Source organism: Cronobacter condimenti 1330, from assembly GCF_001277255.1.
GTDB lineage: Bacteria > Pseudomonadota > Gammaproteobacteria > Enterobacterales > Enterobacteriaceae > Cronobacter > Cronobacter condimenti.
In genome coordinates this window covers 803,704-861,374 of the sequence record NZ_CP012264.1, presented here as the reverse complement: position 1 = coordinate 861,374, position 57,671 = coordinate 803,704, and the positions used below count along the sequence as shown (strand labels likewise).

The following is a 57,671-nucleotide window of genomic DNA, read 5'->3' as shown; positions in this document are numbered from 1 at the left end:
CCTGTTGCGGCTGCTGCTGCTGCGGCTGCTGCGGCGCAGACTGGTCGAACGGATTGCCCGACGGCGCGACCGGCTGGCTCTGCTGGCAGAGCGTATTCGGATCGCTGGTCCAGACCGGCAACGTGCGCATGCCGCCGCCGCAGAGGAAGTTGCCCATGTCATCGACGCCCATGTCGACAATATCTTCAGGCGGCGTCAAATCCAGCGGGATCGGCGACTGATTACTGAGATAGCGCTGGTAAATCGCCATCGCACCGCTGGCCCCGTAGAGCTTGGTCGGCTGGTTATTGTCGCGGCCCACCCAGGTGATCACCACTTCACGCCCGTCGATACCGGCAAACCAGGTGTCGACGTTGTTATTAGTGGTCCCCGTTTTACCTGCCAGATGCAGTTTCGGGAATTTCACCGCCAGCGCATGGCCGGTACCGCGCTGCACCACCTGCTGCATCGTCCAGAGCGTCAGGTAAGCGGCCTGCGCCGGAACGGCGCGCTCCGACTGCGGGAAGCTCTGATACAGCACGCTGCCATCTTCCGCAATCACCGAGCGCAGCACAGAAAGCTGGGCGCGGTTGCCGCCACTCGCGATGGTCTGAAACGCCTGCGCCACTTCAATCGGCGTCAGGTTCAGCGCGCCAAGCAACATCGCCGGCACCGGATGCAACTGGTTTTCCGGCGCGCCCAGTTTTTTCCAGGTGTCGGTCACTGCCTGCAACCCGAGCGCCATACCGAGATTAACCGTTGGCACGTTCATAGAGCGCGTCAGTGCATCTACCAGCATCACCTGCCCGCTGAAACGATGATCGTCGTTCTGCGGCGACCAGACCTGGCCATTTGGCTGGCGCAGCGAGATCGGCGCATCGGCAATCCAGGTGTTCAGACGGTACGTGTTCGGCTGGCTTAACGCCGTCAGATAGGTCGCTGGCTTCGCGAGCGACCCAATAGAGCGGCGCGCCTGCATGGCGCGGTTGTAGCCCGCAAACTGCGGGTTCGCGCCGCCGACCATCGCGCGGACTTCGCCGGTAAAGCGATCCACCACGACCATCGCGGTTTCCAGATCCTTCAACTTGCGCTGTTTGATAAGCGCCGGAATACCTTCCACCGCCGCTTTCTCCGCCGCGTCCTGCGCGACCGAATCAAACGTGGTGAAAATCTTCACGCCGGAAAGATCTTTTACTTTATCGCCAAGCTTCGCCTGCAACTCCTGGCGTACCATCTGCATAAACGCCGGCTGCGGGGAGATCACGCCGCCACGCGGCTGAACGCCAAGCGGACGGGCGCTCAGCATGTCGTAGAGCTCCTGATCAATCACCTTCTGCTCCTGCAGCAGGCGCAGCACCAGGTTACGACGTTCCAGGGCCAGTTTCGGGTTACGCCACGGGTTATAGAGCGACGCGCCCTTCACCATGCCGACCAGCAACGCTTGCTGATCGAGGCTCAGCTCTTCGACCGGACGGCCAAAGTAGTACAGGCTCGCCAGCGGGAAGCCGCGGATCTGATCGTCACCGCTCTGACCGAGATACACTTCATTGAGATAAAGCTCAAGAATGCGGTCTTTGCCGTAGCGCGCGTCCATGATGAGCGCCATGTACGCTTCGTTGGCTTTACGCCACAGGGTGCGCTTGTTGGTCAAAAACAGGTTTTTCACCAGCTGTTGCGTCAGCGTACTGCCGCCCTGCACAGCGCGGCCCGCGGTCAGGTTTGCCAGCACCGCACGGCCAATAGACCAAACGCTGATACCATCATGCTCGTAGAAATGGCGGTCTTCAGTGGCCACCAGCGTATCGACCAGCAGATCCGGGAAGCCGGAGCGCGGCACAAACAGGCGCTGTTCACCGTTTGGCGATGAAAGCATGGTAATAAGCCGCGGATCGAGACGGAAGAAACCGAAGTTACGGTTGCTGTCCATATTTTCGATCGTGGCCAGATGGTCGCCGTCAAACTCCAGACGCGCGCGGATCTGCCCTTCTTTGCTGTCCGGGAAATCGAACGGGCGGCGGATCATCTCAATGCTGTTAGCCTGGACGGTAAACTCGCCAGGACGCGTCATTTTCGTCACCTGACGGTACTGCGTCGCCTCAAGCAGCTTCACCATCTCTTGCTTGCTGATGGTCATATCCGGCTCAAGATTGACCATGCGGCCATAGACCGCGGCGGGCAGTTGCCAGACTTTGCCATCAATACGGCTGCGGATCTTCTGATCGAGATAGACGCCGTAGATAACAAACAGCACCACAAATACCACAAACAGCTTTAACAGAAGCCATAGCCAGCGGCGCTTGCCGCTCGGTTTGCCACCTTTGCCTTTTTTACCTTTTACCTTACGCGGCATCGGCTCCTCATCATCTTCATCTTCGTACTCATCGTCATAATCCTCTTCCCTGAGACGACGACGGCTTACCTTCTGTTTTGCCGGACGCGTCGGTCGTCCTTTGCGTCCAATAGGTTCGCGGTCATTCCCCGCCATGCTTTTTCTCCACAACATACAGGCGCAAAGGCCAGATTCTTGGCTCTTCCACCCACAGGCGGAAGAAGAAAGCTCTCAAATCATCGCGACAGCCAGGCTGCCGCTACTGATACTTTTTGGTGCGCCGGGTCGGCAGCGTATTTGCCGGGTCATCCGGCCAGACATGTTTCGGGTAGCGCCCTTTCATCTCTTTTTGCACGTCTTTCCAGGCGCCGCGCCAGAACGCGCTGAGATCGCGCGTAATTTGCAGCGGCCGCTGGGCGGGCGAGAGCAGCTCAAGGGTGAGCGGCACACGCCCTTCGGCAATAACCGGCGTCGCGGCTTCGCCAAACATCTCCTGGATACGCACCGCCAGCGTCGGTGGGTTCTCTTCGTGATAACGAATCGCAATCCGGCTGCCGGTCGGCACAGTGTAATGCCCTGGCAGCGCACTATCCAGCCGTTGCCGCTGCTGCCAGTCGAGTAAATGCAGCAGCGCCTGGGCGAGGTTAATGTTTTTTAGCGCGCGGAGCGAATGCACGCCGCTAAGCGCCGGTCGCAGCCAGACATCCAGCGACGCCAGCAGCGCCTCGTCGCTCACATCCGGCCACGGGTATTCCGGCAGAAAACACGCCGCGCACAGCATCCGCAGCCGCAACTGCTCCGCCTCCGGCGTCCAGTTAAGAACAGAAAGCCCTTTTTCGCGAATACCGTTGAGCATCGCCTGGTGCAACTCGTCTTCAGAAGGCTTAGACAGGGGCTGGGTTTTCAACACCAGTTGTCCTATCTGCCAGCGGCGCTGCGCGCGCAACGTGCCCTGCTCGTCGTTCCACTCCAGCGAATCGCTCTGGCTTAGAAGGTGCGGGCACTGTTCAATCAACGCGTCAATATCCAGCGGCAGCGCCTGCAAAATGCGCGCATCGGCGCTGTGGCTGCCCTGCAACAGCAGCGGCGCGATAAGCCATTCGTAGCGTGTCAGCGCGTCATCGGTCTCAAGCATCGCGCCCATGCCGTTGGCGAGCTGATAACGCCCCTCCTGGCCGCGACGACGCGCGATACGATCGCCGAACGCGGCAGCAAGCAGCGCCGGCGCCAGCGAGACAGATGCCGCCCCGCCTCTGGCGTTAAGGCGTTTCATCAACTGCGCGCTGCGCGACTGCCAGTTTCCCTGGCTTCGCGAAAAGGCGCTGCGCAGATCGCTGTCCGCGCCACGCGGCGGCTCCTCAAGGATCGCGGCCAGCCGCGCGGCGGTAGCCTGCGCATCGGCATCCGCCGCGCTTGCCAGCATGGCGGCAAGCCTCGGATCGTTGCCAAACTGTGCCATCTGGCGTCCGTGCGCGGTCAACTGCCCCGCTTTCAGCGCACCAAGTGTGGTAAGAAGCTGGCGCGCGGCGGCCAGGTTTACGGCGGGCGGCAGATCGAGCCAACTGAGGTCGGTAACGTCACGGCATCCCCACATCAGCAGTTCCAGCAATAGCCCGGAGAGATCGCTTTGCGTGATTTCCGCCTCCGCCTGCACGGCTGCGCGCTCCGCCTGCTCTTTCGGGATCAGGTGCAGGCAGATCCCCGGTTCAAGGCGGCCAGCACGCCCGGCGCGCTGGGTCATCGATGCCTGACTGATGCGCTGCGTGATAAGCCGCGTCAACCCGGTACGGGCATCGAAGCGCGCCACGCGCTCCTGCGCGCAGTCCACCACGAGCCGGATGCCCTCAATTGTCAGACTGGTTTCGGCGATGTTGGTGGCGAGCACCACTTTGCGATATCCCGCTGGCGCGGGCAGGATGGCTTTGCGCTGTTCAGAGAGCGGCAGCGCGCCGTACAGCGGGCAGAGCAGCACATCGCGCCCGACGCGCTCCGCCAGCTGCGTCTGCACGCGCTGGATCTCGCCCACACCCGGCAAAAACAGCAGCAGTGAGCCTGCCTCTTCGCGCAGCAGCCCGCTCACCGCCTGCGCCACTGCCTCATCAAGGCGCTGATGCGCAGGGAGCGCCTGGTAGCGCCGCTCCACCGGGAAGCTGCGCCCTTCTGAAATCACCATCGGTGCGTGCGGCAGCAGAGTTTGCAGCCGTTCGTTATCAAGCGTCGCAGACATGATCAACAGCCTGAGATCGTCGCGCAGTCCTTGCTGGACATCGAGCAGCAGCGCCAGCGCGAGATCCGCCTGCAGGCTGCGCTCATGAAACTCATCAAGGATCACCAGTGACACACCCGAAAGCTCCGGGTCGCGCTGTAACATTCGCGTCAGGATGCCTTCTGTCACAACCTCAAGCCGCGTCGCAGGGCCAGTGCAGCTCTCGGCGCGCATCCGATAACCCACCGTTTCGCCGCACGGCTCGCCAAGAAGCTCAGCGAGACGCTGTGCCACATTGCGTGCCGCGAGCCTGCGCGGCTCCAACAGGATGATTTTTCCGTCAAGGAGGCCGGATTTCAGGATCTCAAGCGGCAGCCAGGTCGATTTCCCGGCGCCGGTCGGGGCGCAAAGCAGCACCTGGGGCGCATGCTTCAGGGCGTTGAGAAGTTCAGGCAATACGGCGGCGACCGGTAAAGACGACACGACAGGCTCCAGGGGGTTACTATGAAAGGCACGCATTGTAGCATTCCGCCCGATCATTACGAGTTACCGCTATGCCAGACCAGAAACGGCTGTTTTTCGCGCTGCCGCTGCCAGCCGACCTTCAGCAAAACATTATTGAATGGCGCGCGGCGAATTTCGCGCCCGACGCAGGCCGGCCCATCGCGGCCGCTAACCTGCATATCACGCTCGCCTTTTTAGGCGACGTCAGCGCGCAGAAACAACGCACGCTGAGTGCGCTTGCCGGGCGCATCAGCCAGCCGGGCTTTACGCTCGCGCTTGATGACGCGGGCCACTGGCCCCGCTCGCAAGTGGTCTGGCTCGGTTCGCGCCAGCCGCCGCGCGGCCTGTTACAACTTGCGAATTTACTGCGCGCGCAGGCGGCCCGCAGCGGTTGTCCACAAAGCGCGCAACCCTTTCATCCGCATGTCACATTACTGCGCAACGCTCAGCACCCGGTCAGGCTGCCGCCGCCAGGGTTTGGCTGGCAGTTTCCGGTGCGGGAGTTTGTGCTGTATGAATCGCGTTTTGAACAGGGACGAACCCGTTACCAGCCGCTGGAGCGCTGGTCTCTTAACGCATAAGGAAGCGATATGGAATTTACGCCTGCCCTGAAACCGGCCCGGTTGATTCAGCGCTATAAGCGTTTTCTCGCCGATGTCGTGACGCCGCAGGGTGAAACCTTAACCCTGCACTGCCCGAATACGGGCGCGATGACCGGCTGCGCAACGCCTGGCGATACCGTCTGGTATTCAACCTCCAGCGTAGCGACGCGGAAATATCCGCATACCTGGGAATTAACTGAAACCCGTGACGGGGCATTTATTTGCGTGAATACGCTGCGCGCCAACACGGTGGTGAAAGAAGCGTTGCAGGCACAGCGTCTGCCCGCCCTCGCCGGTTACGAAAGTCTTAAAAGCGAAGTGAAGTACGGCGCGGAGCGCAGTCGCATTGACTTCATGTTACAGGCGAGTAACAAGGTTAACTGCTATATTGAGGTGAAATCCGTGACGCTGTCGGAGCAAGATTCAGGCTACTTTCCGGATGCGGTGACCGTCCGCGGTCAGAAGCATTTACGGGAACTGATGAGCGTAGTGGAACAAGGAGATCGCGCCGTGCTGTTGTTCGCCGTGCTGCACTCCGCCATTACGCAGGTCGCACCGGCGCGCCATATTGATGAACGCTACGCCAACCTGTTAAGCGAGGCGCAGCGCATGGGGGTGGAGGTGTTGGCCTGGAAGGCCTCGCTCTCCGCCAGTGAGATAACGCTGACGTCGCCTTTGCCGGTTCGCTTATAACCAGTTGATCCGCAATCGACTAATAATGATACGGCCGCGTGCGCAAATACGCTTTTCCTCACAGGGTTGTCAAGTGTAACGTTTAGATAATTGCTATCCGGAAAAGCTTCTGTTATTTATAGCGGCCTGATTTTTCCCCCGAGAAGGGGATCGATAGTGCGTGTTAAGGAGAAGCAACATGCAAGAAGGGCAAAACCGTAAAACATCGTCCCTGAGTATTCTCGCCATCGCTGGGGTGGAGCCGTATCAGGAGAAGCCGGGCGAAGAGTATATGAACGAAGCCCAGCTGGCGCACTTCAGGCGTATTCTTGAGGCATGGCGTAATCAACTCCGGGATGAAGTCGATCGCACCGTAACCCATATGCAGGATGAAGCTGCTAACTTCCCGGATCCGGTCGACCGTGCCGCCCAGGAAGAGGAGTTCAGCCTGGAACTGCGCAACCGCGACCGCGAGCGCAAGCTGATCAAGAAAATTGAAAAAACGCTGAAAAAAGTGGAAGACGAAGATTTCGGCTACTGCGAATCCTGCGGTGTTGAAATCGGTATTCGTCGCCTCGAAGCGCGTCCGACCGCCGATCTGTGCATCGACTGCAAGACGCTCGCCGAAATCCGCGAAAAACAGATGGCCGGCTAATCGCCGACGCAAATCAATAACACTTACGGCGGGGTTTCCCGCCGTATTCTTTTATGTCTGCCATCACCATGTCTGTGAAGTCTTACATCGGGCGCTTCGCCCCCTCTCCTTCAGGCGAACTGCATTTTGGCTCGCTTATCGCCGCGCTCGGCAGTTATCTCCAGGCTCGCGCACAGCAAGGCACGTGGCTTGTGCGTATTGAAGATATCGATCCCCCGCGCGAAATGCCCGGTGCCGCCGACACGATTTTACGCCAGCTTGAGCATTACGGCCTGTACTGGGATGGCGAGGTGCTGTACCAGTCGCAGCGTCACGAGGCATACCGTGAAGCACTGGCGTACCTGCGTGAGAATGGGCTGAGTTACTACTGCACCTGCCCGCGCAGCCGTATTCAACAGCTCGGCGGCGTGTATGACGGTCATTGCCGCACGCTGCACCGCGGCCCGGAACATGCTGCCGTTCGCCTGGTACAGAAACACCCGGTCATGGCGTTTACTGACAAACTGCGCGGCACACTCACCGCCGACCCGTCGCTTGCTCGCGAAGATTTTATTATTCACCGCCGCGACGGGCTGTTCGCCTATAACCTGGCGGTCGTCGTGGATGATCATTTTCAGGGCGTGACGGAAATTGTCCGTGGCGCAGATCTTATCGAGCCTACCGTGCGCCAGATTTCGCTCTATCAGCAACTGGGCTGGGCACCGCCGGATTATGTTCATCTGCCGCTCGTGGTAAACCCCGACGGCAATAAACTTTCCAAGCAGAATCACGCCCCGCCGCTGCCTCAGGGCGATCCGCGACCAGCGCTTGTCGAGGCGCTGGCGTTTTTAAACCAGCCGGTCGATAACGACTGGCGCGAGCTTTCCACCGAAACGCTGCTACGTCAGGCGGTGGAAAAATGGGATCTCAGCGCGGTACCTGCGGCGGCAGCCGCGAATCCGGCATTCTCAAATGCGTTGCGCTGAGCTATATTAGCCGCTGTTTTTTGTCCAGAGACTGACACTACCGAGGTGCACCATTTTTACCCGAGTCGCTAATTTTTGCCGTAAGGTGTTAAACCGCGAGGAGAGCGTGGTTGACGAAGGCGCCGCACAGCCCGCCATAACCATTATCCCGCGCGAACAGCACGCTATCTCCCGCAAAGATATCAGCGAGAACGCGCTCAAAGTGATGTACCGCCTGAATAAAGCCGGTTACGAAGCCTGGCTTGTTGGCGGCGGTGTGCGCGATCTGCTGCTTGGCAAAAAACCGAAAGATTTCGACGTCACCACTAACGCTACGCCGGATCAGGTACGTAAGCTGTTTCGCAACTGCCGCCTGGTGGGCCGTCGTTTCCGCCTGGCGCACGTCATGTTCGGGCCGGAAATCATTGAAGTCGCCACCTTTCGCGGCCACCACGAGGAGACGGCGAACGATCGTGCCACTTCCCAGCGTGGCCAGAACGGCATGCTGCTGCGCGATAACATCTTCGGCTCCATCGAAGAAGACGCCCAGCGCCGCGATTTCACGATCAACAGCCTTTACTACAGCGTCGCCGATTTCACGGTGCGTGATTACGTGGGCGGCCTGAACGATCTGAACGACGGCATCATCCGTCTGATTGGCGATCCGGAAACCCGCTACCGTGAAGATCCCGTGCGTATGCTGCGCGCGGTGCGCTTTGCCGCCAAGCTTGATATGCGCATCAGCCCGGAAACCGGCGAGCCTATTCCGCGCCTCGCCACGCTGTTAAACGACGTGCCGCCGGCGCGCCTGTTTGAAGAATCCTTAAAGCTGTTGCAGGCGGGTTATGGCTACGCCACCTATCGCCTGCTGTGCGAATATAATCTGTTCCAGCCGCTGTTCCCGGGCATCAGCCGTTACTTTACCGAGAACGGCGATAGCCCGATGGAGCGCATCATTGCGCAGGTGCTGAAGAATACCGATAACCGCATTCATAACGACATGCGCGTGAACCCGGCGTTTCTGTTCGCCGCGATGTTCTGGTATCCGCAGCTCGAAATGGCGCAGAAAATCGCCCAGGAAAGCGGCCTTGCCTATTACGACGCCTTTGCGCTCGCCATGAACGACGTGCTGGACGAAGCCTGCCGCTCACTGGCGATACCTAAACGTATCACCACGCTTATTCGTGATATCTGGATGTTGCAGCTGCGCCTGTCCCGTCGTCAGGGCAAACGTGCGTGGAAGCTGATGGAGCACCCGAAATTCCGGGCCGCTTACGATCTGCTGGCGCTGCGCGCCGAAGCGGAAAATAACGGCGAACTTCAACGCCTGACAAACTGGTGGGGCGAGTTCCAGTCTGCCGCACCGCCGATGCAAAAAGATATGCTTAACGATTTAGGCGATGAACCGGCCGCGCGCCGTCGTCCGCGTCGCCCACGTCGTCGTACCTCTCCGCGCCGTGAGGGCAACGCGTGACGCGAGTGTATATCGCGCTCGGCAGTAATCTTGCCGAGCCGCTTTCACAGGTCAATGACGCGCTGGCTGCGCTCGCGCGCATTCCGCAAAGCCGTGTGGTCGCCACGTCCTCGCTCTACCGCACGCCGCCGCTGGGCCCGCAGGATCAGCCTGATTACCTCAACGCCGCCGTCGAGCTGGAAACCTCGCTCACGCCGGAGGCATTGCTGGATAATACGCAGCGCATTGAACTGCAACAGGGGCGCGTGCGTAAAGCGGAGCGCTGGGGGCCGCGCACGCTCGATCTCGATATCCTGCTGTTTGGCAACGAGACGATAAACACGCCGCGCCTGACGGTTCCTCACTACGACATGAAAAACCGCGCTTTTATGCTGCTGCCGCTTGCAGAGATAGCGCCCGCGCTGCGTTTCCCGGATGGCGAACGCGTGGCGGATGTGCTTGAACGCCTTGATTGTTCAGCAATTCGCCACTGGTAAAGCAAAAACTTCCTCTTCGTATTTCCGCGCAGTATCCTCCCGCAAACGCATCGTTTACACTGCTTTTTTTCTGTTTGCGGGATAGCTATGAAACCGACCACTATTTCTCAATTGCGACGCCTGAAGGAATCCGGCAAAAAGTTCGCCACCATTACCGCCTACGATTTCAGCTTTGCGAAACTCTTTGAAGAAGAAGGGATTGGCGTCATGCTGGTCGGCGATTCGCTGGGGATGACGGTACAGGGGCACGACTCTACCCTGCCGGTGACCGTGGACGATATCGCCTACCATACCCGTGCCGTTCGCCGTGGCGCACCGCACTGTCTGCTGCTCGCAGACCTGCCGTTTATGGCCTACCCCACGCCAGAACAGGCGTTTGAAAACAGCGCCGCCGTGATGCGCGCAGGCGCGAATATGGTAAAAATTGAGGGTGGCCGCTGGCTTGCTGACACGGTACGCATGCTGACCGAGCGCGCCGTGCCGGTGTGTGGCCATCTGGGCCTGACGCCGCAGTCGGTGAATATTTTCGGTGGCTATAAAGTGCAGGGTCGCGATGAAGCCGCGGCCCAGACGCTGCTGGACGACGCGTTAGCGCTGGAGGTCGCAGGCGCGCAACTGCTGGTGCTGGAATGCGTGCCGGTCGCACTGGCGCAGCGCATTACCAGCGCGCTTTCGATTCCGGTTATCGGCATTGGCGCAGGCAACGTGACGGACGGGCAGATTCTGGTGATGCATGACGCCTTCGGCATCACTGGCGGCCATATCCCCAAATTTGCCAAAAACTTTCTGGCGCAAGCGGGTGATATGCGTGCGGCGGTACGTGAGTATATTGCAGAAGTGGAGTCCGGCGTTTATCCGGGAGCTGAGCATAGTTTCAATTAATCACAAAAAAGCGGCGCTTATGTGCCGCTTTTTATTATCAGCGTTTCATTACAGACGCTGAATTTCAATCGTCATGGTTCCCTGATAATCGCCAGGTACAACGTCCTGATCTTTAAGCTTAACGATATCCAGTTTAAATGGCGTGAGCGGCAGCGTGGCCTTCAGCGTGCCGGTATTAATATCAACAGGGATGCCAGCGTTGTTATACGTTGCAACGCCAACGCCTTTAGCCGCACCTTCGCTGGTGCTGTTATTCGCAAGCACGGTGCCGCTGGCATTATCTTTCTGGCCAGTGAATTTAAAAACAATATGGTTGTTTTCGATCTGATAACGACAGTAGTCCGTATTGCTTACCGAAAGCATGAGCTGTATGCCGCCCGTGTTAATTTTATTTTGTTCCTTAATATCATCCGTACTGGTATTAAAATTAATGGTGCTTTGGCTTAATCCCACCGCGCAGGATGTCTCATCGCCGCTCTTCAGCGTGCCCATGAGATGGAGTTGCGCTGCGGTATCATTGACGCTTACCTGCGCCCATGCCTGAGAGATAAACAAGGATGATAAGATTAGCATCCCAGCTACTTTTTTCATAAAGGGTCCTCACTATATAGAATTATACCGACGGAGAAGCTGTCCGTCTGACTGATGCGCAGAAAAACGTGAGCGCGGCGTGGTTAAAAACATTCACGCCGCAAATAACAATTATTTTTCACCGCATCCGCACAATTCTAGCAAAGATTATTTTCACTTCTTCACGGATGATGCGTTGAAATATAACCCCAGAATATCAATAAAAGTATTCCAGGCTAAATAATTCGCGAATACATTCATTATAGTTATATACGATGGCAAAATTCTGTTAATGGAACCCGGAATGACTTTGCTTTACTATTTGTTATTTGAATAGATGCTCCTTCTACTCCGGTAACATGACAATGGCGGCTTCGCCATCACGCTTCGCTGCCCTCACCCGGCGTAAACCCGATGCCAGGCATTGTGATAAACCCGTATTGTGCGTATCGTCATGCCCGGAGCTATTCACACAAGCATATTGTTTTCACTACAGGAGTCTTGATTGTGTTGATTATTGAAACCTTACCGCTGCTGCGCCAGCATATCCGTCGCCTGCGCATGGAAGGCAAACGCATCGCACTGGTACCGACGATGGGTAACCTGCATGACGGCCATATGAAACTGGTGGATGAGGCGAAAACCCATGCCGATGCGGTGGTGGTAAGCATTTTCGTTAATCCGATGCAGTTTGACCGCGCCGACGATCTTGCGCGCTACCCGCGCACGCTTCAGGAAGATTGTGAAAAACTGAAAAAACGCGGCGCGGATATTGTCTTCGCCCCGACGCCGGAAGAAGTCTACCCGCAGGGCATGGGTGAGCAGACGTTCGTCGATGTACCCGGCATTTCAACTATCCTCGAAGGCGCGAGCCGTCCGGGGCATTTTCGCGGCGTATCGACAGTCGTCAGCAAGCTTTTTAACCTGGTTCAGCCGGACGTGGCTTGCTTCGGTGAAAAGGATTATCAACAGCTCGCGCTGATCCGCAAAATGGTCGCCGATATGGGCTATGACATCGATATCATCGGCGTGCCGACGGTGCGTGCCAAAGACGGTCTGGCGCTCAGCTCGCGTAACGGCTATCTCACCAGTGATCAGCGCAAAATCGCGCCGGGCCTGAGCAAAGTAATGAATGCCATGGCAGAGAAATTACGCGCAGGCGATCGCGATCTGGACGGTATTATCGCGGCGGCGGCGCAGGCGCTTAGCGAGAAAGGCTTTCGCCCGGACGACCTGCAAATCCGTGATGCCGACACGCTGCTGGCACTCAATCCGGGCAGTCAGCGCGCCGTGATCCTGATGGCGGCATGGCTTGGTCAGGCGCGTTTAATCGACAACCAGACCGTGGAATTAGCCCAGTAGACAGCATGGTTAAAAAGGGCAATACTGCCCGGGATAAATTCCTGGTGCCGGGTCACCGCCCGGCGCTAACGACATTCTGGTAAACAGGGTTCAAGTTATGATTCGCACCATGCTGCAGGGCAAACTGCACCGCGTTAAAGTTACTCAGGCGGACCTGCATTATGAAGGCTCCTGCGCCATCGATCAGAATTTCCTCGAGGCCGCAGGCATTCTGGAATATGAAGCCATTGATATTTACAACGTGACCAACGGGAAACGTTTTTCGACTTACGCCATCGCTGGCGAGCGCGGCTCGAAAATCATTTCGGTCAACGGTGCAGCGGCCCACTGCGCCGATGTTGGCGATATCCTGATTATCGCAAGCTATGTGACCATGCCGGATGAGCAGGCGCGCAGCTGGCAGCCGAAAGTCGCTTATTTCGACGGCGACAACGAGATGAAACGCACCGCCAAAGCGGTGCCGGTACAGGTGGCGTAAGCCCTACACCATCAGTCTGATGAAGCCCTCCTCGCGTGGGCTTTTTTTATCCCTGCGGCTGGTTACTGATGATTTTCGCCATGGTCTCCAGCGAATCGGTACGCAGAATATAGAGCCGTTTTAGCAGGAACGGATTATCGCCCGGCTTCACTTTACCTTTCACCGTCGTCACCGCCAGATGAAACCCGGCGTCGCCCGCCGCTTTTACTGCTTTATCGTCGTACCCACCGAACGGATACGAGAGAAACAGCACATGCGGGTTGAACTGCGCCAGCGCGCGGCGTGAGCGTTTGTAGTCAAACAGAATGTTGTGATACGTGCGGCTTAACAAAATCGGGTGGTGCGCGGCGTCGGTACGGTGCAGGAAATGCGTGTGCGACTGGATATCAAACACATCCTGAATCGCCTTTAACTCCGCGACACTCATAAATTGCAGCGATTTAGGATCCCAGCGCTGCGGCTGGCGCTTAATGCGCGATGAAATAATAAATGCCGTAGCCTTAAAACCGTACGCTTTCAACACCGGGTACGCGTAGCGATAGACCGACTTCAGGCCGTCGTCGAACGTGATCACTACCGCTCGCGCGGGCAAATTGACGCGGTTATGCACGTAGCCGTCAAGATCGTAGAGGCTTAAGGTCGCGTAGCCCTGATCGCGCAGCCACGTCATCTGATTGCTGAACGCACGTACCGAGGTGGTAGTGGATGTGTGGCGAAACCGCGTGTTCTCTTCGTCATGCAGGATGTGATGGTACGTCAGCACCGGAATGCCGTTATCCTCCTGCGCGTCCAGACTGCTGATATACCCCAGTCGATTGCCGATGCGGATCTGAAACCAGGTCTGGTTCAGTCGGTCTTTCAGCTTGCCGACAATCGGGTAACGCAGGTTTTCGGCAAGCGTGCCCAGCGGCGCGCTGTTTACATCCGGCTCGTTATAGACCGTCACATCCCGCCAGGTCAGCAGGTTCTGGTTGCTGAGCGGCTTATTCAGATCACCCAGACTGTCCCTGACCCGGTTATCGCCCTGCACATCGGTCAGGTGCGCTTTATCAATAAACCCGGTACCAAAACCAAAGCGGAATTCATAATAATCGGCGGCAATCGGCACCACGGCGAGCAACTGTCCTTCACGGATAGTGCCAACCGTTTGCACGTTATCGCCCACCTTCGCCCAGATAGCGGCATCTTCCGTGGTTTGCATATATTGCGCGGGCAGGTGTTCGCCATCAAGCAGGCTCGCCTGCGCGACGCTTGCCACCATAAGCAGCAGAGAAAAAAAGAGACGATTTAGCATAGGAATGAAGGAACAGTGACAACCAGAGGTGAAATTATGCGCATTTTAACAAAAGTAATATGAATACCAAGTCCGGTTGTTATTTATCGTGCAATAACACAAAGGGTGGATTCTTTTGTTGCTGATGCCAGAGGCTGGTCACACTTTCACCGCCAGCTTTCACCATGGCATCGCGGAAGGTTGCGCTATCCAGCGAGGCGCGCTGCGGATACATCTGCACCAGCAACGGTAGGGAAATCCCGGCAATCACTTCGCTGTGCGGGTGTTTATGGCTCATCAGCGCCGCCACGCGATACGGCGCACCGCCGGGCGTGTCGGTCAGGAAAATCACGCCATCACCGCCATCGGCATGCCAGAGCGCGTCGCACATCATGCGGCTTAGCATATTGGTGCTAAGCCCCGTCCAGTAATCGACCGTCCGGCACAGCGGCAGTGCGCCAAAGCGGGCTTCCAGCTGCTGCGCATAATCGCGTGCGACGTAATCGTGACAAGCAATGACCCAACCTAACATGGCGACTCTCCTTGCATCGGTAGGGTAGTGTAACGAAGTGGCGACGCGTCGGCGTGATTTCCATCAACGCCGACGCGGTCAGGACATCAGGAACGCAGGCCGCGTCCGCGGCTGATGAGATACCAGCACAGCAGATAAAACGCGATGATAAAGCACGCCAGTACCGCGACGGTAAACAACAGCGGCACGTCGGAAATCCCAAGGAAACCAAAGCGGAAACCGCTAATCATGTAGACGATAGGGTTTAAGTGCGACAGCGCCTGCCAGAACGGCGGCAGCAGCGTCAGCGAATAAAACACCCCGCCGAGATAAGTCAGCGGCGTCAGCACAAAGGTCGGGATCAGGCTGATGTCATCGAACGTTTTGGCAAATACGGCGTTCAGCAGCCCGGCAAGCGAGAACAGGATAGCCGTCATTAACAGCGTCAGCCCGACAAACAGCCAGGAGTGCACCTGAAACGGCACGAAAAACAGCGACACCGCCGTTACCAGTACGCCCACGCACAGCCCGCGCGCCACGCCGCCGCCGACGTAACCGGCAATGATCACATGCGTCGGCACAGGTGCTACCAGCAACTCTTCGATGTTGCGCTGGAACTTCGCGCTGAAGAATGACGAGGCCACATTGGCATAGGAGTTGGTGATAACGGCCATCATGATGAGGCCCGGCACGATAAACTGCATATAGCTAAAGCCATGCATTTCACCGATACGTGAGCCAATAAGATTACCGAAGATAATAAAATAGAGGGTCATGGTGATAACCGGCGGCACCAGGGTCTGCACCCAGATGCGGGCAAAACGGTTCACCTCTTTCGCCCAGATACTTTTCAGGGCGACCCAGTAAAGCTGCATCATGCGCGCTCTCCTTGTTTTTCATTCACCAGCGTCACGAACAGCTCTTCAAGACGGTTCGCTTTGTTGCGCATACTCAGCACCTGCACGCCCTGCGCGGTCAGTTGGTTAAACACGCTGTTAATCCCCTGCTCGCGCAGCACTTCTACTTCCAGTGTCGACGTATCTACCAGCCGATACTGATAGCCATCAAGCTTCGGCAGCGGGCTTTTCGCGGCAAGATCGAGGATAAACGTCTCTGATTTAAGCTTGGAGAGCAGCGATTTCATCGACGTGTTTTCCACCAGTTCACCGCGCTGGATGATGCCAATATTACGGCACAGCATTTCCGCTTCTTCGAGGTAATGCGTGGTGAGAATAATCGTCGTGCCTTTATCGTTCAGATCTTTCAAAAAGCCCCACATAGAACGGCGCAGTTCGATATCCACGCCCGCCGTTGGCTCATCGAGGATGAGCAATTTTGGCTCATGCATCAGCGCGCGCGCGATCATCAGACGACGCTTCATGCCGCCTGAAAGCATACGCGCACGTTCATTACGTTTTTCCCACAGATCGAGCTGCTTTAAATACTTTTCGCTGCGTTCTACCGCTTCGCGGCGCTCGACGCCGTAATAACCCGCCTGGTTTACGACTATCTGCTGTACGGTCTCAAAGGGGTTGAAATTAAACTCCTGCGGCACCAGGCCTAACTGGCGTTTGGCGTTGACCACATCGCGCTCCAGGTCGTAGCCAAAGACACGGATACGTCCCGAGGTTTTATTGACCAGCGAACTAATGATGCCGATGGTGGTCGATTTTCCCGCGCCATTTGGGCCAAGCAGAGCGTAGAAATCCCCCGCTTCCACTTTTAAATCAATGCCGCGCAGCGCCTGTACGCCGCCGGGATAGGTTTTTTTAAGCTGCTCCAGCTCCAGTGCAATTGTCATGGATGTCCAGTCACCTTGTTTTCTTGCATAAGTTGTATGGTTTAAAAAAAAGTTTAGTTGCCCTATATTACCCCAACGCAATTGTCTGGTTACAGGTTGTTAACCTCTATGAAAGATATCAGCACACTTATTAGTAATAACGAACTCTGGTCAAAAATGCTGGTGGAAGAAGACCCTGGCTTTTTTGAACGTCTGGCACAGGCGCAGAAACCGCGCTTCCTGTGGATTGGTTGTTCCGACAGCCGCGTACCGGCTGAACGCCTTACTGGCCTTGAGCCGGGCGAGATTTTCGTCCACCGCAACGTGGCGAACCTCGTCATCCACACCGACCTCAACTGCCTCTCCGTAGTGCAGTACGCCGTCGACGTGCTGGAAGTGGAACATATCATCATCTGCGGTCACTACGGCTGCGGCGGTGTACAGGCGGCGGTGGAAAACCCGGAGCTTGGCCTTATCAACAACTGGCTGCTGCATATCCGCGACATCTGGTTTAAACATAGCTCTCTGCTGGGCGAACTGCCGCAGGAGAAGCGCCTCGACACGCTGTGCGAGCTGAACGTGATGGAGCAGGTTTATAACCTCGGCCATTCCACCATCATGCAGTCTGCCTGGAAACGCGGTCAGAAAGTGACCATCCACGGCTGGGCTTACGGCATCCACGACGGTCGCCTGCGTGACCTGGACGTGACCGCGACCAGCCGCGAAACGCTGGAGCAGCGCTACCGCAACGGCGTATGCAACATCCAGAAAACGCACGCCAGCCATAAATAAGGGCGTTCGAGAAATAAAAAAGGGGCCGTTGGCCCCTTTTTTGTGCGCTGGATTTACTCGTCCAGCATCACCACGTTGCCGATATAAGGCAGATGGCGATAGCGCTGGGCATAATCGATGCCGTAGCCCACCACGAATTTGTCCGGGATAGAGAAGCCAACAAACTCCACGTCCACGTTCACTTCACGGCGTGACGGTTTATCCAGAAGCGTACAGATAGCGAGCGATTTCGGCTCACGCAGGCTCAGGATCTCGCGCACTTTGGAGAGCGTATTGCCAGAATCGATAATGTCTTCAACGATCAGCACATCCTTACCGCGAATATCTTCATCCAGGTCTTTGAGGATTTTGACATCGCGCGTGGAGGACATGCCGCTGCCGTAGCTGGAGGCGGTCATAAAATCAACTTCATGCGCCACATGCACCTGACGGCACAGGTCCGCCATGAACATAAATGAGCCGCGCAGCAGCCCCACCAGCACCATTTCGCTGCCGCTGTCCTGATAGCGCTCAGTAATCTGACGACCCAGTTCTTCTACGCGCGCCTTGATTTCCGCCTCGGAAATCATTACTTCAACCGTATGTTTCATATCGCTAACCGTTTGATTTAAAAATAAATCACCGATACCCGCTGCGGCTGCTGCCGGTAACGATAGATAAGCGGGGCAGTATACCAGCAAAACGCCCTGCCGGCAGAAAAGTGCGAAAAGCTCTTTTTGTGATTAAGATCACATATGTTAACAACTATAATAACTTGCTACTTAAAAATTAAGAGTGTGGTTATGGCAGAAACAAAAAAGACACAATCACGACTTCTCGTGATTCTCACAGCCCTGTTCGCAGCATTATCAGGGCTGTATTTATTGGTTGGTGGTATATGGCTGGTATCAATTGGTGGTTCCTGGTATTACCCCATCGCCGGGGTAGGTATGCTGGCGACAGCATGGTTACTGTGGAAACGTAACGCCGCAGCACTGTGGCTCTACGCGATAATCTTGTTAGGTACGATGGCGTGGGGCATCTGGGAAGTCGGATTCGACTTCTGGGCGCTGACGCCGCGTTGCGACATTCTGGTGTTCTTCGGCGTATGGCTTATCTTGCCTTTCGTCTGGCGTCGCCTCCACACACCGTCGCGCGCAGGCGTACCGGCACTGCTGGTTTCGTTGATCATCACCGCCGGGCTGCTGTTCTGGGCAGGCTTTAATGATCCACAGGAAGTGAATGGCACCCTGAGCGCCGACAGCACGCCTGCCGCGGTGAACGGTAGCCAGGACATCCCTGACGGCGACTGGCCGGCTTATGGCCGCAACCAGGAAGGCCAGCGTTACTCGCCGCTCAAGCAGATCAACACCGATAACGTTCATCAGCTGAAAGAAGCCTGGGTGTTCCGCACAGGCGACCTGAAGCTGCCGAACGATCCGGGTGAAATCACTAACGAAGTAACGCCGATTAAAGTCGGTGACACCCTTTTCCTTTGCACCGCGCACCAGCGTCTTTTCGCTGTTGATGCCGCGACCGGTAAAGAGAAATGGCACTTCGATCCGCAGTTAAATACGAACCCGACGTTCCAGCACGTCACGTGCCGCGGCGTGTCTTATCACGAAGCGACCACGGCGAACGCCAGCCCGGACGTTGTCGCGGATTGCCCGCGTCGTATTATCCTGCCGGTGAACGACGGTCGTCTGTTTGCAGTGAATGCCGATAACGGCAAGCTGTGTGAAAGCTTCGCTAATAAAGGCATCCTGAACCTGCAGACCAACATGCCGGTGACGACGCCGGGCATGTATGAGCCGACTTCACCGCCCATCGTTACCGATAAAGTGATTGTTATAGCAGGCGCGGTGACGGATAACTTCTCCACCCGTGAGCCGTCTGGCGTCATCCGTGGTTTTGATATCAACACCGGTAAACTGCTGTGGGCCTTCGACCCGGGCGCGAAAGATCCTAACGCCATCCCGGCGGACGAGCATCACTTCTCGCTGAACTCCCCGAACTCCTGGGCACCAGCGTCTTATGATGCGAAACTCGACATAGTTTACCTGCCGATGGGCGTAACCACCCCGGATATCTGGGGCGGCAACCGCACACCGGAGCAGGAGCGTTATGCAAGTGCTATCGTCGCGCTGAATGCCTCGACCGGTAAGCTGGTATGGTCTTATCAGACCGTTCACCACGACCTGTGGGATATGGACCTCCCGGCGCAGCCGACCCTGGCCGACATTACCGTGAAAGGCGAAACCGTTCCGGTCATCTACGCGCCAGCGAAAACCGGCAACATCTTCGTGCTGGACCGCCGTAACGGCAAGCTGGTGGTTCCGGCACCGGAAAAACCAGTTCCGCAGGGTGCCGCGAAAGGCGACTACGTGACGCCGACGCAGCCGTTCTCTGATCTCTCTTTCCGTCCGAAGAAAGACCTGAGCGGCGCGGATATGTGGGGCGCCACGATGTATGACCAGCTGGTCTGCCGCGTGATGTTCCACAGCCTGCGTTATGAAGGCATCTTCACGCCGCCGTCTGAGCAGGGCACGCTGGTATTCCCGGGTAACCTTGGAATGTTTGAATGGGGCGGCCTGGCCGTTGACCCGCACCGTCAGGTAGCCATTGCTAACCCGATGGCGCTGCCGTTCGTCTCCAAACTTATCCCGCGTGGTCCGGGTAACCCGATGGAGCAGCCGAAAGACGCGCAGGGCACCGGCAGTGAATCCGGTATCCAGCCGCAGTACGGCGTGCCGTTCGGCGTCACCCTGAACCCGTTCCTCTCTCCGTTTGGTCTGCCGTGTAAGCAGCCGGCATGGGGTTATATCTCCGCGCTGGATCTGAAGACCAACGAAGTGGTGTGGAAAAAACGTATCGGTACGCCACGCGACAGCATGCCGTTCCCGATGCCGTTCCCGGTTCCGTTTAACATGGGTATGCCGATGTTGGGCGGTCCGATCACCACTGGCGGTAACGTGCTGTTCATCGGCGCGACCGCAGATAACTATCTGCGCGCGTACAACGTGACCAACGGCGAGAAGCTGTGGGAAGCCCGCCTGCCGGCTGGCGGCCAGGCGACGCCGATGACCTATGAAGTGAACGGCAAGCAGTATGTCGTGCTCTCCGCAGGCGGCCACGGCTCGTTCGGCACGAAGATGGGCGATTACATCGTCGCCTACGCTCTGCCGGATGACGCGAAGTAAAATCGTCAGATAAAACAAAGCCCCTCCATGAGGGGCTTTTTTATGGGCGCTATTTGTGGAAGTGGCAAAAGGCGAAGTGCGGTTGCAGCGCGGGTAAGCGCAGCGCCACCCGCCCCCTCAACGCATCCCGCTACGCCACCGTAAACCCGAGCATCATCCCGGTATCTTCATGCTCTAACAGATGGCAATGCGCCATATACGCATGCTCCGCTGACGCCGCGTAATCAAAGCGCACTACCACCTCACTGCGCGCGCCTTCGACCCATACGGTATCTTTCCATCCAGCGCGGTGCGCAGCGGGCGGTTTGCCATTTTCGGTGAGAATACGGAACTGCGCGCCGTGGATATGAAACGGGTGAAGCATCATGTCGCCCTCGCCAGAGACAGTCCATCGCTCATACTTACCGAGCGACGCCGCAAACGCTGGCGCGTTCATATCAAACGCCTTGCCGTTAATTTTATTGGCGTTATGGAAATCAAACCCGTTGCCGCCGTGGCCCATACCGCCCTGCGACATTTTACCGTGGCCCATATGTTCCATCTGGCTCATCATCTGCCCGTGTGGGTTCCCCGCCAGCGCCTGCTTGCCGTAACGCTTCGTCAACGCCTGCATTCCCATCATGTCGAGCATAGGGTCCATCATGAGCTGTAGCCAGCGTTCCTGAAGACCATCAAGCGCAGGCAGCGCCGACACCTCAACCAGTTTATCCGGTAGCATCCCTGAAGCAGGCACTACAACAGGCTGAATGCGTACCACCGGCTGTGGTTTGTCGAACGGCGCGACCGTCATGCCCATCTGGGTCACCGGCAACGTTACGATATCGAAAGGTTTTGCGTCACTGGTTTCCACCAGCACTTCAAAACGCTCGCCCATCAGCATCGGCAGCTCGGTCACTTTCACCGGCTCCGCCAGCAACCCACCGTCGCTGGCTATCACATACAGCGGGCGGTTGTCGCTTGCCGCGATTTTCAGCGTGCGCGCGTTACAGCCGTTCAGCAGACGCAGACGCAGCCAGCCTTTTGGCGGCGTGTGACGCGGATAAACTGCGCCGTTGCACAGCAAGGTATCGCCAAACCAGCCGACGGCGGCGGTCATGACATCCAGTTGATAATCGACCTCACCCGCTGCGGTGAACTTTTTATCCTGAATAATAAGCGGCACATCATCGACACCCCAGATTTTGGGCAGCATCAGTTGCAGGCTTTCGGTATCTTCGATAAGCAACAATCCCGCCAGCCCCATCGCCACCTGGTGACCGGTTTTACCGTGCTGATGCGGATGAAACCAGCAGGTCGCGGCGCGCTGTTCCGGCGTAAAGCTCACACTCCGGGTTTGCCCAGGCGAAATAACGCCCTGCGGACCGCCATCTACCTCGCCCGGCACTTCCAGCCCATGCCAGTGCACCGTGGTTTCTTCCCCGAGCGTATTGCGGATATCGACCGTTACTGGTTTCCCCTGGCGCAGCTTAATCGCAGGCCCCAGCAGCGAGCCGTTATACCCCCAGGTCGTGACATTTTTCCCGGCAAATGCGGTTTTCCCCGCTGTCGCGGTGAGTTGAATGCGGCTGCGGGCATCGGGCGTTAGCAGCGCAGGGATCGGCAGCGCGGGTTGTTCGGCAGCAAACGCGCCCCGGCTCCATGTGGGCAGCGCGCTTAACGCGCCCAGCGCAGCGGTGTACTTAATAAAATCTCGGCGTTGCATCTTCCAGTCCTTATCGTCAACGGGCATCCGTTGAGCTTAAACCCTCCCCTTGCGGGAAGGTCAAGTCTGGCGGAGCAGTAATACGGTTTGTGGCTGCCTGCGCGGCAGTGAACGACCGGCCAACGCTCACCCTCCCCATTTCCGCTTTCTAAGCTGCCTGCGCGGCAGTGAACCCGTCAAGCGTGCGCATCAGCCGCACGTCGTTTTTCTAAGCTGCCTGCGCGGCAGTGAACACCTTTTGCGCGACCGATTCGTATCGCCTCGCTTTCTAAGCTGCCTGTACGGCAGTGAACAAGCCCGAATATTACCTAATCAATTGTATTAAATACAAATAATCCGTTTTCCTTTCATCACACCTTTTTTTCAGCGCACGTAACGTGCTTCGTAAAATCAATAAGTTAACGCGCACGAAGAAAAAAGGGTTTCAGTGAATATAAGAAAAGGGCGCACGCTGCGTTCGCCTTCGCTTGCCGTGTGCAATTTACTTTCTCAAATCGCGCGTGGGTGATGTACCGAATGATGGGTGTTTCGCTGTTTTACCGGCGGGCCAGAAACAGGCGACAAGCCCTGTGGTACGGGCATCTGCCTTCAGAAAACACGGGAAATAACCTCGTCGCCGTTTGGTGAAGTGTGCTATCGTTTGGTATCGGTTGGCGAGTGGTAGACGTGATGAGAAAAGTAGTCAGGCTAATGTTTCTGGGCTGTCTGTTGGCCTTTTCCACTAACAGTTTTGCGCTGAGTGAATCAGAGGCGGAAGACATGGCCGATCTGACGGCGGTATTTGTCTTTCTGAAAAATGATTGCGGCTACCAGAACCTGCCAAATGGGCAGATCCGCCGCGCGCTGGTCTTTTTTGCCCAGCAAAATCAGTGGGATTTAAGCAATTACGACAGCTTTAATATGAAGGCGCTCGGCGAGGACAGTTATCGCGACCTGAGCGGCATCGCTATCCCTACCGCTAAAAAGTGCAAAGCGCTGGCGCGCGACTCGTTAAGCCTGCTTGCCTACGTCAAGTAATCCCTTCCTCTGCCCCTTTGGTGAAATCGTGACCGTGCATCCACGGTCATAGTTAGCTATGATGTTGCGCCCGTTTTTAAGGGTTGTTAACGAAGGAGGTATCAGCCAGTGACCGAGAATCCTATGTGGCACGAAACGCTGCACGATCAGTTTGGTCAATACTTTGCCCTCGACAAAGTGCTCTATCGCGAAAAGACCGATCATCAGGATCTGATTATTTTCGAGAACGCCGCCTTTGGCCGGGTGATGGCACTTGATGGCGTGGTGCAAACCACCGAACGCGACGAGTTTATCTACCACGAGATGATGACGCACGTCCCATTGCTGGCCCACGGCCACGCGAAGCGCGTGTTGATTATCGGCGGCGGCGACGGCGCGATGCTGCGTGAAGTCACACGGCATCAGAACGTGGAATCCATCACGATGGTGGAAATCGACGCGGGCGTGGTGGCGTTTTGCCGCGAGCATCTGCCCAACCACAACGCCGGCAGCTATGACGATCCGCGCTTTACGCTGGTGATTGATGACGGCGTGAATTTTGTCAACCAGACCACCCAGAAATTCGACGTGATTATCTCCGACTGTACCGATCCTATCGGTCCGGGCGAGAGTCTGTTCACCTCAGCATTTTATGAAGGGTGCAAGCGTTGCCTGAACCAGGGCGGGATTTTTGTCGCACAGAATGGTGTCTGCTTCCTGCAACAAGATGAAGCCATCGGCAGCCATAAAAAGCTCAGCCATTATTTTAGCGACGTCAGCTTCTATCAGGCGGCAATTCCGACTTACTACGGCGGCATTATGACGTTTGCCTGGGCAACCGATAACGAGGCGCTGCGTAAACTTCCACTTGAAACGCTACAGGCGCGCTTTCACGCCGCCGGGCTGAAGTGCCGTTATTACAATTCGGCCATTCATACGGCAGCCTTCGCTCTGCCGCAATATTTGCAAGATGCCCTGGCGTCTCAGGCATCCTAAGGAGGTGATAAAAATTGAAAAAGCTGAAACTGCATGGCTTTAACAACCTGACTAAAAGCCTGAGTTTTTGTATTTACGATATTTGCTACGCCAAAACGGCGGAAGAGCGCGATGGTTATATCGCCTATATCGACGAACTCTATAACGCCAACCGTCTGACCGAAATCCTGACGGAGACCTGCTCGATTATCGGCGCCAATATTCTGAATATCGCACGTCAGGATTATGAACCACAGGGTGCCAGCGTCACGATTCTGGTGAGTGAAGAGCCGGTCGACCCGCAACTTATCGACAAAACCGAGCACCCTGGCCCATTGCCGGAAACCGTGGTCGCGCATCTCGACAAGAGCCATATTTGCGTGCATACCTATCCGGAAAGCCACCCTGAAGGCGGCCTGTGCACCTTCCGCGCCGATATTGAAGTGTCCACCTGCGGCGTTATTTCGCCTCTGAAGGCACTAAATTATTTAATCCACCAGCTTGAGTCCGATATCGTGACCATTGACTATCGCGTGCGCGGTTTCACCCGTGACGTGAATGGCATGAAACACTTTATCGACCATGAGATTAACTCGATACAGAACTTTATGTCCGTCGACATAAAATCGCTGTATGACATGATGGACGTGAACGTTTATCAGGAAAACATCTTCCATACCAAGATGCTGCTTAAGGAGTTCGACCTTAAGCACTACATGTTCCACACCCGACCGGAAGAGTTAACGGAAGAAGAGCGCAAGGTGATTACCGACCTGCTCTGGAAAGAAATGCGCGAAATCTATTACGGACGCAATATCCCGTCCGTATAACCGCGTGCGGCGCAGGGACGCGCCGCGTTATCCGTACTGCGCCAGAAAGTCGCGGTACGCCTTCACCACCTGAAGAAAATCTTCGACGCCACACAGCGACAGGCTCTCTTCATCGTAGTAACTCATCCCCTCTTCCATTTCGTCGCCGGAAAACTCCAGCTGATTGGCGCGCACCATGACTTCTTCGCCATCCAGCCACAGCGTATATTCATGGCCGGTTTTCTGCCATTGTCGCTCGCTGCCTTTCACATCGCGGGCCGCCGCCTCGACTTCATCCAGCAGCGCCAGATTGCCTTTTACCTCTTCATTGAACCAGTAGCCGAGCGCTTCGTGGCCCATTGAGAGGCGGACTTTCACCACGCCGGTGATGTCGCGCAAAAATTCATAATCCATGGTGTTTTCCTCTGGCCCGGCGCCGCCTGGCCGCTGCTTTGTTTATCTCTTGTTATTATCGCAGCATGAAACGGAAAGAAAAGCGCCGCCATCGACGAAACTGAAACACCCTCGTAGACGAGCCGTTGTGCCAGCTGTGTTACTCTTGGTTTATCTTAAGGATTGTTGTGATGGGGTTGCCTGTGAAATTTTCTCTACACCATGCGCTGCTGCTTGCCACCGCGGCGCTGCCGCTCTCGTATGCCTGTGCCGGCGAGGCGGTGCGTCTGGATTGCGTCAACCGCGGCAACGTGCTGGTCTCGTTCTTTAAATACCGTCTCTCAACCATGAAGTGGGAAAACCATTTCCAGATAGCCTCCGGCATTGAGAAGAGCAAAACCGAAAGTGGCGTGCCGTATGAGACGATTTCATTTCGTAACGGCGACGATCTGATCTACTTCCCGGAAAAAGAGCGCTATGTGTTGTTTGACGCCGGTAAGCAAAAACCGGAGCGCTGCCAGGTTGAAGGCGAGTTTACGTATCCGGTAGTGAGCCTGCCCCGCTACGACGGTAAAGCGGCATCGTGAACGGTGTGGCGCATTAAAAAAGGGAAGCCATTGGCTTCCCTTTTTACTGGCTGGCCCGGCGCGAATCACGCCGGGCAGGCTTTTGTTATACCGCAGTCTGGAAAATCACGCCGTCCGCTTTCTCAGTGTACTGATTCAGCTGGTCGAAGTTCAGATAACGGTACGTATCCACAGCGGTTTTATCCACCTGAGACATGAACTGCTGATACTCGTCCGGCGTCGGCAGGCGGCCAATCAGCGCCGCAACGGCGGCGAGTTCGGCTGAGGCCAGATAGACGTTCGCACCGGTACCAAGACGGTTCGGGAAGTTACGGGTCGAGGTGGACACCACCGTCGCGCCGTCCGCCACGCGCGCCTGGTTCCCCATGCACAGCGAGCAGCCCGGGATCTCAATACGCGCGCCGCTCTTACCAAAGACGCTGTAGTAGCCTTCTTCTGTGAGCTGCGCGGCATCCATACGGGTCGGCGGCGCAACCCACAGGCGGGTCGGCAGCTGGCCTTTATGGGTATCCAGCAGTTTACCCGCCGCACGGAAGTGACCGATATTGGTCATGCACGAGCCGATAAACACTTCGTCAATCTTATCGCCGGTCACGGCAGAGAGCAGACGCGCGTCGTCCGGATCGTTCGGCGCGCAGAGAATCGGCTCTTTGATCTCGTTCAGATCGATATCGATCACCGCCGCGTATTCCGCATCGGCATCTGCTTCCAGCAGTTGAGGATCGGCAAGCCACTTCTCCATCCCCTGAATACGACGCTCCAGCGTACGGCGATCGCCGTAGCCTTCGGCAATCATCCACTTCAGCAGCACGATGTTGGAGTTGAGATACTCAATGATCGGCTCTTTGTTGAGCTTGATGGTGCAACCCGCCGCAGAACGCTCGGCAGAGGCATCGGTCAGCTCAAATGCCTGCTCGACTTTCAGCTCCGGCAGACCTTCGATCTCCAGGATACGGCCAGAGAAGATGTTTTTCTTGCCCTTCTTCTCTACGGTCAGAAGACCTTGCTGGATAGCGTAATAAGGGATCGCATGCACAAGGTCACGAAGCGTAATACCCGGCTGCATCTGGCCCTTAAAGCGCACCAGCACTGATTCCGGCATATCGAGCGGCATCACGCCGGTCGCGGCGGCAAACGCCACAAGGCCAGAGCCCGCCGGGAAAGAAATACCGATCGGGAAGCGGGTGTGGGAGTCGCCGCCGGTGCCAACGGTGTCCGGCAGCAGCATGCGGTTCAGCCACGAGTGGATAACGCCATCACCCGGACGCAGAGAGACGCCGCCGCGGTTCATAATGAAGTCTGGCAACGTGTGGTGCGTGGTGACGTCAACCGGCTTCGGATACGCCGCAGTGTGGCAGAAAGACTGCATCACCAGGTCTGCGGAGAAGCCGAGGCACGCCAGGTCTTTCAGCTCATCGCGGGTCATCGGGCCGGTGGTGTCCTGTGAACCTACCGACGTCATTTTCGGCTCGCAGTACGCGCCCGGACGGATACCGGCAACGCCGCACGCGCGACCTACCATTTTCTGCGCCAGCGAGTAACCACGATTGCTTTCCGCGACATCTTTAGCGTGACGGAACACCTCGCTGTGCGGCAGGCCCAGCGCTTCGCGCGCTTTGGTGGTAAGACCGCGACCGATAATCAGCGGGATACGGCCGCCCGCGCGCACTTCGTCAATCAGCACGTCGGTTTTCAGTTCAAAACTTGCCAGCAGCTCGCCGGTTTCGTGGTGGCGCACTTCGCCTTTGAACGGGTAGATGTCGATGACATCGCCCATATTCAGGTTGGAAACGTCCACTTCAATCGGCAACGCGCCCGCATCTTCCATCGTGTTGAAGAAGATAGGCGCAATTTTGCCGCCCAGCACCACACCGCCGCCGCGCTTGTTCGGCACATGCGGAATGTCGTCGCCCATAAACCACAGCACCGAGTTGGTGGCGGATTTACGCGATGAGCCGGTACCGACCACGTCGCCGACATAGGCCAGCGGGAAGCCTTTCTGTTGCAGGGCTTCGATCTGTTTAATTGGACCTACGCTGCCTGGCTGATCCGGCTCAATGCCTTCACGGGCGTTTTTCAGCATCGCCAGCGCATGCAGCGGGATATCCGGGCGCGACCAGGCGTCCGGCGCCGGAGAGAGATCGTCGGTGTTGGTTTCGCCCGTTACTTTGAAGACGGTGACGGTGATTTTATCTGCCAGCGCCGGGCGTGACAGGAACCATTCGGCGTCTGCCCAGGATTGCATGATCTGCTTCGCATACGCGTTGCCCGCTTTTGCTTTTTCTTCTACGTCGTAGAAGTTATCGAACATCAGCAGCGTATGGGACAGTGCTTTGGCGGCAATCGGCGCCAGCGTGTCGTTATCCAGCGCTTCAATCAGCGGATGAATGTTGTAACCGCCCTGCATGGTGCCCAGCAGTTCAACGGCTTTTTCAGGGGTTACCAGCGGAGAGGATGCTTCACCTTTGGCGACAGCGGCAAGGAAACCTGCTTTAACATAGGCGGCTTCATCAACGCCTGGGGGTACACGATTGGTCAGCAGGTCTAACAGAAACTCTTCTTCACCCGCAGGCGGGTTCTTCAGCAGCTCGACGAGTGCGGCCATTTGGGTTGCATCTAAGGGTTTGGCTACAATCCCCTCGGCGGCACGCTCAGCTACGTGCTTACGGTATTCTTCTAGCACGACGGTTCTCCTCGCTCTCATTGTCATAGTGGGAGCCAGGCTTCTCTCTTCACGCTCCTGTGAGACAGCAGTTTGTAGGGTAAATGCCCGGATCCGCGACGGGGAGAATAGCAGGAATTTGGTGAAGTGTTAATCTGTTTACAAAAAAGCAACATTAAATCTTTGCTGAATCGTTAAGCTACGCAGAACGCGTTTTGAAAGTGTGCTTGTGGGCATAAAAAAACGCCTCCGAAGAGGCGTTTAATCAGAAAGGCAGAAGATTACTTCTTCTTCGCTTTCGGGTTCGGCAGATCGGTGATGCTGCCTTCGAAGACTTCAGCCGCCAGACCTACAGACTCGTGCAGGGTCGGGTGCGCGTGGATGGTGAGTGCGATGTCTTCTGCGTCACAACCCATCTCGATAGCCAGACCGATTTCACCCAGCAGCTCGCCGCCATTGGTGCCGACAATCGCGCCGCCGATAACACGGTGGGTTTCTTTGTCGAAAATCAGTTTGGTCATACCGTCTGCGCAGTCAGAGGCGATAGCACGGCCAGACGCTGCCCACGGGAAGGTGGCAGTTTCATAGCTGATGCCTTTCTCTTTCGCTTCTTTCTCGGTCAGACCCACCCATGCAACTTCCGGCTCGGTGTAAGCAATGGACGGGATCACTTTCGGATCAAAGTAGTGCTTCATGCCGGCGATAACTTCAGCGGCAACGTGGCCTTCGTGTACGCCTTTGTGCGCCAGCATCGGCTGACCGACGATATCGCCGATAGCGTAGATGTGCGGCACGTTGGTGCGCATTTGCTTGTCAACGCGGATAAAGCCACGGTCGTCCACTTCAACGCCCGCTTTACCGGCATCGAGGTTTTTGCCGTTCGGCACACGGCCGATAGCGACCAGCACGGCGTCATAACGCTGCGCTTCAGCAGGCGCTTTTTTGCCTTCCATGGAAACGTAGATACCGTCTTCTTTCGCTTCAACGGCAGTAACTTTGGTTTCCAGCATCAGGTTGAATTTCTTGCTGATGCGCTTGGTGAAGACTTTCACCACGTCTTTGTCGGCAGCCGGGATAACCTGGTCGAACATCTCAACCACGTCAATCTCTGAACCCAGCGCATGGTAAACGGTACCCATCTCCAGACCGATGATACCGCCGCCCATAACCAGCATGCGTTTCGGCACTTCTTTGAGTTCCAGAGCGTCGGTGGAATCCCATACGCGCGGATCTTCATGCGGAATAAACGGCAGCTGAATCGGACGGGAACCCGCCGCGATGATAGCGTTGTCGAAGTTGATAACGGTTTTGCCGTTCTCGCCTTCCACTTCCAGAGTGTTCGCACCGGTGAATTTACCCAGGCCGTTCACCACTTTCACTTTACGGCCTTTAGCCATACCAGACAGACCGCCGGTCAGCTGATTGATGACTTTTTCTTTCCAGGTACGGATTTTATCGATGTCAGTTTTCGGCTCGCCAAAAACGATACCGTGCTCGGCCAACGCTTTCGCTTCTTCGATGACTTTCGCAACGTGCAGCAGAGCTTTAGAAGGGATACAGCCTACGTTCAGGCAAACACCGCCAAGGGTGCTGTAACGCTCGACGATTACGGTTTCCAGACCTAAGTCAGCGCAACGGAAGGCTGCAGAGTAACCTGCCGGGCCTGCCCCAAGTACCACGACCTGAGTTTTGATTTCAGTACTCATCATGACCTCTTTGTAATTTTCCGGCGGGTCTGACGCTTATGTTTTAACGCCCATCATCCACCGGGACGTTCTATCCGCTCGCATTTTACAAAACTGTTAACAATTTTGAAACAACAAACGGCAAACGAATCCTTTTGGCATCGGATAATTTCGCACAGTGAGGCGGAATTACCAGAAAAAAGCCGGCCGTCAGGCCGGCTTTTTCGCTTACATCACCAGGCGGCGAATGTCCGACAGGGTGTTGTTAATGATGGTGATGAAACGCGCACCATCAGCACCGTCGATCACGCGGTGGTCGAAGGACAGAGAGATCGGCAGCATCAGACGCGGCACGAACTCTTTACCATTCCACACAGGCTCCATCGCAGACTTAGACACACCAAGGATGGCCACTTCCGGCGCGTTCACGATCGGCGCGAAGTGGGTCGTACCCAGGCCGCCGATGCTGGAGATGGTGAAGCAACCGCCCTGCATTTCGCCAGCGGTCAGCTTGCCATCACGCGCTTTCTTGGAAATCACGGTCAGTTCACGAGACAGCTCGGTAATGCTCTTCTTGTTCACGTCTTTAAAGACCGGAACCACCAGGCCGTTCGGGGTATCAACCGCAACACCGATGTTGATGTATTTCTTCAGCGTCAGACGCTGGCCATCTTCGGACAGCGAGCTGTTGAAGCGTGGCATCTGCTCAAGCGCCGCAGCAACGGCTTTCATGATGAAGACAACCGGAGTGAATTTCACGTCCAGTTTACGCTTCTCAGCTTCGGCGTTCTGCTGTTTACGGAACGCTTCCAGATCGGTGATATCGGTTTTGTCGAAGTGCGTAACGTGCGGGATCATGACCCAGTTACGGCTCAGGTTCGCGCCAGAGATTTTCTGGATGCGGCCCAGTTCCACTTCTTCCACTTCACCAAACTTGCTGAAGTCTACTTTCGGCCACGGCAGCATGCCCGGGATACCGCCACCGGTAGCAGCGGCAGGTGCGGATTCCGCACGCTTAACGGCATCTTTCACATAAGCCTGAACGTCTTCGCGCAGGATACGGCCTTTACGACCCGTGCCCTTCACTTTCGCCAGGTTCACACCGAACTCGCGCGCCAGACGGCGGATCAGCGGGGTGGCGTGGACGTAAGCGTCGTTTTCAGCAAACTCAGATTTGCCTTCTGCCTTCGCAGGTGCCGCTGCCGGTTTCTCAGCTTTCGCCGGTGCCGGTGCAGCCGCTTCCTGTTTCGCAGCCGGTGCCGCCGCAGGGGCTGCGCCTTCGACTTCGAAGACCATAATCAGCGAGCCCGTGGAGACTTTATCGCCCACGTTGACTTTCAGCTCTTTCACGGTGCCTGCGAACGGCGCCGGCACTTCCATAGAAGCTTTATCGCCTTCTACGGTGATAAGTGATTGTTCAGCGGTGACTTTGTCGCCTACTTTCACCAGCACTTCGGTCACTTCGACTTCATCGCCGCCGATATCCGGCACGTTGACGTCTTTTGCGCCTGCCGCAGCTGCCGGTGCGGAAGCCGCCTGCTCGGTAACCTGCGGTTTGGCTTCAGCAGCCGGCGCAGCGCCTGCTACTTCGAAGACCATGATGAGAGAGCCGGTAGAGACTTTGTCGCCGGTATTGATTTTGATCTCTTTAACGGTACCTGCGAACGGCGCCGGCACTTCCATAGAGGCTTTGTCGCCTTCCACGGTGATAAGAGATTGTTCGGCTTCGACTTTATCGCCGACTTTCACCAGGATCTCGGTGACTTCGACTTCGTCGCCGCCGATATCCGGTACGTTAACTTCTTTTGCAGCCGCCGCCGCCGGTGCAGCGGACTGCGCCGGTGCTGCTTCTTTCTTCTCTTCTGCCTTTGCAGGTGCAGCATCTGCTGCACCGTCGGCGGAATCGAAAATCATGATCAGTTTGCCGGTTTCGACTTTGTCGCCCACGGAAACTTTGATCTCTTTGACCACGCCCGCCTGCGGAGACGGGACTTCCATAGAGGCTTTATCGCCTTCTACGGTGATCAGCGACTGTTCAGCTTCTACTTTGTCGCCTACTTTGACCAGGATCTCGGTGACTTCAACTTCGTCCGCCCCGATGTCCGGTACATTGATTTCGATAGCCATTATCTCTTTACCTCTTATGCCAGACGCGGGTTGACTTTCTCTGCATCGATATTGAATTTAGTGATGGCGTCAGCCACAACTTTCTTATCGATTTCACCACGTTTAGCCAGTTCGCCCAGCGCTGCAACGACCACGTAAGAAGCATCAACTTCGAAGTGGTGACGCAGGTTTTCGCGGCTGTCAGAACGGCCAAAGCCGTCGGTACCCAGTACGCGATAATCGTCAGCCGGTACATAAGTACGAACCTGCTCGGCGAACAGTTTCATATAGTCGGTGGATGCTACTGCCGGTGCGTCGTTCATCACCTGAGCGATGTACGGCACGCGCGGGGTTTCCATCGGGTGCAGCATGTTCCAGCGCTCGCAATCCTGGCCGTCGCGAGCCAGTTCGGTGAAGGACGTTACGCTGTAGACATCGGAGCCCACGCCGTAGTCTTTCGCCAGAATCTCTGCCGCTTCACGAACGTGACGCAGGATGGAGCCGGAGCCCAGCAGCTGAACTTTACCTTTGCTACCTTCAAGGGTGTCGAGTTTGTAGATACCTTTACGGATACCTTCCTCGGCACCTTCCGGCATTGCCGGCATGTGGTAGTTTTCGTTCAGCGTCGTGATGTAGTAGTACACGTTCTCCTGCGCTTCACCGTACATACGCTGCAGACCGTCATGCATGATGACAGCGACTTCATACGCGTAAGCCGGATCGTAGGAGATGCAGTTCGGGATAGTCAGCGACTGAATGTGGCTGTGACCATCTTCGTGCTGCAGACCTTCACCGTTAAGCGTGGTACGACCGGAAGTACCGCCGATCAGGAAGCCACGCGCCTGCTGGTCACCTGCCGCCCAGCACAGGTCGCCGATACGCTGGAACCCGAACATGGAGTAGTAGATGTAGAACGGGATCATCGGCAGGTTGTTGGTGCTGTAAGAGGTCGCCGCCGCAAGCCAGGAAGCCCCTGCGCCCAGCTCGTTGATCCCTTCCTGCAGAATCTGGCCTTTCTCGTCTTCTTTGTAGTAAGCAACCTGTTCACGGTCCTGCGGGGTGTACTGCTGGCCGTTCGGGCTATAGATACCGATCTGACGGAACAGACCTTCCATACCGAAGGTACGGGCTTCGTCCGCGATGATAGGAACCAGACGATCCTTGATGGACGGGTTCTTCAGCATCACATTCAGGGCACGTACGAAGGCGATGGTAGTGGAGATCTCTTTGCTCTGCTCATCCAGCAGAGAGCGGAAATCTTCCAGCGCCGGCAGTTCCAGCTTCTCGCTAAATTTCGGCTGACGAGACGGCAGGTAGCCGTGCAGCGCCTGACGACGTTCGTGCAGGTATTTGTGTTCTTCAGAACCTTCCGGGAAGGTGATGTACGGCAGTTTTTCCAGATTTTCATCGGTCACCGGCACGCTGAAGCGATCGCGGACGTAGCGAACGCCGTCCATGTTCATTTTCTTCACCTGGTGCGCGATGTTTTTACCTTCAGCGGTGTCGCCCATGCCGTAACCTTTAACGGTGTGAGCAAGGATAACGGTCGCTTTGCCTTTGGTTTCTTTGGCTTTTTTGAAGGCTGCGTAGATTTTCTTCGGATCGTGGCCGCCACGGTTCAGGGCCCAAATCTCATCGTCAGACCATTCTGCCACCAGGGCTGCGGTTTCCGGGTATTTACCGAAGAAGTGCTCGCGCACGTATGCGCCGTCTTTGGATTTGAAGGTCTGATAGTCGCCGTCAACGGTTTCGTTCATCAGCTGAATCAGTTTGCCGCTGGTGTCTTTACGCAGCAGCTCGTCCCAACGGGAACCCCACATCACTTTAATAACGTTCCAGCCGGCGCCGTCGAAGATGCCTTCCAGTTCGTTGATGATTTTGCCGTTACCGGTGACCGGGCCATCCAGACGCTGCAGGTTGCAGTTGATGACGAAGACCAGGTTGTCCAGTTTTTCGCGAGTTGCGATGGTGATGGCGCCTTTAGATTCCGGCTCATCCATCTCACCGTCGCCAAGGAACGCGTAAACGGTCTGCTCAGAGGTATCTTTCAGGCCGCGGTGTTCCAGATATTTCAGGAACTTCGCCTGGTAGATAGCGCCGATCGGGCCAAGGCCCATAGAAACGGTCGGGAACTGCCAGAATTCCGGCATCAGTTTCGGGTGCGGGTAAGAGGACAGACCGTTGCCGTGAACTTCCTGACGGAAATTGTTCATCTGCTCTTCGGTCAGGCGGCCTTCAACGAAAGCACGCGCGTACACGCCCGGAGAGATGTGGCCCTGGAAGTACACCAGATCGCCGCCGTCTTTGTCGTTGCGCGCACGAAAGAAGTGGTTAAAGCACACTTCGTAGATGGTCGCGGAAGACTGGAAGGACGCCATGTGGCCGCCGAGCTCGAGGTCTTTTTTAGACGCACGCAGCACGGTCATGATGGCGTTCCAGCGGATAGCAGAACGAATACGGCGCTCCAGCTCCAGATTACCCGGGTATTCCGGCTCTTCTTCAACGGGGATGGTATTGATGTACTGACGGGCGGCACTGCCCGCCGCTACTTTCACACCGCCTTTACGAGCTTCGGAAAGCAGCTGATCGATCAGATACTGAGCGCGCTCAACACCTTCTTCACGGATTACCGATTCGATCGCCTGTAGCCAGTCGCGAGTTTCGATCGGATCCACGTCATTTTGTAAACGTTCTGACATGGGGGTATTCCTTATCATCTATCTAATACGTTGATTAATCTGGAACCTGTCCCATTGCACTCTATGCTCTTACCGCGTCGGTGCCTCACCGGTAGTACGTCACCTTTGCCCTGTAAAAAGGCTGGCTCGCCTGCCACCGCGATGCAACCTGAACTTCGGGCACTTAACAAAGCGCAATAAGACAGGTTCTGGGTTTAGTTGCCGCGCTTCAATGGCGCTTTTGGTACAAATCTTCCGGCTCTACGCCGGAAAAATATTAATTCTTACGTTGCTCCAGACGGCGCAGCGAGCGGTCACGACGGCTCTGTTCACGACTGCGGTCCAGCAAAATTTCTTCAATGAACGCCAGGTGACGGTGTGAAGCTTCCCGCGCCTGTTCCGGCTCCCGCGCCATAATCGCTTCATAAATCCGCGTACGATGGCTACTGACCAGCGGGAGCATTTCCCGCCGCGCGTAGAGCAATTCGAAGTTCTGACGCACGTTTTGCGCGAGCATCGGCTCCATGCAGCGTAGCAGATGAAGCAGCACTACATTATGCGCAGCTTCTGTTACGGCTATCTGATACTGCACGACGGCGTTGGATTCCGCGTCCAGGTCACCGGACTCCTGCGCATGTTCAATCGCCTGATGACATTCGCGAATACGCGTTCTGTCTTCGTCGGTACTGCGCAGCGCTGCGTAATACGCAGCAATACCTTCCAGCGCATGACGCGTCTCAAGAAGATCAAACTGGGATTCGGGATGGTCAGAGAGGAGTTCCACCAGCGGGTCGCTGAAGCTTTGCCAGAGCGTATTCTGGACAAAAGTACCGCCGCCCTGGCGACGAAGCAGCAGGCCCTTCGCTTCGAGACGCTGAATCGCCTCTCGCAGGGAGGGTCGGGAAACGTCGAACTGTTTAGCCAGCTCGCGTTCAGGAGGCAGTTTTTCGCCGGGACGCAGCGTCCCTTCGAGGATCAAAAACTCCAGTTGCTGCTCAATCACATCGGAAAGTTTTGGTTGGCGGATTTTGCTGTAGGCCATTATTCCCTGTCTCTGCCATTCGCCCGGAGTCAATTGGTATGACCAATTTAACGTTCGTGTTGCTAAAGTAACAAAGTATTCACCTTCTGTCCATCCTGGTTTTGATTGAAATCAGTAAAGCTCCCATATTTTAACAACCATAAAGAAATAACGTTTCAGAAATGTAACTCCACGCAAATGAACTCGTTACCTCAAAAGCGGTAGTTTTAACTTTAATGAAACGCAATGGTGTGCAACCTAAACCGATTCATTCGTTTAAAATATGAATAGCTATTCATTATTGTCGCTTAAAATGAATTAACGCCTGCCGCAATGAAATAACCGCAGCGATTTACAAATGGTTTCTTTTTATTCATTCCGCATGATGCTCCTGAGAAAGCAGGTGCATTTGGCAGCGCTTATCACTATTCTTGGCGCTGCGGTAGTCGTTATAAGAAATTTCATCCTTATTGACTGTAAAGAAAAGACTACACACAGCGACATAACAACATTACAGCAGCGACACGCTGCGGATAAAAAACAACCACAAACGAGGTTTTATGATGGAAGGTCAAGAGCACGGCGACACGCTGAAGCGCGGCCTCAAAAACCGCCATATTCAGCTCATCGCGCTGGGTGGTGCTATCGGTACGGGCCTGTTTCTGGGCAGCGCCTCCGTAATCCAGTCCGCAGGGCCGGGGATCATTCTCGGTTACGCTATCGCGGGGTTTATTGCCTTTTTGATCATGCGCCAGCTTGGCGAGATGGTCGTGGAAGAACCGGTTGCAGGCTCGTTTAGCCATTTCGCCTATAAATACTGGGGCAATTTCGCGGGTTTCGCCTCGGGCTGGAACTACTGGGTGCTGTATGTCCTGGTGGCGATGGCTGAGTTGACCGCCGTCGGTAAATACGTCCAGTTCTGGTGGCCGGAAATCCCTACCTGGGCTTCTGCCGCCGTCTTCTTTGTGGTTATCAACGCCATCAACCTGACCAACGTCAAAGTATTCGGCGAGATGGAGTTCTGGTTCGCCATTATTAAAGTGATCGCGGTAGTGGCGATGATCCTGTTCGGCGCCTGGCTGTTGTTCAGCGATACCGCAGGCCCGCAGGCGACAGTGCGCAATCTCTGGGATCAGGGCGGTTTCCTGCCAAACGGCATTTCCGGGCTGGTCATGATGATGGCGATTATCATGTTCTCGTTCGGCGGTCTTGAGCTGGTTGGCATTACGGCAGCAGAAGCCGATGAGCCGGAAAAAAGCATTCCGAAAGCGACCAATCAGGTTATCTATCGCATCCTGATTTTCTATGTGGGGTCGCTTGCAGTACTGCTCTCGCTGTTGCCGTGGACACGCATTACCGCAGACACCAGCCCGTTCGTGCTGATTTTCCATGAGCTTGGCGATTCGTTTGTGGCGAACGCCCTGAACATCGTGGTGCTGACCGCCGCGCTCTCCGTTTACAACAGCTGTGTGTATTGCAACAGCCGCATGTTGTTCGGCCTCGCCAAACAGGGCAACGCGCCGCAGGCACTGCAAAAAGTGGATAAACGCGGCGTACCGGTGAACACCATTCTGGTTTCCGCGGCTTTTACTGCCCTGTGCGTGCTGATCAACTACCTGGCACCGCAGGAAGCCTTCGGTCTGCTGATGGCGCTGGTGGTCTCTGCGCTGGTTATCAACTGGGCGATGATTAGCCTTGCGCATATGCGCTTTCGTCGCGCTAAACAGCAACAGGGCATCACGCCGCGCTTCCCGGCACTGCTCTACCCGGCAGGTAACTGGCTGTGCCTGGTGTTTATGGCCGCCGTGCTGATCATCATGCTGATGACGCCGGGGATGGCTATTTCCGTCTGGTTGATCCCGGTATGGCTGGTCGTCCTTGCGATCGGCTACTTCGTCAAAGAGAAAAAAGCGAAAGCGGCACGCGCCCGTTAAGCGATAAAACCCCTCGTCCAGCCGGTCGAGGGGTGTTACCTTCCTCACAAATTCTTCTGCACAACACGATTATCCATCTCTGTGACTTATTACTGCTGCGCAGTTTTGTTTAAGCCGAATGATACTTCTGTCCATATTATTCACCGGAGATGTGTCGATGGAAAACAGTAGACTCTCTGTCAAAGAAAAGATCGGCTACGGAATGGGTGACGCCGGATGCAATATTATCTTTGGCGCCATCATGTTGTTTGTTAACTATTTCTATACCGATATTTTTGGCCTTGCACCGGCGCTTGTCGGCGTATTACTTCTCTCTATCCGCGTTATCGATGCGGTAACCGACCCCATCATGGGCGCGCTTGCCGACCGTACACGCAGCCGCTTCGGGCGTTTTCGTCCATGGCTGTTGTGGATAGCGTTCCCCTACGCATTATTCAGCGTACTGATGTTTACCACGCCGGACTGGAGCTACAGCAGCAAAGTTGTCTATGCCTTTGTGACCTACTTTCTGCTTTCTATCACCTATACCGCCATCAATATCCCCTACTGCTCGCTCGGCAGCGTCATCACAAACGACCCGAAAGAGCGCGTCGCCTGCCAGTCTTACCGCTTTGTGATGGTGGGTATCGCCACACTGCTGCTTTCGCTGACGTTACTGCCGATGGTTGACTACTTCGGTGGCGGCGACAAAGCCAAAGGCTATCAAATCGCCATGACCATTCTGGCCCTGATTGGCATGTGTATGTTCCTGTTCAGCTTCGCCACCGTACGTGAGCGTATCCGCCCGGCGGTACCGACCCACGATGACTTAAAAGCCGACCTGAAAGATGTCTGGAAAAACGATCAGTGGGTGCGCATTCTGCTGCTGACGATTTGCAACGTCTGTCCTGGCTTTATTCGCATGGCGGCGACCATGTATTACGTTACGTGGGTCATGCAGCAGAGCACCAGCTTCGCGACGTTGTTTATTAGCCTCGGCGTCATCGGCATGATGATTGGCAGTACGCTTGCTAAAGTCCTCACCGACCGCTGGTGTAAGCTGAAAGTGTTCTTCTGGACCAACATTGCGCTCGCGATTTTCTCTTCCGGTTTCTACTTCCTGAACCCGCACGCTACAACGCTCGTCGTGGTGATGTACTTCCTGCTCAACGTTCTGCATCAAATCCCCTCACCGCTGCACTGGTCGCTGATGGCGGATGTTGATGATTACGGCGAGTGGAAAACCGGCAAGCGCATTACCGGTATCAGCTTCTCCGGTAACCTCTTTTTCCTGAAACTCGGTCTTGCTATCGCCGGCGCACTGGTGGGCTTCCTGCTCTCCTGGTATGGCTACGATGCGGGTGCCAAAGCCCAGAGCGATACCGCGCTTAACGGCATCGTCATGTTGTTTACCGTGATCCCAGGCGTCGGGTATCTCATTACTGCGGGCGTCGTACGTCTGTTGAAAGTAGACCGTGAACTGATGGCGCGTATTCAGAGCGACCTTGAAAAACGCCGCGAAAACTACCGCGAGCTTTCTGAATACTCGCAGACTAAACCTGTGGAAGTTAAACCTTAAGGAGCGATGATGAATACTTCTCCCTGGCCGAATCCGCTGATTGAACAGCGTGCCGACCCGTTTATTTTGCACCATCAGGGCCAGTACTACTTTATCGCCTCAGTACCGGAATATGACAGGCTCGAGATCCGCCGCGCGCCATCCATTGAGTCCCTGCGCCAGGCGGCCCCTGTCGTGGTCTGGCGTAAGCCAGATACCGGGCCAATGAGCGAGCTGATCTGGGCGCCGGAACTGCATCATATTAATGGCAAATGGTATATCTACTTCGCCGCCGCCCCGACGCGTGAATTAAAAGACAAGATGTTCCAGCATCGTATGTATGTGCTGGAGTGCCCGGACGCCGATCCGCTCACCGGCACATGGGTAGAGAAAGGCCAAATCCAGACGCCGTATGACACCTTCTCGCTGGACGCAACAACCTTCGAGCACCAGGGCAAACTCTGGTATCTGTGGGCACAACACGCACCGGACATTCCGGGCAACTCCAACTTGTATTTGTGCGAGATGGAAAATCCATGGACGCTGAAAGGCGATCCTGTGATGTTGAGTAAACCGGAGCTGGAGTGGGAATGTCGGGGCTTTTTAGTAAACGAAGGTCCGGCGGTGGTGAAACATGGCGAGCGTCTGTTCGTCGCTTACTCGGCCAGCGCAACAGATGAAAACTACTGTATGGGGCTGCTCTGGATAGATCAGGCTGCAGATATGCGCGATCCGCGCAACTGGCATAAATTACCGCAGCCAGTGTTCACGACCAGTTATGAAAACCGTCAGTATGGACCAGGCCACAACAGCTTTACGACAACGCCGGACGGCCAGGACGTGCTGGTTTACCATGCGCGTAACTATACTGAAATTGAAGGCGATCCGCTGTGGGATCCAAACCGCCATACCCGCGTGAAGCTGGTCACCTGGGATGACGACGGCATGCCGCAGTTTGGCGTTCCACCCGCCGACCACCCCTGACCCTTCAACGGCACGCTCACATGAGCGTGCCGTAAATCGTTAATACTGCCACCACTACCACAATCACTAGCGTCGCCTTTTTCGCCATTGATACTGCCGCTTTTGGCGTTTCAACTTTATCAACGTGCGATTCGCGCGCCAGCGCAAACTGCGCAAGACCCGTCAGCACCTGATACTGTGAGGTATAACGGTCAAGCAGTGAAGCGAACCACGCAGGGAGCGCTTTTTCGCCATGCCCGACCAGCGCATACACCACACCCGCCAGACGTACTGGCACCCAGTCCAGGATATGCAATACGGCATCAATGCCTGAAAGCAGGCGCTGATGCGGCGTATGGTGACGGGCCACCCAGCTCTGCCAGGCGCGCAAAAATGCATAGCCTGTCAGGGTGACCGGGCCCCACATGCCCCCGACAACAAACCAGAACATCGGCGCCAGATAAAAACGATAGTTAATCCACAACAGACCGTTTTGCAGCTCCCGCAGATACTCTCGCTCATCGCAACCTGGCGGTACGCCATGGATAAGCGTCAGCTCATAAGCCATATTTTCACGCGCGTGACCGTCATTTTGACCTGCCGCTTTAAGGTAGGCGTGATAGTGCCGACGTACGCCGCCTGCGCCAATACACAGCACACCAACAACAATCCAGAAAACGAGTAGCGGGACATTGAAGAACCAGCCTTCCAGCGCCTGCAGGCATAAGAAAACGACCAGCATGGCGAGCGCCGTCATGCCAAGCGTGTAGAACAGAGAGAAGCGGCGCACGCGGCGAAACAGCGGTTCGAGGCGATGATCCAGTTGCCAGTGTTCGCCCAGTTTGAAAAGCCGTTCAGCGATAAGTACCAGCAGCAGGGTAAAAAGCGTCATCTCATCTCCTTATCAGACGGGTCAGCCACCAGCGCACGAAAGCGCAGCCAGTCAAAGGCCGGACCTGGATCGGTTTTGCGTTCGGGCGCGATATCGCTGTGTCCGGTCATATGGCCTTTCATTGCCGGATACATTGCCAACAATGCACGCGTCACGCCAGCCAGTTGACGATATTGCGCATCGGTGTAGGCCTGCGTATCGGTACCTTCAAGCTCAATGCCGACAGAGAAATCGTTACAACGCTCACGCCCTTGATAGGAGGATACGCCAGCATGCCAGGCGCGTTTATTAAAAGGCACATACTGCACAATTTCACCGTCGCGACGAATGAGGCAGTGCGCCGACACACGCAGATGAGCAATATCAGCGAAATACGGATGCGCATGTGGATCGAGCGTACCGGCAAACAGCGCATCGATCCATGGGCCGCCAAACTCTCCAGGCGGCAGGCTAATATTGTGCACCACCAGTAATGAAGGCGCGTCATCCCCGGGCCGATCATCGTGATGCGGCGAGGGTGCGTGTCGGGCATCCACCAGCCAGCCATCTTTCACCTGCATGCGCAGTTCTCCTTTCTGTGGTACTAAAACTCGCTTCAGAGTAGCATGTTTCACTCTTTTGATTAGCCACCAATCTGGAGTTATATCATGCCGCCTCGCCGTTACAATCCGGACCATCGACGTGACATGTTACTGGAACGTATCGCCCTGGATATCCCTGTCACCGTGGCTCAGGCCCTGCGTGAAGATCTCGGCGGAGAAACCGATGCCAGCCGCGATATTACTGCGCAGTTGTTACCGTCAGACAGTCGCTCGCATGCGGTCGTCATCACCCGTGAAGCCGGGGTGTTCTGCGGAAAACGCTGGGTCGACGAAGTGTTTATCCAGCTTGGCGGCGATGTCAGCGTGACCTGGCATGTGGATGACGGCGACACCGTACAGCCTGACCAGCCGCTTTTTGAGCTTGAGGGCCCCTCCCGCGTGTTGCTGACCGGTGAGCGCACGGCGCTGAACTTCGTTCAGACGCTGTCTGGCGTAGCAAGTGAAGTACGCCGCTATGTGGCATTGCTTGAAGGCACGCATACGCAACTGCTTGATACCCGTAAAACCGTACCAGGCCTGCGCAGCGCACTGAAATATGCGGTGCTCTGCGGTGGTGGCGCGAACCATCGCCTGGGGCTTTTCGATGCGTTTCTTATTAAAGAAAACCATATCATCGCTTCCGGCTCGGTGCGTCAGGCTGTAGAAAAGGCCTTCTGGCTGCATCCTGATGTGCCGGTTGAGGTCGAAGTGGAGTCGCTTGATGAACTGGACGAGGCGCTGAAATCGGGAGCCGATATCATCATGCTCGATAACTTTAGTGTCGAAGAGATGCGAGAGGCCGTCAAACGCACAGCGGGCAAGGCGCGGCTGGAAGTTTCCGGCAACGTGACGCTTGAAACGCTGCCAGCATTCGCCAAAACCGGCGTCGACTTCATCTCTGTCGGGGCATTGACTAAACATATTCGCGCGCTAGACCTCTCCATGCGTTTTCGCTAAATCCTCGTCGGGCAGGTTCGCCTGCCCTTCTCTTGCCGAGTAATCATCATTTTTATCTCCTTTCTTGTCTCGTCATTTATGCAATATGCTTTTGTTTTTTAAAGGATATGCGAGACATCACGCAACCGCCTTGTTGTGTCCTGCAACTACGTAAACTTCTTCTGAAGACAGATTCCTGAATTCATTTGTTCACCTGGTGACTTCTTTTACGCGCTGACAGAGTACCGTCACCCAAACAAGGAGGAACTATGAACAGACAGAGCGGCTTTACGTTGATCGAATTGATGGTCGTGATTGGCATCATCGCCATTCTTAGCGCTATCGGCGTGCCGGCATACCAGAACTATCTGCGAAAAGCGGCGCTTACGGATATGTTGCAAACCGTCACACCCTATCGTACGGCGATTGAATTGTGCGTTATCGATCGCGGTGGGCTTAGCAGTTGCGATGCGAGCTCCAATGGGATCCCTGCGCCCAAGACGACACGCTATGTCAGTGAGATGACCGTTGCGCAAGGTGTTATCAGCGTCACCGGCCAGGATAGTCTTAATGGGTTGTCGGTCACGCTGACGCCACAATGGAACACAGCTAACGGTATGGAAGGCTGGAAGCGAACTTGTGCTACCAGCGACACCGCACTTCAGCAGGCCTGCGAAGATGTCTTTCGTAGCACGCTTCCTTAAGTGAGGAGGTTGGTGATGCCACTTGAATATTTACACACGTTATGCCAGCGCTATAACGCGCTGGTATTGAATATTGACGACGCCACGGTGCATATCGCCGTGGCTGGCGAACCCAGCACTGAACTAATGGACGCGCTACGTTTTTCGACCCATCGGCACATTGATATTGAATGCTGGAGTGCCGAGCGTCTGGAAAAAGAGCGGCAACTTGCCTCAGCGCCCTCACAACCGGCGGTGCAGGATGAGGGTGCATCCGTCGTCCAGTTGATTGATCAAACCCTGCAACAGGCGCTGCAACGCCGTGCGTCCGATATACACTTTGAACCAGCGGAAGCGCATTACCAGATTCGGTTTCGTATTGATGGCGTTTTACACGCGCTCCCGCCGCTGTCTGCGGGCCTCGCAAGTGCGATGACTGCGCGCCTGAAGGTTCTGGGGAACCTTGATATCGCGGAACGCAGATTACCGCAGGACGGGCAGTTTAGTATTGAACTCGCAGGACGGGCCGTCTCTTTTCGTATCTCCACCCTGCTCTGCCGCTGTGGAGAAAAAGTGGTACTGCGCTTGCTGCAACAGACGGATCAGCCACTTGAAGTTCAGGCGTTGGGCCTTTCGCAGGCGCAGCAAACGCTTTTTTGCCAGGCGTTGCAGCGCCCGCAGGGGTTAATTTTGGTGACAGGCCCCACCGGAAGCGGCAAAACCGTCACACTTTACACCGCGCTCAGCACCCTTAACGATCCGCAAGTCAACATCTGTAGCGTTGAAGATCCGGTAGAGATCCCCGTCACGGGGCTTAACCAGACGCCAGTGCTACCTAAAGCGGGGCTCACCTTTCAGGCGGTATTGCGCGCGCTGTTACGCCAGGATCCTGATGTCATCATGATTGGTGAAATTCGCGACCTCGAAACCGCAGAAATTGCCGTGAAGGCGGCGCAAACCGGGCATCTTGTTCTCTCCACATTACATACGAATTCAACGACAGAAACTCTGGTAAGGCTTGAACAGATGGGATTGCCGCGCTGGATGCTCGCCTCGGCACTGGAGCTCGTTATCGCGCAGCGCCTGGTAAGAAAACTGTGCCCTTACTGTCGGGTGTTTTCACAGGAGCCAGTCACGCTGCCAGCGTCACTCTGGACTCGCCCGATCTATCCTTACAAAGCCTGCGGATGCGAGCGCTGTTATGGCGGTTACTACGGACGCATTGCGCTTTTTGAACTGCTTAGTATCAATGCAGCGCTACGTCAGTCTGTCGCAAGCGGCGCACCGCTTGATGAAATCGCTTTGCAAGCGCGCGCGCAGGGTATGACAACACTCTTTGAGCATGGTTTGCAGGCAGTAGAAGCAGGTCTTACCACGCTTGAAGAGCTTTATCGCGTATCAGGGGCGCCGCATGGATAATCAGCTATGGCGCTGGCGTGGCGTGAATAAAGAAGGCGCAGGCTGTACAGGGATGCTCTGGGCCCAAGATAAGGTAAACGCATCCCTGCAATTACTCGATAGTGACATTCATCCGCTATCGCTTAAACGCGCCAGCGTTAATAAACGCCACTGGAATAGTGAGCATAAAATTCTGGTGATCCGTCAGTTGGCTGCACTACTTCAGGCAGGTGTCAGCCTGACGCAGGGTCTCACGATGCTGGCAAGCCAGCATCCGGTTGCACAGTGGCAGGCTCTACTTGGTCAACTGGCAAAGCAACTGGGGCGTGGTGTCGCGTTTTCGGAGACGTTGCGCCAGTGGACGGATATCTTCCCACCGCTATATATCTCACTCATGCAAACCGGTGAGCTGACCGGAAAGCTGGACGTATGCTGCCAGCAACTGGCGCAGCAGCAGGAAGATCAACAAAGGCTGCGTAAGCAGGTGATTAAGGCGCTGCGTTATCCGGCTTTTATTTTTGCCGTTGCCCTGCTGCTGACGCTCGGAATGACCTGCTTTGTTCTGCCGCAGTTCACCGCTATCTATCGTTCCTTTAATACACCGTTGCCACTGATAACACGTGCTGTCATCGCGTTTTCAGAAGGACTGATGAAATACGCCGTCTGGTGGCTCTGCGTGATGCTGTTGGTAGTGATGGTTATCATCCGCTTACGTCGCAGGCCACAATGGCAGCTTCAGGAGGCTGCATGGTTACTGAAACTTCCATTATTCGGGCCACTTATTCGTGGTCAGCAGCTAAGCCAGATTTATACTGTGCTTTCATTAATGCAGCGCGCCGGTATTCCTTTACTACAAAGTCTGAGTAGCGTTGAGGAGACGCTGGCCTCGCCTTTATGGCGTCAGGCGGTCAGCCGCGTGAAAACCTGCATCTCTGGAGGCTTGCCGTTATGGAAAGCGCTGGAGCGGGAATGGGTATTCACTGCGCTTTGCATTCAACTGATTCGGACTGGGGAAGAAACCGGTGCGCTGGATATGATGCTCGAAAAATTAGCTGGATGGCATCTGGAACAAACCTCCGAGCGCGCCCAGACGCTAGCCGCCACGCTGGAGCCACTCATGATGATAGCGATCGGTTTGATTGTCGGCACGCTGGTGGTGGCAATGTATCTGCCAATTTTCAGGCTGGGAGATGCGATGAGCGGGATGAATTAAAGCTGGCGCCATGGCTGCGCCAGCCTGATGTAAAACCGAATCAGAGACTGTTGAAAACCCGGTTTTCTTGTTCCTGCACACGAATAAACGTGGTGCGCTTGGTGAGCTCCTTCAGACGGGAGGCGCCGACATATGTACAGGCGGAACGCAGGCCGCCCAGAATGTCGCGAGCAGTGTCTTCAACCGGGCCGCGAAGCTTAAGCTTGACAGTTTTCCCTTCTGCGGCACGGTACTGCGCGACGCCGCCAACATGGCGGTTCATGGCTGATTCAGAACTCATCCCGTAGAAGAGCATAAATTTTTCACCGTTCTGCTCAACCACTGTGCCGCCGCTTTCGTCATGGCCTGCCAGCATACCGCCCAGCATGACGAAATCTGCCCCGCCACCAAAGGCTTTCGCTACGTCACCCGGAACCGTGCAACCGCCATCGCTGATTATTTGTCCGCCAAGGCCATGCGCCGCATCAGCACATTCAATCACAGCGGACAACTGCGGATAGCCAACGCCGGTCTTAACTCGTGTTGTACAGACTGAACCCGGGCCAATGCCGACTTTCACGATATCAGCACCTGCAAGGATCAGCTCTTCGCACATTTCACCGGTCACGACGTTACCCGCAATAATGGTTTTATCAGGCCAGGCGGCGCGAGCTTTGGCAACAAATTTCACGAAATGCTCTGAGTAGCCGTTGGCAACGTCGATGCAGATAAACTGAAGCGATGATGACAGGGCAAGAATTTCTTTCGTTTTTTCAAAATCAGCGTCAGAGGTGCCGGTCGATACCATGATGTGCTTCAGCACGTCGGGCGACACTGACTGTGTAAACGCATTCCAGTCCTGCACGCTGTAGTGCTTATGAACAGCCGTCAGGATATCGAAAGCCGCCAGCGCCTTCGCCATACCGAACGTGCCAACGGTGTCCATATTGGCCGCAATGATCGGAACACCAGACCATTGAACGCGGGAGTGCTTAAAGGTGAACTGACGCTCAAGTTCAACATCAGAGCGACTTTTGAGGGTAGAACGTTTCGGGCGGATAAGAACGTCTTTGAAACCTAACTTCAGATCTTCTTCAATACGCATGTGCGATTCCTGGGTTAATGGCGATGAGCGTAACGCGTGCGGCGGTGCAACTGCCAACTCCAGTGACGTTATCATACGCACTAATAATGGCGCCGCAAGACTGCGAAATCGCTCTTTTTTACGCTACAATCCTATAAATTTACCTTGTGCGCGAGGACGATAAACGAGGCCGCAAACGCCATCATCTCGCGCATGACAACTGCATGAAGTTAATGCTTTTTCATGTGGATTACGCTTATTTTAACGATTCGGGATGATAGCTTTATGGTTTATACGGTAGCACTGACCGGCGGTATAGGAAGCGGCAAAAGTACCGTTGCCGACGCCTTTGCCCGTCTCGGAGTTACTGTGGTGGATGCGGATATCATCGCGCGTCAGGTCGTCGAACCTGGCACTCCCGGCTTAGACGCTATTATTACCCGCTTTGGTCAGACGATTTGTCATCACGACGGTACATTAAATCGCCGCGCGCTACGTGAAATCATCTTTGCAAGCCCGCAGGAAAAAGCCTGGTTGAACGGGCTTTTGCATCCACTCATTCATCAGCGTACAGAGGCTGAGTTAGCGCGTGCCGGTTCAGCATATGCGCTGTGGGTCGTCCCGTTGCTGCTTGAAAATCAGTTACAGACTAAAGCTAACCGCGTGCTGGTCGTGGATGTCGCGCCAGAAACCCAGATCCAGCGCACCATGGCGCGCGATCGGGTGTCACGTCAGCATGCCGAGCAAATTCTCAGCGCGCAGGTCACCCGAGAAGCGCGATTAGCTATCGCTGATGACGTCATAGATAATAACGGCTCGCCGGAAACCTTAGCTGACGATGTGGCGCGTCTGCATCAACGCTATTTGCAACTGGCAGCGCAAGCTGTACCACAGGAAAACACGTAATGCAGACTCACGTTCTTTTTGAACATCCCCTGAATGAAAAAATGCGCACCTGGCTGCGTATCGAATTTCTCATCCAGCAAATGAAAGCACTGCTGCCAGTCAGCGATCATGCGACAGCGCTGCACTTCTTTCGTAACGTGGGCGATCTGCTGGATCTTTTTGAACGCGGCGATACCCGCACTGAATTGCTGAAAGAACTGGAACGTCAGCAGCGTAAATTGCAAAACTGGGCTGAAGTGCCAGGCGTAGATATTGAGCGTATTGAGACGTTACGCCAGCAACTGAAAGCACGCAGCGCCGTATTGATGGCAGCACCTCGTCTGGGCCAAACTCTTCGTGAGGATCGCCTGATAGCCGTTGTGCGCCAGCGCCTGAGTATTCCAGGTGGTTGTTGCAGCTTCGATTTACCGCTGTTGCACGTCTGGCTCGGCTCACCGCAGGAAGAACGTGACGTCCAGGTCAACAGCTGGCTCGCCACGCTGCAACCCCTCACGCATACGCTGGATATGATTCTGGATTTAATCCGCCAGTCAGCGCCGTTTCGTAAGCAAACCAGCCTGAACGGATTTTATCAGGATAACGGCGACGATGCCGATCTTCTGCGCCTGCAACTTCCGCAGGAAGAAGCGCTTTACCCACAGATTTCCGGCCATAAAAGCCGCTTCGCGATCCGCTTCATGCCGCTCGACAGCGAGCATGGCCGCGTACCGGAACGGTTCGATTTTGAACTGGCCTGCTGTTAAGGAATATGAATGTCAGACGCAACTACCGTTAACTGCCCGACATGTGGCAGAGAAATTATCTGGGGCGAACAGAGCCCGTATCGTCCGTTCTGTTCGAAACGCTGTCAGCTTATCGATCTGGGTGAATGGGCCGCTGAGGAAAAACGTATTCCCAGCAGCGGCGATCGCTCCGACACAGATGGCTGGAGCGAGGACGATAATCAGCTTTAAGACTGCGCACGAAGTTTCGCAATCACAGGCTCATTGGCAGGCGGAAAGGCGTCCGCCTCCAGAGCCTGCTGATGAACCCAGCGCCCCGGTTGCCCTTCTTTCCCCCACGGTTCCCCTTGCCAGTCTTCTACCAGGAAAAACCACAGACTGATATGACGATCCGGAAACGCATATTCCAGGGTTTCAAACAATGTGGCAGAAGTAACGGTAACCCCTGTCTCTTCCTGCAACTCACGACATAACGCGGCCTCCGGCGTTTCGCCTGCTTCGATTTTACCGCCAGGAAACTCCCATTTATTCGCCATATGCGCATCGGCGGCGCGCTGCGTAATGAAAATTTCGCCCTGCGCATTACGCACAATGCCGACTGCGATTTGCAATTTTTTCATTGTCTTCTTCCTGTAAAAAAGGCGCAGATATCTGCGCCTTTTGTGGGTCTTAAAAACCAGTTAGCTTAAGCGACCGTGGCACTGCTTATACTTTTTACCGGAGCCGCATGGGCATGGATCGTTGCGCCCCACTTTGCGTTCGCCGGTCTGCTCAGCAAGCGCGGCTGCGGCTGCCGTTTCGTCATCCTGATGACTGAGCTGTTGCATCTGCGCCAGGCGTTCCGCCTCTTCACGACGCTGCTGCTCCATTGCTTCAACCTCTTCCGGCATACGCACCTGGACTTTGCTGATGGTACTGATCACTTCATATTTCAGGGATTCCAGCATGGCCGCGAACATAGCAAACGACTCGCGCTTATATTCCTGCTTCGGATCTTTTTGCGCGTAACCACGCAGGTGGATACCCTGACGCAGATAATCCATCGCCGCCAGATGCTCTTTCCAGAGCGAATCGAGCGTTTGCAGCATCACGCCTTTTTCGAAGTGACGCATCATCTCAGCGCCCACAACCTCTTCTTTGCGCAGGTATACTTCCTTCGCACTCTCAAGGATACGCTCGCGCAGCGTTTCTTCATGTAGTTCCGGCTCTTTATCCAGCCATTCTGCAATCGGCAGTTCAAGGTCAAAATCGTTCTTCAGACGTTCTTCCAGACCCGGAATATCCCACATTTCTTCCAGAGACTGCGGCGGAATATGCGCGTCAATGGTCGCTTTGAAAACGTCTTCGCGAATGCTGTTAATGGTTTCGCTGATGTCAGCCACATCCAGCAGTTCGTTGCGCTGGGTATAGATGGCGCGACGCTGATCGTTGGCGACATCGTCATATTCAAGCAGCTGTTTACGGATATCGAAGTTGCGGCTTTCCACTTTACGTTGCGCGTTAGCAATCGCTTTAGTTACCCAAGGGTGCTCAATCGCTTCGCCCGGTTTCATGCCCAGCTTACGCATCATGTTGGCGACGCGATCTGAGGCGAAAATACGCATAAGCGCATCTTCCATAGAAAGGTAGAAACGGGAAGAACCCGGATCGCCCTGACGACCGGAACGACCACGCAACTGGTTATCGATACGACGCGACTCATGACGCTCGGTACCGATAATATGCAGACCGCCAGATTGTAGTACTGCATCATGGCGCTTCTGCCAGTCAGCCTTAATCTGCGCGATTTGTTCATCACTCGGCGCGTCCAGCTCAGCGACTTCTGCCTGCCAGCTACCACCCAGCATAATATCGGTACCACGACCCGCCATGTTGGTCGCGATGGTTACTGCACCCGGATAACCGGCCTGCGCGACAATATCCGCTTCACGCGCGTGGAATTTGGCGTTCAGTACGTTGTGCTGAATGCCCGCTTTGGTCAGCGCTTCGGAAATGACTTCCGATTTTTCGATGGAGATAGTCCCAACCAGCACCGGCTGGCCTTTCGCTGTACGTTCTTTGATATCTTCAATGATCGCGTCGATCTTCTCAGCTTCGGTCATATAGACCAGATCCGGGAGATCCTTACGCACCATCGGACGGTTGGTAGGTACTACAACGGTATCAAGTTTATAAATAGAGCTAAATTCAAACGCTTCGGTGTCGGCAGTACCGGTCATGCCGGCCAGCTTTTCATAAAGGCGGAAATAGTTTTGGAAGGTGATGGATGCCAGCGTCTGGTTCTCGTTCTGGATCTCTACGCCCTCTTTGGCTTCCACCGCCTGGTGAAGACCATCAGACCAGCGGCGGCCCTGCATTGTACGACCGGTATGCTCATCGACAATAATGACTTCGCCATCTTTAACGATGTAGTCAACGTCGCGGGTGAACAGGGCATGTGCACGCAGTGCGGCGGTGACGTGATGCATCAGCATGATGTTGCCCGGCGAATACAGCGACTCACCTTCGTCCATAATGCCTTCTTTAACCAACAGTTCCTCAATCAGCACCAGGCCGCGCTCAGTCAGGTTCACCTGGCGCGCTTTTTCGTCTACTGAGAAATGACCTTCCCCCTGGAACGTGTCAGAGTCTTCTTTCTCCTGACGCACCAGATGCGGGATGATTTTGTTAACTTTTTTATACATCTCGGAGCTGTCTTCAGCAGGGCCTGAGATGATAAGCGGCGTACGGGCTTCGTCAATGAGAATGGAGTCGACCTCATCCACCAGCGCATAATGAAGCTTACGCTGTACGCGCTCTTCCGGGCTAAACGCCATGTTGTCGCGCAGGTAGTCGAAACCATATTCGTTGTTGGTGCCGTAGGTGATATCCGCAGCATACGCTTCACGCTTGGCTACTGCCAGCATGCCGGACATGTTCACCGCAACACTCATGCCTAAGAATTCAAACAGCGGACGGTTATTTTCGGCATCACGCTGCGCCAGGTAGTCGTTGACGGTGACCACATGGACACCTTTACCGGTCAGCGCATTCAGGTAGGCCGGCAGCGTTGCCGTCAGGGTTTTACCTTCACCGGTACGCATTTCAGCGATGCAGCGATCGTTCAGGACCATACCGCCTAAGAGCTGAACGTCAAAGTGACGCATGCCAAACACGCGTTTACTCGCCTCACGAACTACAGCGAACGCTTCCGGCAGCAGGTTTTCCAGCGTCTCGCCTTTTTCAAGACGGGCGCGAAATTCTACGGTTTTCCCTTTCAGCTCTTCATCCGAAAGCTTTTCCAGCGCCGGTTCCATGCTATTGATAAGCGTAACAGCCTTACGCATACGACGTAAGGTACGGTCGTTACGGCTCCCAAATACTTTGGTTAACATTTTGATCAACATAATAAATTCTCTGAAGCCTCGCACAGGCAAAAAATAATTAAATAAAAAAACGATACTATTCAGGCGAGGAGACGAGGACCGGCGCGGATACCTTGCACCTGGCTAATCCAGACAGGAATGGTAAAGGAGAGATGCGGATGCAGACGCGGCGCAGGCAATTCTTGCGGGGCGGCAGGTTGTCTATCCTGCGTTAGCAGCGCGCTTAATGTATCCAGCAGCGCGAGATGTTGTGCTTTTAACGGAAAGCTTTCTTCCATCGCCATCGGCAGCGTTTGCGGTGCCATAGCGAAAGAGAGATGACGAATAACGGTGCGAATCGCGTGTTGTTGCCAGTAATCCACACCAAAAGCTGCGGAGCGGCGTGACGTTTCCCCGAGCAATGCGAGGGAATCAAAACTACGTAGCGTACCGGTATGAGTGCTACTGGCTTCTGCAGGCGCGGCGGGTTCAGCGTTGTTATTAAGCGCAGGCAGGCCGAGACTAGCCGCGACCATCCCCAACAGGAGATGCGGCCAGAAATAGCGTCTTCCAAACTGTCGCCAACGCGTGAAAATACCAGGCACTTTAACCCACCGGATAACGCTGCTCTGAGCCCGCGTTATGTTGTTATGAATAAGGGCATAAATATTACCATCATTCCCTGCGGGCAACAGCAGTATCGCTGCGATACCTTACGCAATCCGCACAAGAAACCAGCAGTTAGTCATTATAGGAAGGACAGAAAAGCAAGGCAGAAGGCGGAGAGAAAGATGGTATTAAAAGAGCAATAAAAAACGACTGGTGAACACAGGCCGGAGAGAGTACCTGGTCTACCAGTCGTCTTTAGTCAGACTATGCGGTTACGCCAGCACCAGCGAAGGCGCTTTAAAAGCCAGAGGCAATTCAGCCTCGTCTTCATAGGTGACGTATTCCCAGGCTTCCTGTTTTGCCAGAACCGCCTGAAGCAGTTTGTTGTTCAGCGCATGGCCTGATTTATAGGCGGTAAACGCGCCGATAATGTTATGGCCACACATAAACAGGTCACCAATCGCATCCAGCATTTTGTGACGAACAAATTCGTCTTCAAAACGCAGACCGTCTTCGTTCAGTACGCGATAATCGTCAACAACGATGGCACAATCGAAGCTACCGCCCAGGCACAAACCACGGGACTGCAGATATTCGATATCGCGCATGAAGCCAAAAGTACGGGCGCGGCTAATCTGTCGCATAAACGCGTCTGCAGAAAAATTCATGCAGTAGCGCTGATTGCTTGCATCAATCGCCGGATGGTTGAAATCGATGGTGAAGTCCAGCGAAAAACCGTTATAGGGTTTGAATTCCGCCCACTTATCACCGTCTTCAACACGCACCGTATCTTTGATACGTACGAATTTTTTCGCAACGTTCAATTCATCAATACCTGCGTCTAATAGCAGATAGACAAACGGCGCAGCGCTGCCATCCATAATTGGAATTTCAGGCGCGTCTACTTCGACGACAATGTTATCGATCCCGAGACCTGCCAGCGCGGCATTCAAGTGCTCGACAGTAGAAATCCGCACATCATGCTCATTTACCAGGCAAGTACAGAGCATGGTATCACGCACAGATTTGGCATCGGCCGGGAAATCTACCGGAGGATTCAAGTCGGTGCGACGATAGATGACCCCGGTATTTGCCGGCGCAGGGCGCAGCGTCAGGGTGACTTTTTTGCCGGTATGCAAACCGACGCCAGTCGCCTGAACGATACGTTTAAGAGTCCTTTGTTTGATCATCGTATAATCTCGCCAAATTATTCACCTTACCGATAGTGTACATCACAACCGGTGGGGCATTTTAGCACAAAGAGCGAATATGCCCAACTTCCGGCTTATTCTTAATCAGCCTGCTTGCGCAGAAACGCCGGAATATCCAGATAATCTGGCTCTTTCGCGGTCTGCGGCGTCGGGTCATTCACCACTTTAGAAGCAGGTTTCTGCTCTTGCGTCAGCGGCGCCATGCCGTGCTGCTGGTAACGATCCATTGCTGGCTGCTGCGCTTGTTTATTGGTCACCAGCGTAATTTCCGGACGTTTATCCATGCCGATACCGGTCGCAACAACGGTCACTCGCAGTTCGTCGTTCATATCCGGGTCGAGAGACGTACCGATTACCACGGTCGCATTATCCGATGCAAAAGCACGAATGGTGTTACCCACAGTTTCGAATTCATCCAGACGCAGATCGAAGCCAGCGGTAATGTTGACCAGAACGCCACGTGCGCCGGACAGATCGATATCTTCAAGCAGCGGGCTGGAAATAGCCATTTCGGCCGCTTCTTCCGCACGGTCTTCGCCGCTTGCAACGCCGGAACCCATCATGGCGTAGCCCATTTCAGACATCACGGTACGCACGTCCGCAAAGTCGACGTTCATCAGGCCCGGACGAGTAATCAGCTCGGCGATACCCTGCACTGCACCTTTCAGCACATCATTAGCCGCGCCAAACGCGTCCAGCAGGGAAATCCCACGACCCAGTACTTTCAGCAACTTGTCGTTAGGGATGGTAATCAGGGAATCGACATGACGGGAGAGTTCGGCAATACCCTGTTCGGCAAAAGCCATACGCTTCTTGCCTTCAAAATTAAAAGGCTTAGTCACAACAGCCACGGTCAGAATGCCGAGGTCTTTCGCCACTTCAGCCACTACCGGTGCCGCACCGGTACCAGTACCGCCACCCATACCGGCTGCGATAAACACCATGTCTGCGCCATCTAATGCAGCACGCAACGCTTCACGGTCTTCTTCTGCCGCGTTACGACCCACTTCCGGGTTTGCGCCAGCACCCAAACCTTTTGTGATGCCGCTACCAATCTGGATAGTCTGGCCAACTGCCGTTTTACGCAGGGCCTGGGCATCGGTGTTTACTGCGAAGAACTCCACGCCTTCGATGCGCTCGCGCACCATATGTTCTACGGCGTTACCGCCGCCGCCACCGACGCCGATGACTTTAATCACCGCGTCGTTGGTCAGTTCCATAGGTTCAAACATAATGTCTCTCCGTTTTGTGCCTTTCGCCTGAGACCGCTAATTTTGTCCGGTCTCTGAAAAAAATTAAAACTCTTTTCGCAGCCAGCTGTTGATCCGTTTGATCCACGAGCCGACTGAAGTTCGTTTTTCCACTTCTGCCTCACCGCTAAGATGCGATTCTTTACCATAATGCAGTAAACCCACCGCCGTAGAGTAATAAGGCTCCTGGGCGTAATCGGTAAGGCCAGTAATATTCAAAGGCTGTCCAATACGCACCTGCGTATGGAACACCCGCTGCGCGCACGCTGCCAGACCTTCAATTTGCGCCGCGCCGCCGGTTAATACAATCCCCGCTGCGAGATGATGTTTCACACCTTGCTGGCGAAGCTGCTCCTGCAACTGCAGAATTTCTTCGTTTACCAGATTAAGTAGCTCGGTATAGCGCGGCTCAATCACTTCTGCGAGCGTCTGGCGCTGCAGGCTGCGCGGCGGACGACCACCCACGCTCGGCACTTCAACGCTCTCGTCTTTACCGACCAGCGAACCCAGCGCACAACCGTGGCGCACTTTAATCGCCTCGGCATCGCTCGGCGGCGTACCAAAGGCATACGCAATATCGCTCGTCACTACGTTGCCAGCATAAGGAATCACTTTAGTGTGGCGCAATGCACCGCCGGTATAAACCGCGATATCCATTGTACCACCGCCAATATCCACGACGCAGACACCTAGCTCACGCTCGTCTTCCGTTAATACGGAATAACTGGCCGCCAGGCCCGCGAAAATGAGTTGGTCAACTTTCAGGCCACAACGTTCCACTGCCTTGACGATGTTTTTCGCCATGTCGTTGTGACAGGTGATTAAATGTACTTTCGCCTGCATGCGAACGCCCGATAAGCCTACCGGGTTTTTAATCCCTTCCTGGTAATCAATAGCGTATTCCTGAGGAATCACATGCAATACGCGATGTTCATCACGAACGCGTACTGATTTTGCGGTATGGACAACATTTTCAACATCTTCCTGCGTCACTTCCTCTTCGGAGATAGGCACCATACCTATCTCGTTCTGGCAGCTAATATGCTTGCCGGAAAGTGCCAGGTAGACCGAAGAAATCTGGCAATCTGCCATCAGTTCCGCCTGGTCTATCGCGCGCTGTACGCACTTCACCACGGACTCCAGATCGTTGACGCCGCCTTTATCCATCCCGCGGGACGGACAGCTCCCCACGCCAATGATATTAATCATACCGTCGGGCAGAACTTCCCCTACCAAAGCGGCGACCTTCGCGGTGCCAATCTCCAGTCCAACTACCAGTTTTCTGTCCGTCGCCTTAATCATTGTTGCTCTGCCTGTGCCTGATTCTGTTGCTGATTAATTTCCTCAGTGGGGGCCGGCTCCCAGCCGACCGCCGCGCCGGAGTCATAGCGCAAATCGACATAGCTTATCCGCTTGCCATCAGTTTGCGCTTGCTGTTGCAGAACCGGGTACAGCTCCACAAAGCGTTCCAGGCGTTTCATAGTGTCATCCCGGCCGAGATTGAGCTTAATATCATTGCTCAGCGTCACCTGCCAGGAGCGACGCGCGGTCATTGCCGCTTCCTTCAGTGTAAATTTATCTTTCGCCAGCACCTGCCCCATAGAGCGATAGCCTTGCAGCACTTCGTTTTCGCTGCCTTCCGGGCCGTAAAGCAGCGGTAAGCTCTGCTTATTGGCGCGATCTGACGGTACGCTGAAGGCCGTCCCGTCGTTATCTATCATGTGCTGGTCATTCCAACGTGCTATGGGCACATATTCAACCAGATGAATCTTCAATTCGTCCGGCCATTGCTTTCTTACGCTCGCCTGCTTGATCCACGGCAAACGTTCAATCTGATTCTGGATGATATTCACGTCCTGCGTCATAAACGTTCCGGGCGCGCCCAGCGCGAGGATAGACTGACGAATATCATCGTTGCGGGTGTAATGGCGCTCGCCCGTTACCACCAGCTTTGAAAGCGGCAGGCGCTGAGCGTCTTCCATCCATCCCAGCACCATCCAGCCGCCAAAGAGTACGGTTAACACGACCGCCAGCAGAAAGACGATGCCTGCAAGACGGGTCCCATTATTACGGCGCGAAACCGTATTTTCTTCAGGACGATTTTTCGTGTTCAGCGCAGCCTGCGACATATCAGTCCGCCAGCTCCA

General features: G+C 55.3%; 51 protein-coding genes (2 of these 51 only partly in view). 25 read left to right on the top strand and 26 right to left on the bottom strand.

Annotated features, from left to right (window positions below):
* A protein-coding gene (mrcB, locus tag AFK62_RS03925; RefSeq protein ID WP_007676922.1) for a bifunctional glycosyl transferase/transpeptidase crosses the window boundary here: on the bottom strand, positions 1-2,464 show its 5' portion. It extends 68 nt beyond the left edge of the window; 2,464 of the gene's 2,532 nt are visible here — the first part of the coding sequence; the start codon lies at positions 2,462-2,464; the stop codon falls past the left edge of the window.
* A 103-nt stretch (positions 2,465-2,567) separates the two neighbouring features.
* A complete protein-coding gene (gene hrpB / locus AFK62_RS03920; RefSeq protein WP_007676924.1) occupies positions 2,568-4,997 on the bottom strand; it encodes an ATP-dependent helicase HrpB in 2,430 nt (809 codons plus the stop codon).
* A 71-nt stretch (positions 4,998-5,068) separates the two neighbouring features.
* Here hrpB and thpR point away from each other — a divergent pair, with 71 nt between their 5' ends.
* The 7 genes from thpR to panB all read left to right on the top strand — a co-directional run bounded on the left by thpR (position 5,069) and on the right by panB (position 10,723).
* Positions 5,069-5,599, top strand: a complete 531-nt coding sequence (gene thpR, locus AFK62_RS03915) for an RNA 2',3'-cyclic phosphodiesterase (protein WP_007676926.1) — start codon at positions 5,069-5,071, stop codon at positions 5,597-5,599.
* A gap of 9 nt (positions 5,600-5,608) precedes the next feature.
* The gene (sfsA, locus tag AFK62_RS03910; RefSeq protein ID WP_053531725.1) at positions 5,609-6,313 is read left to right on the top strand and encodes a DNA/RNA nuclease SfsA; all 705 of its coding nucleotides are present in this window, start codon (positions 5,609-5,611) and stop codon (positions 6,311-6,313) included.
* A gap of 178 nt (positions 6,314-6,491) precedes the next feature.
* Positions 6,492-6,947, top strand: a complete 456-nt coding sequence (gene dksA, locus AFK62_RS03905) for an RNA polymerase-binding protein DksA (RefSeq protein WP_001155227.1) — start codon at positions 6,492-6,494, stop codon at positions 6,945-6,947.
* A gap of 68 nt (positions 6,948-7,015) precedes the next feature.
* Entirely contained in the window at positions 7,016-7,912 is an 897-nt protein-coding gene (gene gluQRS / locus AFK62_RS03900) for a tRNA glutamyl-Q(34) synthetase GluQRS (protein WP_032984685.1), read from the top strand.
* Between the two features lie 52 nt (positions 7,913-7,964).
* Complete coding sequence (pcnB, locus tag AFK62_RS03895) at positions 7,965-9,365, top strand: polynucleotide adenylyltransferase PcnB (protein ID WP_205694549.1); 1,401 nt, start codon at positions 7,965-7,967, stop codon at positions 9,363-9,365.
* Positions 9,362-9,841 carry a 2-amino-4-hydroxy-6-hydroxymethyldihydropteridine diphosphokinase gene (gene folK, locus AFK62_RS03890; protein ID WP_032984663.1) on the top strand — a complete coding sequence of 160 codons (480 nt, stop codon included), beginning with the start codon at positions 9,362-9,364 and terminating at the stop codon, positions 9,839-9,841. Before pcnB ends, folK begins: the two co-directional genes overlap by 4 nt.
* Positions 9,842-9,928: 87 nt before the next feature.
* Positions 9,929-10,723, top strand: a complete 795-nt coding sequence (gene panB, locus AFK62_RS03885) for a 3-methyl-2-oxobutanoate hydroxymethyltransferase (RefSeq protein WP_007676931.1) — start codon at positions 9,929-9,931, stop codon at positions 10,721-10,723.
* A 48-nt stretch (positions 10,724-10,771) separates the two neighbouring features.
* Here panB and AFK62_RS03880 read toward each other — a convergent pair whose 3' ends face one another.
* The gene (locus AFK62_RS03880) at positions 10,772-11,314 is read right to left on the bottom strand and encodes a fimbrial protein (protein WP_050555044.1); all 543 of its coding nucleotides are present in this window, start codon (positions 11,312-11,314) and stop codon (positions 10,772-10,774) included.
* A gap of 486 nt (positions 11,315-11,800) precedes the next feature.
* On the opposite strand from AFK62_RS03880, the gene panC reads away from it, so the two are divergent.
* Positions 11,801-12,655 (top strand): pantoate--beta-alanine ligase, encoded by an 855-nt coding sequence (panC, locus tag AFK62_RS03875; protein ID WP_053531724.1) that lies wholly within the window; start codon positions 11,801-11,803, stop codon positions 12,653-12,655.
* A 97-nt stretch (positions 12,656-12,752) separates the two neighbouring features.
* Positions 12,753-13,133, top strand: coding sequence for an aspartate 1-decarboxylase (gene panD / locus AFK62_RS03870; RefSeq protein ID WP_007676934.1), 381 nt, complete (start codon positions 12,753-12,755; stop codon positions 13,131-13,133).
* A gap of 46 nt (positions 13,134-13,179) precedes the next feature.
* On the opposite strand, the gene AFK62_RS03865 is transcribed toward panD, so the two are convergent.
* The 4 genes from AFK62_RS03865 to AFK62_RS03850 form a co-directional block, all read right to left on the bottom strand.
* Positions 13,180-14,427 carry a polysaccharide deacetylase family protein gene (locus tag AFK62_RS03865; protein ID WP_007676935.1) on the bottom strand — a complete coding sequence of 416 codons (1,248 nt, stop codon included), beginning with the start codon at positions 14,425-14,427 and terminating at the stop codon, positions 13,180-13,182.
* 79 nt (positions 14,428-14,506) lie between these two features.
* A complete protein-coding gene (locus AFK62_RS03860) occupies positions 14,507-14,938 on the bottom strand; it encodes a PTS sugar transporter subunit IIA (RefSeq protein WP_007676936.1) in 432 nt (143 codons plus the stop codon).
* Positions 14,939-15,024: 86 nt separating this feature from the next.
* Complete coding sequence (locus tag AFK62_RS03855) at positions 15,025-15,795, bottom strand: ABC transporter permease (RefSeq protein ID WP_007676937.1); 771 nt, start codon at positions 15,793-15,795, stop codon at positions 15,025-15,027.
* Positions 15,792-16,718 carry an ABC transporter ATP-binding protein gene (locus tag AFK62_RS03850; protein WP_007676938.1) on the bottom strand — a complete coding sequence of 309 codons (927 nt, stop codon included), beginning with the start codon at positions 16,716-16,718 and terminating at the stop codon, positions 15,792-15,794. Before AFK62_RS03850 ends, AFK62_RS03855 begins: the two co-directional genes overlap by 4 nt.
* 108 nt (positions 16,719-16,826) lie before the next feature.
* Between AFK62_RS03850 and can the strand changes: the two genes are divergently transcribed.
* The gene (gene can / locus AFK62_RS03845; protein ID WP_007676942.1) at positions 16,827-17,489 is read left to right on the top strand and encodes a carbonate dehydratase; all 663 of its coding nucleotides are present in this window, start codon (positions 16,827-16,829) and stop codon (positions 17,487-17,489) included.
* 53 nt (positions 17,490-17,542) lie between these two features.
* Here the strand turns inward: can and hpt are convergent, their stop codons facing one another.
* Positions 17,543-18,079, bottom strand: a complete 537-nt coding sequence (hpt, locus tag AFK62_RS03840) for a hypoxanthine phosphoribosyltransferase (protein ID WP_007676944.1) — start codon at positions 18,077-18,079, stop codon at positions 17,543-17,545.
* Positions 18,080-18,271: 192 nt separating this feature from the next.
* On the opposite strand from hpt, the gene AFK62_RS03835 reads away from it, so the two are divergent.
* The gene (locus AFK62_RS03835) at positions 18,272-20,668 is read left to right on the top strand and encodes a glucose/quinate/shikimate family membrane-bound PQQ-dependent dehydrogenase (RefSeq protein ID WP_071884227.1); all 2,397 of its coding nucleotides are present in this window, start codon (positions 18,272-18,274) and stop codon (positions 20,666-20,668) included.
* 130 nt (positions 20,669-20,798) lie between these two features.
* On the opposite strand, the gene cueO is transcribed toward AFK62_RS03835, so the two are convergent.
* Positions 20,799-22,370, bottom strand: coding sequence for a multicopper oxidase CueO (gene cueO / locus AFK62_RS03830; RefSeq protein ID WP_007676948.1), 1,572 nt, complete (start codon positions 22,368-22,370; stop codon positions 20,799-20,801).
* 669 nt (positions 22,371-23,039) lie between these two features.
* Between cueO and AFK62_RS03825 the strand changes: the two genes are divergently transcribed.
* The 3 genes from AFK62_RS03825 to speD all read left to right on the top strand — a co-directional run bounded on the left by AFK62_RS03825 (position 23,040) and on the right by speD (position 25,171).
* The gene (locus tag AFK62_RS03825) at positions 23,040-23,387 is read left to right on the top strand and encodes a YacC family pilotin-like protein (protein ID WP_015386992.1); all 348 of its coding nucleotides are present in this window, start codon (positions 23,040-23,042) and stop codon (positions 23,385-23,387) included.
* 123 nt (positions 23,388-23,510) lie between these two features.
* Positions 23,511-24,362: a polyamine aminopropyltransferase gene (gene speE / locus AFK62_RS03820; protein WP_032984667.1), complete on the top strand. Its 852-nt coding sequence runs from the start codon at positions 23,511-23,513 to the stop codon at positions 24,360-24,362.
* A 14-nt stretch (positions 24,363-24,376) separates the two neighbouring features.
* Positions 24,377-25,171 (top strand): adenosylmethionine decarboxylase, encoded by a 795-nt coding sequence (gene speD / locus AFK62_RS03815; RefSeq protein WP_007676954.1) that lies wholly within the window; start codon positions 24,377-24,379, stop codon positions 25,169-25,171.
* A gap of 27 nt (positions 25,172-25,198) precedes the next feature.
* Here the strand turns inward: speD and yacL are convergent, their stop codons facing one another.
* A complete protein-coding gene (yacL, locus tag AFK62_RS03810; RefSeq protein ID WP_007676956.1) occupies positions 25,199-25,564 on the bottom strand; it encodes a protein YacL in 366 nt (121 codons plus the stop codon).
* A 170-nt stretch (positions 25,565-25,734) separates the two neighbouring features.
* On the opposite strand from yacL, the gene AFK62_RS03805 reads away from it, so the two are divergent.
* Complete coding sequence (locus tag AFK62_RS03805) at positions 25,735-26,130, top strand: hypothetical protein (RefSeq protein ID WP_369834747.1); 396 nt, start codon at positions 25,735-25,737, stop codon at positions 26,128-26,130.
* Between the two features lie 85 nt (positions 26,131-26,215).
* On the opposite strand, the gene acnB is transcribed toward AFK62_RS03805, so the two are convergent.
* The 5 genes from acnB to pdhR form a co-directional block, all read right to left on the bottom strand.
* Positions 26,216-28,813: a bifunctional aconitate hydratase 2/2-methylisocitrate dehydratase gene (gene acnB, locus AFK62_RS03800; protein ID WP_085960980.1), complete on the bottom strand. Its 2,598-nt coding sequence runs from the start codon at positions 28,811-28,813 to the stop codon at positions 26,216-26,218.
* A 260-nt stretch (positions 28,814-29,073) separates the two neighbouring features.
* A complete protein-coding gene (gene lpdA / locus AFK62_RS03795) occupies positions 29,074-30,498 on the bottom strand; it encodes a dihydrolipoyl dehydrogenase (RefSeq protein WP_004388373.1) in 1,425 nt (474 codons plus the stop codon).
* 207 nt (positions 30,499-30,705) lie between these two features.
* The gene (gene aceF, locus AFK62_RS03790) at positions 30,706-32,604 is read right to left on the bottom strand and encodes a pyruvate dehydrogenase complex dihydrolipoyllysine-residue acetyltransferase (RefSeq protein WP_007676961.1); all 1,899 of its coding nucleotides are present in this window, start codon (positions 32,602-32,604) and stop codon (positions 30,706-30,708) included.
* Positions 32,605-32,618: 14 nt separating this feature from the next.
* A complete protein-coding gene (gene aceE, locus AFK62_RS03785; protein WP_007676962.1) occupies positions 32,619-35,282 on the bottom strand; it encodes a pyruvate dehydrogenase (acetyl-transferring), homodimeric type in 2,664 nt (887 codons plus the stop codon).
* 256 nt (positions 35,283-35,538) lie between these two features.
* Positions 35,539-36,303, bottom strand: coding sequence for a pyruvate dehydrogenase complex transcriptional repressor PdhR (gene pdhR / locus AFK62_RS03780; RefSeq protein WP_007676963.1), 765 nt, complete (start codon positions 36,301-36,303; stop codon positions 35,539-35,541).
* 539 nt (positions 36,304-36,842) lie between these two features.
* Between pdhR and aroP the strand changes: the two genes are divergently transcribed.
* The 3 genes from aroP (at position 36,843) to AFK62_RS03765 (ending at position 40,737) form a co-directional block, all read left to right on the top strand.
* Positions 36,843-38,216 (top strand): aromatic amino acid transporter AroP, encoded by a 1,374-nt coding sequence (aroP, locus tag AFK62_RS03775; protein ID WP_007676964.1) that lies wholly within the window; start codon positions 36,843-36,845, stop codon positions 38,214-38,216.
* A 157-nt stretch (positions 38,217-38,373) separates the two neighbouring features.
* Positions 38,374-39,774, top strand: coding sequence for a glycoside-pentoside-hexuronide (GPH):cation symporter (locus AFK62_RS03770; RefSeq protein WP_007676965.1), 1,401 nt, complete (start codon positions 38,374-38,376; stop codon positions 39,772-39,774).
* Between the two features lie 9 nt (positions 39,775-39,783).
* On the top strand, positions 39,784-40,737 hold the full coding sequence (locus tag AFK62_RS03765) for a glycoside hydrolase family 43 protein (protein WP_053531723.1): 954 nt from the start codon (positions 39,784-39,786) through the stop codon (positions 40,735-40,737).
* 16 nt (positions 40,738-40,753) lie between these two features.
* Here the strand turns inward: AFK62_RS03765 and ampE are convergent, their stop codons facing one another.
* Entirely contained in the window at positions 40,754-41,608 is an 855-nt protein-coding gene (gene ampE / locus AFK62_RS03760; RefSeq protein WP_007676967.1) for a beta-lactamase regulator AmpE, read from the bottom strand.
* Positions 41,605-42,168, bottom strand: a complete 564-nt coding sequence (gene ampD / locus AFK62_RS03755; protein ID WP_007676969.1) for a 1,6-anhydro-N-acetylmuramyl-L-alanine amidase AmpD — start codon at positions 42,166-42,168, stop codon at positions 41,605-41,607. The genes ampE and ampD overlap by 4 nt, the downstream gene beginning before the upstream one ends.
* A gap of 87 nt (positions 42,169-42,255) precedes the next feature.
* Here ampD and nadC point away from each other — a divergent pair, with 87 nt between their 5' ends.
* The 4 genes from nadC to hofC all read left to right on the top strand — a co-directional run bounded on the left by nadC (position 42,256) and on the right by hofC (position 46,419).
* Positions 42,256-43,146, top strand: a complete 891-nt coding sequence (gene nadC / locus AFK62_RS03750) for a carboxylating nicotinate-nucleotide diphosphorylase (protein WP_032984670.1) — start codon at positions 42,256-42,258, stop codon at positions 43,144-43,146.
* Between the two features lie 248 nt (positions 43,147-43,394).
* A complete protein-coding gene (ppdD, locus tag AFK62_RS03745; protein WP_007676972.1) occupies positions 43,395-43,829 on the top strand; it encodes a prepilin peptidase-dependent pilin in 435 nt (144 codons plus the stop codon).
* A 15-nt stretch (positions 43,830-43,844) separates the two neighbouring features.
* Positions 43,845-45,227, top strand: a complete 1,383-nt coding sequence (gene gspE, locus AFK62_RS03740) for a type II secretion system protein GspE (RefSeq protein ID WP_007676975.1) — start codon at positions 43,845-43,847, stop codon at positions 45,225-45,227.
* Positions 45,220-46,419: a protein transport protein HofC gene (gene hofC, locus AFK62_RS03735; protein ID WP_007676977.1), complete on the top strand. Its 1,200-nt coding sequence runs from the start codon at positions 45,220-45,222 to the stop codon at positions 46,417-46,419. The genes gspE and hofC overlap by 8 nt, the downstream gene beginning before the upstream one ends.
* Positions 46,420-46,459: 40 nt before the next feature.
* On the opposite strand, the gene AFK62_RS03730 is transcribed toward hofC, so the two are convergent.
* Positions 46,460-47,503, bottom strand: a complete 1,044-nt coding sequence (locus AFK62_RS03730) for a GMP reductase (protein WP_007676980.1) — start codon at positions 47,501-47,503, stop codon at positions 46,460-46,462.
* Between the two features lie 264 nt (positions 47,504-47,767).
* Between AFK62_RS03730 and coaE the strand changes: the two genes are divergently transcribed.
* The 3 genes from coaE to yacG are packed head-to-tail and all read left to right on the top strand — an operon-like array spanning position 47,768 to position 49,341.
* Positions 47,768-48,388, top strand: a complete 621-nt coding sequence (gene coaE, locus AFK62_RS03725; protein WP_032984689.1) for a dephospho-CoA kinase — start codon at positions 47,768-47,770, stop codon at positions 48,386-48,388.
* Positions 48,388-49,131, top strand: coding sequence for a cell division protein ZapD (gene zapD, locus AFK62_RS03720; RefSeq protein WP_007676998.1), 744 nt, complete (start codon positions 48,388-48,390; stop codon positions 49,129-49,131). Before coaE ends, zapD begins: the two co-directional genes overlap by 1 nt.
* 9 nt (positions 49,132-49,140) lie before the next feature.
* Positions 49,141-49,341: a DNA gyrase inhibitor YacG gene (yacG, locus tag AFK62_RS03715; RefSeq protein ID WP_007677004.1), complete on the top strand. Its 201-nt coding sequence runs from the start codon at positions 49,141-49,143 to the stop codon at positions 49,339-49,341.
* Here yacG and mutT read toward each other — a convergent pair.
* From mutT to AFK62_RS03675, 8 genes are all read right to left on the bottom strand, one after another.
* Entirely contained in the window at positions 49,338-49,730 is a 393-nt protein-coding gene (gene mutT / locus AFK62_RS03710) for an 8-oxo-dGTP diphosphatase MutT (RefSeq protein ID WP_053531722.1), read from the bottom strand. The two genes, yacG and mutT, sit on opposite strands and share 4 nt — an antisense overlap.
* A gap of 60 nt (positions 49,731-49,790) precedes the next feature.
* Entirely contained in the window at positions 49,791-52,496 is a 2,706-nt protein-coding gene (gene secA, locus AFK62_RS03705; protein WP_007677024.1) for a preprotein translocase subunit SecA, read from the bottom strand.
* 59 nt (positions 52,497-52,555) lie between these two features.
* Positions 52,556-53,059 (bottom strand): secA translation cis-regulator SecM, encoded by a 504-nt coding sequence (gene secM, locus AFK62_RS03700; RefSeq protein WP_071884225.1) that lies wholly within the window; start codon positions 53,057-53,059, stop codon positions 52,556-52,558.
* A gap of 276 nt (positions 53,060-53,335) precedes the next feature.
* Positions 53,336-54,253: a UDP-3-O-acyl-N-acetylglucosamine deacetylase gene (lpxC, locus tag AFK62_RS03695; RefSeq protein WP_007677029.1), complete on the bottom strand. Its 918-nt coding sequence runs from the start codon at positions 54,251-54,253 to the stop codon at positions 53,336-53,338.
* A gap of 101 nt (positions 54,254-54,354) precedes the next feature.
* Complete coding sequence (gene ftsZ / locus AFK62_RS03690; protein WP_007677031.1) at positions 54,355-55,506, bottom strand: cell division protein FtsZ; 1,152 nt, start codon at positions 55,504-55,506, stop codon at positions 54,355-54,357.
* A gap of 63 nt (positions 55,507-55,569) precedes the next feature.
* A complete protein-coding gene (gene ftsA / locus AFK62_RS03685) occupies positions 55,570-56,826 on the bottom strand; it encodes a cell division protein FtsA (RefSeq protein ID WP_007677044.1) in 1,257 nt (418 codons plus the stop codon).
* On the bottom strand, positions 56,823-57,653 hold the full coding sequence (gene ftsQ, locus AFK62_RS03680) for a cell division protein FtsQ (protein ID WP_007677047.1): 831 nt from the start codon (positions 57,651-57,653) through the stop codon (positions 56,823-56,825). The genes ftsA and ftsQ overlap by 4 nt, the downstream gene beginning before the upstream one ends.
* 1 nt (position 57,654) lies before the next feature.
* Positions 57,655-57,671 carry the end of a D-alanine--D-alanine ligase gene (locus AFK62_RS03675; protein ID WP_007677048.1) on the bottom strand. The gene runs 904 nt beyond the window's last position, so the window shows 17 of its 921 coding nt (coding positions 905-921); its start codon lies off the right edge, out of view — the gene reads right to left on this strand; the stop codon is at positions 57,655-57,657.

Excerpts from the sequence above, each read along its gene's own strand:
- thpR (WP_007676926.1), top strand. The coding sequence starts at position 5,069 with ATGCCAGACCAGAAACGGCTGTTTTTCGCGCTGCCGCTGCCAGCCGAC.
- sfsA (WP_053531725.1), top strand. The coding sequence starts at position 5,609 with ATGGAATTTACGCCTGCCCTGAAACCGGCCCGGTTGATTCAGCGCTAT.
- dksA (WP_001155227.1), top strand. The coding sequence starts at position 6,492 with ATGCAAGAAGGGCAAAACCGTAAAACATCGTCCCTGAGTATTCTCGCC.
- gluQRS (WP_032984685.1), top strand. The coding sequence starts at position 7,016 with ATGTCTGTGAAGTCTTACATCGGGCGCTTCGCCCCCTCTCCTTCAGGC.
- panB (WP_007676931.1), top strand. The coding sequence starts at position 9,929 with ATGAAACCGACCACTATTTCTCAATTGCGACGCCTGAAGGAATCCGGC.
- AFK62_RS03880 (WP_050555044.1), bottom strand. The coding sequence starts at position 11,314 with ATGAAAAAAGTAGCTGGGATGCTAATCTTATCATCCTTGTTTATCTCT.
- panD (WP_007676934.1), top strand. The coding sequence starts at position 12,753 with ATGATTCGCACCATGCTGCAGGGCAAACTGCACCGCGTTAAAGTTACT.
- AFK62_RS03865 (WP_007676935.1), bottom strand. The coding sequence starts at position 14,427 with ATGCTAAATCGTCTCTTTTTTTCTCTGCTGCTTATGGTGGCAAGCGTC.
- AFK62_RS03860 (WP_007676936.1), bottom strand. The coding sequence starts at position 14,938 with ATGTTAGGTTGGGTCATTGCTTGTCACGATTACGTCGCACGCGATTAT.
- AFK62_RS03855 (WP_007676937.1), bottom strand. The coding sequence starts at position 15,795 with ATGATGCAGCTTTACTGGGTCGCCCTGAAAAGTATCTGGGCGAAAGAG.
- AFK62_RS03850 (WP_007676938.1), bottom strand. The coding sequence starts at position 16,718 with ATGACAATTGCACTGGAGCTGGAGCAGCTTAAAAAAACCTATCCCGGC.
- can (WP_007676942.1), top strand. The coding sequence starts at position 16,827 with ATGAAAGATATCAGCACACTTATTAGTAATAACGAACTCTGGTCAAAA.
- hpt (WP_007676944.1), bottom strand. The coding sequence starts at position 18,079 with ATGAAACATACGGTTGAAGTAATGATTTCCGAGGCGGAAATCAAGGCG.
- AFK62_RS03835 (WP_071884227.1), top strand. The coding sequence starts at position 18,272 with ATGGCAGAAACAAAAAAGACACAATCACGACTTCTCGTGATTCTCACA.
- cueO (WP_007676948.1), bottom strand. The coding sequence starts at position 22,370 with ATGCAACGCCGAGATTTTATTAAGTACACCGCTGCGCTGGGCGCGTTA.
- AFK62_RS03825 (WP_015386992.1), top strand. The coding sequence starts at position 23,040 with ATGAGAAAAGTAGTCAGGCTAATGTTTCTGGGCTGTCTGTTGGCCTTT.
- speE (WP_032984667.1), top strand. The coding sequence starts at position 23,511 with ATGTGGCACGAAACGCTGCACGATCAGTTTGGTCAATACTTTGCCCTC.
- yacL (WP_007676956.1), bottom strand. The coding sequence starts at position 25,564 with ATGGATTATGAATTTTTGCGCGACATCACCGGCGTGGTGAAAGTCCGC.
- AFK62_RS03805 (WP_369834747.1), top strand. The coding sequence starts at position 25,735 with ATGGGGTTGCCTGTGAAATTTTCTCTACACCATGCGCTGCTGCTTGCC.
- lpdA (WP_004388373.1), bottom strand. The coding sequence starts at position 30,498 with ATGAGTACTGAAATCAAAACTCAGGTCGTGGTACTTGGGGCAGGCCCG.
- aceF (WP_007676961.1), bottom strand. The coding sequence starts at position 32,604 with ATGGCTATCGAAATCAATGTACCGGACATCGGGGCGGACGAAGTTGAA.
- aceE (WP_007676962.1), bottom strand. The coding sequence starts at position 35,282 with ATGTCAGAACGTTTACAAAATGACGTGGATCCGATCGAAACTCGCGAC.
- pdhR (WP_007676963.1), bottom strand. The coding sequence starts at position 36,303 with ATGGCCTACAGCAAAATCCGCCAACCAAAACTTTCCGATGTGATTGAG.
- aroP (WP_007676964.1), top strand. The coding sequence starts at position 36,843 with ATGATGGAAGGTCAAGAGCACGGCGACACGCTGAAGCGCGGCCTCAAA.
- AFK62_RS03770 (WP_007676965.1), top strand. The coding sequence starts at position 38,374 with ATGGAAAACAGTAGACTCTCTGTCAAAGAAAAGATCGGCTACGGAATG.
- AFK62_RS03765 (WP_053531723.1), top strand. The coding sequence starts at position 39,784 with ATGAATACTTCTCCCTGGCCGAATCCGCTGATTGAACAGCGTGCCGAC.
- ampE (WP_007676967.1), bottom strand. The coding sequence starts at position 41,608 with ATGACGCTTTTTACCCTGCTGCTGGTACTTATCGCTGAACGGCTTTTC.
- ampD (WP_007676969.1), bottom strand. The coding sequence starts at position 42,168 with ATGCAGGTGAAAGATGGCTGGCTGGTGGATGCCCGACACGCACCCTCG.
- nadC (WP_032984670.1), top strand. The coding sequence starts at position 42,256 with ATGCCGCCTCGCCGTTACAATCCGGACCATCGACGTGACATGTTACTG.
- ppdD (WP_007676972.1), top strand. The coding sequence starts at position 43,395 with ATGAACAGACAGAGCGGCTTTACGTTGATCGAATTGATGGTCGTGATT.
- gspE (WP_007676975.1), top strand. The coding sequence starts at position 43,845 with ATGCCACTTGAATATTTACACACGTTATGCCAGCGCTATAACGCGCTG.
- hofC (WP_007676977.1), top strand. The coding sequence starts at position 45,220 with ATGGATAATCAGCTATGGCGCTGGCGTGGCGTGAATAAAGAAGGCGCA.
- AFK62_RS03730 (WP_007676980.1), bottom strand. The coding sequence starts at position 47,503 with ATGCGTATTGAAGAAGATCTGAAGTTAGGTTTCAAAGACGTTCTTATC.
- coaE (WP_032984689.1), top strand. The coding sequence starts at position 47,768 with ATGGTTTATACGGTAGCACTGACCGGCGGTATAGGAAGCGGCAAAAGT.
- zapD (WP_007676998.1), top strand. The coding sequence starts at position 48,388 with ATGCAGACTCACGTTCTTTTTGAACATCCCCTGAATGAAAAAATGCGC.
- yacG (WP_007677004.1), top strand. The coding sequence starts at position 49,141 with ATGTCAGACGCAACTACCGTTAACTGCCCGACATGTGGCAGAGAAATT.
- mutT (WP_053531722.1), bottom strand. The coding sequence starts at position 49,730 with ATGAAAAAATTGCAAATCGCAGTCGGCATTGTGCGTAATGCGCAGGGC.
- secA (WP_007677024.1), bottom strand. The coding sequence starts at position 52,496 with ATGTTGATCAAAATGTTAACCAAAGTATTTGGGAGCCGTAACGACCGT.
- lpxC (WP_007677029.1), bottom strand. The coding sequence starts at position 54,253 with ATGATCAAACAAAGGACTCTTAAACGTATCGTTCAGGCGACTGGCGTC.
- ftsZ (WP_007677031.1), bottom strand. The coding sequence starts at position 55,506 with ATGTTTGAACCTATGGAACTGACCAACGACGCGGTGATTAAAGTCATC.
- ftsA (WP_007677044.1), bottom strand. The coding sequence starts at position 56,826 with ATGATTAAGGCGACGGACAGAAAACTGGTAGTTGGACTGGAGATTGGC.
- ftsQ (WP_007677047.1), bottom strand. The coding sequence starts at position 57,653 with ATGTCGCAGGCTGCGCTGAACACGAAAAATCGTCCTGAAGAAAATACG.